The sequence below is a fragment of the Streptomyces sp. NPDC001135 genome, assembly GCF_053598395.1.
In genome coordinates this window covers 38,925-96,595 of sequence record NZ_JBSFKD010000032.1, presented here as the reverse complement: position 1 = coordinate 96,595, position 57,671 = coordinate 38,925, and the positions used below count along the sequence as shown (strand labels likewise).

46 protein-coding genes and 10 pseudogenes (1 of these 56 only partly in view) are annotated in these 57,671 nt (G+C 68.4%); 30 read left to right on the top strand and 26 right to left on the bottom strand.

The genetic code is table 11. From position 1 onward, the window contains the following. The 4 genes and pseudogenes from ACWC94_RS31970 to ACWC94_RS31955 all read left to right on the top strand — a co-directional run. Positions 1-620, top strand: partial view of an ADP-ribosyltransferase domain-containing protein gene (locus ACWC94_RS31970; protein ID WP_450800769.1) — the 3' portion only. It extends 997 nt beyond the left edge of the window; only the last 620 of its 1,617 coding nucleotides appear in the window; its start codon lies off the left edge, out of view; the stop codon is at positions 618-620. A gap of 164 nt (positions 621-784) precedes the next feature. Next, positions 785-964 (top strand): annotated as a pseudogene (locus tag ACWC94_RS31965) (helix-turn-helix domain-containing protein); the annotation flags it as partial. 380 nt (positions 965-1,344) lie between these two features. Next, positions 1,345-2,079 (top strand): dienelactone hydrolase family protein, encoded by a 735-nt coding sequence (locus ACWC94_RS31960; protein WP_450800768.1) that lies wholly within the window; start codon positions 1,345-1,347, stop codon positions 2,077-2,079. Positions 2,080-2,188: 109 nt separating this feature from the next. Further along, positions 2,189-2,722, top strand: a pseudogene (locus ACWC94_RS31955) (nucleotidyltransferase family protein); the annotation flags it as partial. Between the two features lie 288 nt (positions 2,723-3,010). Here ACWC94_RS31955 and ACWC94_RS31950 read toward each other — a convergent pair. The 3 genes and pseudogenes from ACWC94_RS31950 to ACWC94_RS31940 form a co-directional block, all read right to left on the bottom strand. Next, positions 3,011-3,556, bottom strand: a complete 546-nt coding sequence (locus ACWC94_RS31950) for a hypothetical protein (protein ID WP_450800767.1) — start codon at positions 3,554-3,556, stop codon at positions 3,011-3,013. 25 nt (positions 3,557-3,581) lie between these two features. Further along, positions 3,582-3,722: pseudogene (locus ACWC94_RS31945) on the bottom strand (IS630 family transposase); the annotation flags it as partial. A gap of 158 nt (positions 3,723-3,880) precedes the next feature. Continuing rightward, positions 3,881-4,678 carry a helix-turn-helix transcriptional regulator gene (locus ACWC94_RS31940; protein WP_450800766.1) on the bottom strand — a complete coding sequence of 266 codons (798 nt, stop codon included), beginning with the start codon at positions 4,676-4,678 and terminating at the stop codon, positions 3,881-3,883. Between the two features lie 149 nt (positions 4,679-4,827). On the opposite strand from ACWC94_RS31940, the gene ACWC94_RS31935 reads away from it, so the two are divergent. Beyond that, complete coding sequence (locus ACWC94_RS31935) at positions 4,828-5,565, top strand: SDR family oxidoreductase (RefSeq protein ID WP_450800789.1); 738 nt, start codon at positions 4,828-4,830, stop codon at positions 5,563-5,565. 351 nt (positions 5,566-5,916) lie between these two features. On the opposite strand, the gene ACWC94_RS31930 is transcribed toward ACWC94_RS31935, so the two are convergent. Beyond that, positions 5,917-8,391, bottom strand: a complete 2,475-nt coding sequence (locus tag ACWC94_RS31930; protein ID WP_450800764.1) for a helix-turn-helix domain-containing protein — start codon at positions 8,389-8,391, stop codon at positions 5,917-5,919. Positions 8,392-8,963: 572 nt separating this feature from the next. Further along, positions 8,964-9,107: a hypothetical protein gene (locus tag ACWC94_RS31925; RefSeq protein WP_450800763.1), complete on the bottom strand. Its 144-nt coding sequence runs from the start codon at positions 9,105-9,107 to the stop codon at positions 8,964-8,966. Between the two features lie 1,717 nt (positions 9,108-10,824). On the opposite strand from ACWC94_RS31925, the gene ACWC94_RS31920 reads away from it, so the two are divergent. Beyond that, positions 10,825-11,646, top strand: a complete 822-nt coding sequence (locus ACWC94_RS31920) for a hypothetical protein (protein ID WP_450800762.1) — start codon at positions 10,825-10,827, stop codon at positions 11,644-11,646. Between the two features lie 192 nt (positions 11,647-11,838). Here ACWC94_RS31920 and ACWC94_RS31915 read toward each other — a convergent pair whose 3' ends face one another. Then, complete coding sequence (locus ACWC94_RS31915; RefSeq protein WP_450800761.1) at positions 11,839-12,534, bottom strand: glycerophosphodiester phosphodiesterase; 696 nt, start codon at positions 12,532-12,534, stop codon at positions 11,839-11,841. Positions 12,535-12,701: 167 nt separating this feature from the next. Beyond that, entirely contained in the window at positions 12,702-13,361 is a 660-nt protein-coding gene (locus tag ACWC94_RS31910; protein ID WP_450800760.1) for a hypothetical protein, read from the bottom strand. 2,116 nt (positions 13,362-15,477) lie between these two features. Here ACWC94_RS31910 and ACWC94_RS31905 point away from each other — a divergent pair. The 4 genes and pseudogenes from ACWC94_RS31905 to ACWC94_RS31890 all read left to right on the top strand — a co-directional run. Then, on the top strand, positions 15,478-16,695 hold the full coding sequence (locus ACWC94_RS31905) for an acyl-CoA dehydrogenase family protein (RefSeq protein WP_450800759.1): 1,218 nt from the start codon (positions 15,478-15,480) through the stop codon (positions 16,693-16,695). Between the two features lie 318 nt (positions 16,696-17,013). After that, complete coding sequence (locus ACWC94_RS31900) at positions 17,014-17,316, top strand: DUF6506 family protein (RefSeq protein WP_450800758.1); 303 nt, start codon at positions 17,014-17,016, stop codon at positions 17,314-17,316. A gap of 117 nt (positions 17,317-17,433) precedes the next feature. Then, positions 17,434-18,006 (top strand): GNAT family N-acetyltransferase, encoded by a 573-nt coding sequence (locus tag ACWC94_RS31895; protein WP_450800787.1) that lies wholly within the window; start codon positions 17,434-17,436, stop codon positions 18,004-18,006. Positions 18,007-18,299: 293 nt separating this feature from the next. Then, positions 18,300-18,725: pseudogene (locus ACWC94_RS31890) on the top strand (hypothetical protein); the annotation flags it as partial. A 10-nt stretch (positions 18,726-18,735) separates the two neighbouring features. On the opposite strand, the gene ACWC94_RS31885 reads toward ACWC94_RS31890, so the two are convergent. Further along, a complete protein-coding gene (locus tag ACWC94_RS31885) occupies positions 18,736-22,572 on the bottom strand; it encodes a HEAT repeat domain-containing protein (protein WP_450800757.1) in 3,837 nt (1,278 codons plus the stop codon). 183 nt (positions 22,573-22,755) lie between these two features. Here ACWC94_RS31885 and ACWC94_RS31880 point away from each other — a divergent pair, with 183 nt between their 5' ends. Beyond that, on the top strand, positions 22,756-22,926 hold the full coding sequence (locus ACWC94_RS31880; RefSeq protein WP_450800756.1) for a hypothetical protein: 171 nt from the start codon (positions 22,756-22,758) through the stop codon (positions 22,924-22,926). Positions 22,927-23,691: 765 nt separating this feature from the next. On the opposite strand, the gene ACWC94_RS31875 is transcribed toward ACWC94_RS31880, so the two are convergent. Both ACWC94_RS31875 and ACWC94_RS31870 read right to left on the bottom strand, forming a co-directional pair. After that, positions 23,692-25,086 (bottom strand): hypothetical protein, encoded by a 1,395-nt coding sequence (locus ACWC94_RS31875; protein WP_450800755.1) that lies wholly within the window; start codon positions 25,084-25,086, stop codon positions 23,692-23,694. 439 nt (positions 25,087-25,525) lie between these two features. Further along, positions 25,526-26,098, bottom strand: coding sequence for a TetR/AcrR family transcriptional regulator (locus tag ACWC94_RS31870; RefSeq protein ID WP_450800754.1), 573 nt, complete (start codon positions 26,096-26,098; stop codon positions 25,526-25,528). Positions 26,099-26,221: 123 nt separating this feature from the next. Between ACWC94_RS31870 and ACWC94_RS31865 the strand changes: the two genes are divergently transcribed. The 4 genes and pseudogenes from ACWC94_RS31865 (at position 26,222) to ACWC94_RS31850 (ending at position 29,464) form a co-directional block, all read left to right on the top strand. Beyond that, entirely contained in the window at positions 26,222-26,662 is a 441-nt protein-coding gene (locus tag ACWC94_RS31865; RefSeq protein WP_450800753.1) for a nuclear transport factor 2 family protein, read from the top strand. A 194-nt stretch (positions 26,663-26,856) separates the two neighbouring features. Then, a pseudogene (locus tag ACWC94_RS31860) lies at positions 26,857-27,001 on the top strand (IS5/IS1182 family transposase); the annotation flags it as partial. 163 nt (positions 27,002-27,164) lie between these two features. Further along, positions 27,165-27,590, top strand: a complete 426-nt coding sequence (locus ACWC94_RS31855; protein ID WP_450800752.1) for an effector-associated constant component EACC1 — start codon at positions 27,165-27,167, stop codon at positions 27,588-27,590. After that, on the top strand, positions 27,587-29,464 hold the full coding sequence (locus ACWC94_RS31850) for a caspase, EACC1-associated type (RefSeq protein ID WP_450800751.1): 1,878 nt from the start codon (positions 27,587-27,589) through the stop codon (positions 29,462-29,464). The genes ACWC94_RS31855 and ACWC94_RS31850 overlap by 4 nt, the downstream gene beginning before the upstream one ends. A 71-nt stretch (positions 29,465-29,535) precedes the next feature. Here ACWC94_RS31850 and ACWC94_RS31845 read toward each other — a convergent pair whose 3' ends face one another. The 5 genes from ACWC94_RS31845 to ACWC94_RS31825 all read right to left on the bottom strand — a co-directional run bounded on the left by ACWC94_RS31845 (position 29,536) and on the right by ACWC94_RS31825 (position 31,830). Continuing rightward, positions 29,536-29,919 carry a hypothetical protein gene (locus tag ACWC94_RS31845; protein ID WP_450800750.1) on the bottom strand — a complete coding sequence of 128 codons (384 nt, stop codon included), beginning with the start codon at positions 29,917-29,919 and terminating at the stop codon, positions 29,536-29,538. Beyond that, the gene (locus ACWC94_RS31840) at positions 29,916-30,329 is read right to left on the bottom strand and encodes a hypothetical protein (RefSeq protein ID WP_450800749.1); all 414 of its coding nucleotides are present in this window, start codon (positions 30,327-30,329) and stop codon (positions 29,916-29,918) included. The genes ACWC94_RS31845 and ACWC94_RS31840 overlap by 4 nt, the downstream gene beginning before the upstream one ends. A gap of 24 nt (positions 30,330-30,353) precedes the next feature. Next, complete coding sequence (locus ACWC94_RS31835) at positions 30,354-30,770, bottom strand: hypothetical protein (RefSeq protein WP_450800747.1); 417 nt, start codon at positions 30,768-30,770, stop codon at positions 30,354-30,356. An 8-nt stretch (positions 30,771-30,778) separates the two neighbouring features. Then, positions 30,779-31,198, bottom strand: a complete 420-nt coding sequence (locus ACWC94_RS31830; RefSeq protein WP_450800746.1) for a hypothetical protein — start codon at positions 31,196-31,198, stop codon at positions 30,779-30,781. 122 nt (positions 31,199-31,320) lie between these two features. Further along, entirely contained in the window at positions 31,321-31,830 is a 510-nt protein-coding gene (locus tag ACWC94_RS31825; protein ID WP_450800745.1) for a hypothetical protein, read from the bottom strand. A gap of 527 nt (positions 31,831-32,357) precedes the next feature. Between ACWC94_RS31825 and ACWC94_RS31820 the strand changes: the two genes are divergently transcribed. From ACWC94_RS31820 to ACWC94_RS31810, 3 genes are all read left to right on the top strand, one after another. Then, complete coding sequence (locus ACWC94_RS31820; RefSeq protein WP_450800744.1) at positions 32,358-35,294, top strand: BTAD domain-containing putative transcriptional regulator; 2,937 nt, start codon at positions 32,358-32,360, stop codon at positions 35,292-35,294. A 1,373-nt stretch (positions 35,295-36,667) separates the two neighbouring features. Beyond that, the gene (locus tag ACWC94_RS31815; RefSeq protein ID WP_450800743.1) at positions 36,668-37,411 is read left to right on the top strand and encodes a hypothetical protein; all 744 of its coding nucleotides are present in this window, start codon (positions 36,668-36,670) and stop codon (positions 37,409-37,411) included. A gap of 1,147 nt (positions 37,412-38,558) precedes the next feature. Next, positions 38,559-39,032 (top strand): hypothetical protein, encoded by a 474-nt coding sequence (locus ACWC94_RS31810; protein ID WP_450800742.1) that lies wholly within the window; start codon positions 38,559-38,561, stop codon positions 39,030-39,032. Here the strand turns inward: ACWC94_RS31810 and ACWC94_RS31805 are convergent. After that, positions 39,017-39,286 carry a DUF3761 domain-containing protein gene (locus tag ACWC94_RS31805; protein ID WP_450800741.1) on the bottom strand — a complete coding sequence of 90 codons (270 nt, stop codon included), beginning with the start codon at positions 39,284-39,286 and terminating at the stop codon, positions 39,017-39,019. The two genes, ACWC94_RS31810 and ACWC94_RS31805, sit on opposite strands and share 16 nt — an antisense overlap. A 698-nt stretch (positions 39,287-39,984) precedes the next feature. On the opposite strand from ACWC94_RS31805, the gene ACWC94_RS31800 reads away from it, so the two are divergent. Next, complete coding sequence (locus ACWC94_RS31800; RefSeq protein ID WP_450800740.1) at positions 39,985-40,653, top strand: transposase; 669 nt, start codon at positions 39,985-39,987, stop codon at positions 40,651-40,653. A gap of 83 nt (positions 40,654-40,736) precedes the next feature. Further along, positions 40,737-41,030, top strand: coding sequence for a hypothetical protein (locus tag ACWC94_RS31795; RefSeq protein WP_450800739.1), 294 nt, complete (start codon positions 40,737-40,739; stop codon positions 41,028-41,030). 241 nt (positions 41,031-41,271) lie between these two features. Here ACWC94_RS31795 and ACWC94_RS31790 read toward each other — a convergent pair whose 3' ends face one another. Next, positions 41,272-41,622 carry a hypothetical protein gene (locus tag ACWC94_RS31790; protein WP_450800738.1) on the bottom strand — a complete coding sequence of 117 codons (351 nt, stop codon included), beginning with the start codon at positions 41,620-41,622 and terminating at the stop codon, positions 41,272-41,274. Between the two features lie 462 nt (positions 41,623-42,084). Here ACWC94_RS31790 and ACWC94_RS31785 point away from each other — a divergent pair, with 462 nt between their 5' ends. From ACWC94_RS31785 to ACWC94_RS31770, 4 genes and pseudogenes are all read left to right on the top strand, one after another. Further along, on the top strand, positions 42,085-42,597 hold the full coding sequence (locus ACWC94_RS31785; RefSeq protein ID WP_450800737.1) for a RipA family octameric membrane protein: 513 nt from the start codon (positions 42,085-42,087) through the stop codon (positions 42,595-42,597). Between the two features lie 99 nt (positions 42,598-42,696). Beyond that, a pseudogene (locus ACWC94_RS31780) lies at positions 42,697-43,099 on the top strand (hypothetical protein). 251 nt (positions 43,100-43,350) lie between these two features. After that, complete coding sequence (locus ACWC94_RS31775; RefSeq protein ID WP_450800736.1) at positions 43,351-44,598, top strand: hypothetical protein; 1,248 nt, start codon at positions 43,351-43,353, stop codon at positions 44,596-44,598. Positions 44,599-44,638: 40 nt separating this feature from the next. Next, positions 44,639-45,106 carry a hypothetical protein gene (locus ACWC94_RS31770; RefSeq protein WP_450800735.1) on the top strand — a complete coding sequence of 156 codons (468 nt, stop codon included), beginning with the start codon at positions 44,639-44,641 and terminating at the stop codon, positions 45,104-45,106. 207 nt (positions 45,107-45,313) lie between these two features. Here ACWC94_RS31770 and ACWC94_RS31765 read toward each other — a convergent pair whose 3' ends face one another. Next, on the bottom strand, positions 45,314-46,216 hold the full coding sequence (locus ACWC94_RS31765; protein WP_450800734.1) for a hypothetical protein: 903 nt from the start codon (positions 46,214-46,216) through the stop codon (positions 45,314-45,316). A 244-nt stretch (positions 46,217-46,460) separates the two neighbouring features. On the opposite strand from ACWC94_RS31765, the gene ACWC94_RS31760 reads away from it, so the two are divergent. Continuing rightward, positions 46,461-47,273: a S1 family peptidase gene (locus ACWC94_RS31760; protein WP_450800733.1), complete on the top strand. Its 813-nt coding sequence runs from the start codon at positions 46,461-46,463 to the stop codon at positions 47,271-47,273. Positions 47,274-47,326: 53 nt separating this feature from the next. Here ACWC94_RS31760 and ACWC94_RS31755 read toward each other — a convergent pair whose 3' ends face one another. From ACWC94_RS31755 to ACWC94_RS31740, 4 genes and pseudogenes are all read right to left on the bottom strand, one after another. Continuing rightward, on the bottom strand, positions 47,327-48,292 hold the full coding sequence (locus tag ACWC94_RS31755) for an ISAs1 family transposase (RefSeq protein ID WP_450800732.1): 966 nt from the start codon (positions 48,290-48,292) through the stop codon (positions 47,327-47,329). 496 nt (positions 48,293-48,788) lie between these two features. Then, on the bottom strand, positions 48,789-49,367 hold the full coding sequence (locus ACWC94_RS31750) for a transposase (RefSeq protein ID WP_450800731.1): 579 nt from the start codon (positions 49,365-49,367) through the stop codon (positions 48,789-48,791). Positions 49,368-49,507: 140 nt separating this feature from the next. Next, positions 49,508-50,592: pseudogene (locus tag ACWC94_RS31745) on the bottom strand (IS701 family transposase). A gap of 48 nt (positions 50,593-50,640) precedes the next feature. Beyond that, positions 50,641-51,016: pseudogene (locus tag ACWC94_RS31740) on the bottom strand (transposase); the annotation flags it as partial. A 162-nt stretch (positions 51,017-51,178) separates the two neighbouring features. Between ACWC94_RS31740 and ACWC94_RS31735 the strand changes: the two are divergent. Continuing rightward, positions 51,179-51,742 carry a hypothetical protein gene (locus ACWC94_RS31735; protein ID WP_450800730.1) on the top strand — a complete coding sequence of 188 codons (564 nt, stop codon included), beginning with the start codon at positions 51,179-51,181 and terminating at the stop codon, positions 51,740-51,742. A 229-nt stretch (positions 51,743-51,971) separates the two neighbouring features. Here the strand turns inward: ACWC94_RS31735 and ACWC94_RS31730 are convergent, their stop codons facing one another. Beyond that, complete coding sequence (locus tag ACWC94_RS31730; RefSeq protein ID WP_450800729.1) at positions 51,972-52,376, bottom strand: type II toxin-antitoxin system PemK/MazF family toxin; 405 nt, start codon at positions 52,374-52,376, stop codon at positions 51,972-51,974. 166 nt (positions 52,377-52,542) lie between these two features. Here ACWC94_RS31730 and ACWC94_RS31725 point away from each other — a divergent pair. Then, positions 52,543-53,805 (top strand): annotated as a pseudogene (locus ACWC94_RS31725) (IS701 family transposase). Here ACWC94_RS31725 and ACWC94_RS31720 read toward each other — a convergent pair. Next, positions 53,745-54,218: pseudogene (locus tag ACWC94_RS31720) on the bottom strand (IS5/IS1182 family transposase); the annotation flags it as partial. The pseudogenes ACWC94_RS31725 and ACWC94_RS31720 sit on opposite strands and share 61 nt — an antisense overlap. 346 nt (positions 54,219-54,564) lie before the next feature. On the opposite strand from ACWC94_RS31720, the gene ACWC94_RS31715 reads away from it, so the two are divergent. Next, the gene (locus ACWC94_RS31715; protein WP_450800728.1) at positions 54,565-54,885 is read left to right on the top strand and encodes a PadR family transcriptional regulator; all 321 of its coding nucleotides are present in this window, start codon (positions 54,565-54,567) and stop codon (positions 54,883-54,885) included. Beyond that, positions 54,882-55,718 carry a hypothetical protein gene (locus ACWC94_RS31710; RefSeq protein ID WP_450800727.1) on the top strand — a complete coding sequence of 279 codons (837 nt, stop codon included), beginning with the start codon at positions 54,882-54,884 and terminating at the stop codon, positions 55,716-55,718. The genes ACWC94_RS31715 and ACWC94_RS31710 overlap by 4 nt, the downstream gene beginning before the upstream one ends. 484 nt (positions 55,719-56,202) lie before the next feature. Here ACWC94_RS31710 and ACWC94_RS31705 read toward each other — a convergent pair whose 3' ends face one another. Together ACWC94_RS31705 and ACWC94_RS31700 are read right to left on the bottom strand one after the other, a co-directional pair. Then, the gene (locus ACWC94_RS31705) at positions 56,203-56,358 is read right to left on the bottom strand and encodes a hypothetical protein (protein ID WP_450800726.1); all 156 of its coding nucleotides are present in this window, start codon (positions 56,356-56,358) and stop codon (positions 56,203-56,205) included. Between the two features lie 66 nt (positions 56,359-56,424). Continuing rightward, the gene (locus tag ACWC94_RS31700; RefSeq protein ID WP_450800724.1) at positions 56,425-56,985 is read right to left on the bottom strand and encodes a TetR family transcriptional regulator; all 561 of its coding nucleotides are present in this window, start codon (positions 56,983-56,985) and stop codon (positions 56,425-56,427) included. A gap of 145 nt (positions 56,986-57,130) precedes the next feature. Here ACWC94_RS31700 and ACWC94_RS31695 point away from each other — a divergent pair. Next, positions 57,131-57,671 (top strand): patatin-like phospholipase family protein (locus tag ACWC94_RS31695; protein WP_450800723.1); only part of this gene is annotated, 541 nt, incomplete at its 3' end.

The following is a 57,671-nucleotide window of genomic DNA, read 5'->3' as shown; positions in this document are numbered from 1 at the left end:
GCGTGTCCGACACCCCGCTCATGGACTTCCGAGACGCCGTCAGCCCCGTCACCAAGCTGCTGCGCGGTCTCGACCGGCACGTCCAGCGGTCGCACGAGTTCGGCAAGCTGCGGGCGGACGAAGGCACCGGGCGCCTGTCCGCCGACGCCGTCGCCGCCCTCTACCTCTACACCTGCGAGTCCGCGTTCTACCGGGAGATCAACGCCATCCTGCGCAACCCGGACCGGTCGAAGGTCGTTCCGTACCTCCCCTATCTGCGGCTGCTGTTCTCAGCGGTGTCGGGGCTTCCCGTCCGCAAGGAGCCGCTGTGGCGCGGAGTGCCGCTGGACCTGCGGGCGCAGTACCCGGTGGGGCGGACCGTAACCTGGTGGGGCGTGTCCTCATGCACGTCCGAGGTCGGCGTGGCACGGGCGTTCCTCGGCAGTCGCGGCAAGCGGACGCTCTTCGAGGTGCAGCCCGCACGGGCCGTGGGCATCCGCAACTTCTCCGCGTTCACAGGCGAGGAGGAGTTCATCCTCCTGCCGGGCACGCAGCTCGAGGTGGTGGATGTGAAGACCGCGCGCGGCGGTCTGTGCACCGTGAAGCTCACCGAGTCGGAAGAGCAGCCCCTCGTGTCCTGAGCAGGCGTGAACGTACCGGAGTGAAAGCCTGGAGTTCAGCCAGGACCGCGCGTCCAAGGTAGCTCCGGCGACCGTCAGTTGGAGGAAGCAGCCGAGGCCGTCAACGTCGAACGAAGTGTTCAAGAGGTGCTCAAACTGCTCGATCTACGGGCAGGGACATGGCGCTGGTGACCGCCTCGCGCCGCGAGGGAGCGGATACGACCCGCCGAGGCTGGCCCTGGAGCCTTCCCCAGGAGGACCGCGTTCTGCCGTTCGCGACCTCCTGGCGCACCAACGTGACGCTGCGCCAGCTGGCGCCGCTGTTCGGAATCTCGAAGTCTTCGGCCGACCGCATCACCAACCACCCGGTCGTCATCGACGCCGGACATCGGCTGGTCGTCGCAGTTGGCCAGGCGATCCCGCACCGCCGCGACCCAGGCCGGCATCCCGGATACGGGCAGCGCGTCAACCGGCCCCTGGCTTCTGCGGTGTTGACCGAGATCATTCTCACGAACAGCCTGTGGCCGGGAGGCTGGCATCCGCTTCGTTCCGTGGGCTACGTTGTGCAGTCATGACTACCGGGATGGCATTGCGCCACACACGGATTGGTGACCCGGTGCTCTTCTGAGCGCCGTACGGGCCGGTGTTGGCCCGCTGTTGGATCGAGGATTTTGCGCTGCTGCGCGGGCTCCGCCTCCGTCGTGTTGATCACAGGCTCGACACTTCAACCACGACAGGAGCATTCATGCCCACCAAGATGCTGCAGATTCCCACCGCGGACGGCCAGGCCGACGCGTTCGCCGCCTTCCCCGAAGGTGGCGGGCGGCAGCCGGGGGTGCTGATGTACGCGGACGGCTTCGGGATCCGGCCCGTGCTGCGGCAGATGGCCCGCGAACTGGCCGGGCACGGGTACTACGTGCTCGTCCCCAACCTCTTCTACCGGCACGGCCCGGCACCGGTGATCGAGCTTCCCGAGCACATTGGAGATGACGTCCGGCCTGCGGTCTTCGCCCAGCTGATGCCGATGATCGAGGCGCACACCACAGAACGTGTCCTGAGCGACGCCGATGCCTATCTCAAGTTCCTCACCGCTCAGCCGCAGGTCAGCGGCGGACCGGTCGCGGTGACCGGTTACTGCATCGGCGGCCTCCTGGCGACGCGCACCGCCGCGGCCCACCCTGGCCAGGTAGCCGCCCTCGCCGCATTCCACGGTCCGGTGGGAGTCGACGGACCCGACAGCCTCTCGAAGCTCACCGCCGAGGTCCACTTCGGCCACGCCGAGAGCGACTTGACGCCCCAGGCCCTCGGTGAGCTCAACCGGGCCCTGGACGCGGCGGGTGTCGGCTACACCTCCGAGATCTACCCCGGCACCGTCCACGGCTTCACCATGTCCGACACCGATGCCTTCCACCCCGCCGCACTGCAGCTTCACTGGGACCGCCTACTGCCCCTTCTCCGTCGCACACTGACCAAGAGCTGAGATCCGGCCCGAAGGTCAAGCCTGGAGGGCGGGCGACGCCCGCTCTCCACCGAGAGGTCCTTGCGGCAGAGCTGGCCCGTCCGCGGGCGAGCTGTGGTAGGCAGGGTTGATGATCAGCCGACTCCCTCTCGACCAGCAACTCGAGTCCCTTCGCGTGATGCTGTCCCGTAACGACATGTTGACGGAGGTCCTGTCGCGGGCGGCGACGCTGGAGCTGCCCGGGTGGTATGTGACGGCCGGCTGCTTGTTCCAGACCGTGTGGAACGTCGTCACGGGCAGGCTCCCGACGAACGGCATCAAGGACTACGACCTCTTCTACTTCGACAGCGGCGACCTGTCGTGGGAGGCCGAAGACACGGTGATCAGGGCCGGTCGGAAAGTCCTCGCCGGCCTGCCCGTGGAGGTGGAGATCCGCAACGAAGCGGGGGTCCACCTCTGGTACCAGGACAAGTTCGGTGTCCCGTGTCCGCCGTATGACTCCACTGAGGCGGCGATCGACAGTTTCGCCGCGACGACCTGCTGCCTCGGAATACGTGTGGAGGCGGACGGCCGGTGGCGCGTGTATGCGCCGCACGGCCTGTCGGACGTGTTCAACCTCGTTGTCCGTCCGAACCCGATGCTCGCTCCACGGGCGGTTTATGAGAGGCCGCACAATAGGCGAGGCCGTCCGCAGGACCTCGATCGCCCGCTTGAGCTGGGCGTTCTGCTTGCGCAGCGTGGCGAGCTCGGTACGGTCGTCGGGGTGAGCCGGTCGTCGTCGCACTCGTCGGCGTCGGTGTCGACCGGCCGGATCCCCACGCAGGGCCCGCCGGTCAGCGGTCCCGCCAAGAGGTCACGGGGCCCTTGAACCGCACCCCTTGACGCACCACCACGGCTCCGCCGGGCCATCCACAACAGCGAGTCACGTCATGCCCAGCCCAGAAGCAGGCGTTCAGGATCGACGGTAGCTGTCGACCGGGCCGCCCCAGCCGCCGGGAGGTCCGTCAAAGTCGATCACGAGCGAGGAGCCGTCCGGGTCCACCTTCAGGTGACCGAGACCGCGCCCGCCGTCCTTGCCGCCCTGGCACGTGTAGGTGATGGTCGCGGATTCCCGGCCGTCCTTCTTCGTCGGCACGAAGGTGCCCGTGCACGAGAGCTTCGCGCCCTTGGCCGTGGCCTTGCCGTCCTTGATGACGAGCGTGTCCAGCGTTGAGTCGTCGGGGGTAGCGATGTATTTCCAGGTGCCGGCCGCCCGCTCAAGGAGCGTGCCATGAGACGGCGCCGACCCGGCAGGCTTCTTCGCCACGCCAGCGGTGGCACTTGCCGTGCCGTGTGCCGTCTTCCCACCCGCGCTCTTGCCACCGCACCCGGCGGCCATCGCAGCCACGGCGAGCGTCGCGGCCGCTATCCATCGCGCCTTGCGCACACCAACATCCGTTCTCTCTTCGCGTCTACAACGCCGGTAAACGTAACAGGTGCCTGCGGGCGAGCCGATCATGCTCCTTATTGGCTTCGGCTCGCCGAGGTGACGCTGGGGCGTCGAGGGTCAGGCCGGTGCCGGTCATGAAGCCGTCGAGAGTGCCGGGCCGATACTGGAGGCGCTTGAGCCAGTTGCGTACGAGGGCTTCGAGTCGGTCGAGAGCGAGCACGGCGAGGTGAGCACGGCGAGGTTGGCCAGGCTGCGTTTGGCCTGCGCCCCCCTCGACGGTGTTGAGGCGGTCCCAGACCAGCGCGATCGGCGCTTTGACGAACCGGTGGCTCGGACCACGGGCGGCCAGAGCCCGCATACCGCCCTCCCGCCCAAGCCGGGGGTACATGACGCTCAGTCAGCCGGTGCTCCGCTGGAGTAGATCACCAGTGTTTGTTCGGGCTGTTCGGCCAGGTGAAAGGCGGTGTAGGCGTAGTTGACCACCCCGTGTCCCGGGCGTCGTAGCCGCTTTCGTCCGCTGTGCCGGGCCTGTACGTCGTATTGCGGCCACCAGGCGCGCACTTCGGGGCTGCCCGCGTTCAGCTCGTCGATCAGTCGGCTGTATCGAGGGTCGCCGGGGTGGCGTCCGGCCAGTGTCCTCAGTCGGGCGAGCAGAGCGCGTGCCTCGAGCTCCCAGTCGACCAGAACGGTACGGGCTGCGGGTTCGAGGAACACCCAGCGGGCGAAGTTCGCCGGCCGGTCCACCGCCGCGGTGAGGTGTGGGAAGAGCTCGTCGGCCGCCGGGTTGTAGCTGAGTACGTCGTAGTTGCCGCCGATGATGTATGCCGGATGCGGCTGGAGCAGGAGCGGGACGGCTGCCGCCTCGGCGGCGAGCGGCTCGGGTTCCTCGGTTTCGGCCGCAACCGCGTGCCCGGCGAGCTGAAGGAGATGACCGCGCTCGTACCGGTCGAGTTGCAGCGCCGAGGCGAGGGCGTTGAGTACGTGGTCCGAGGCGCGGATGTCCCGGCCCTGCTCGAGGTACGTGTACCAGGTGGCGCTGATCCCGGCGAGCAGCGCGAGTTCTTCCCGGCGCAGGCCCGGGGTCCGTCGTCGGCCCGTGTGGGGCAGTCCGACCTGGTCAGGGGTGATCCGCTCTCTGCGGCTGCGGAGGAAGGCGCCCAGCTCACGGCGCTGATTCGGCTGTGTATGCATGGTGGATGGCATCTCTGGTTCCAGAATAAACACATTCTGGATACCAGGCTAACGGCCTCGCAGACTGGGCCCGAGTGGGAGGTGCAGCTCTCACCGGTGATCTGTAGGTCACCGGCCACCGAGTAATACGGAAGGAAGAGGCGGACATGGTGTCGGGAATCGACGGCAAGGTCGTGGCGATCACGGGAGCCAGCAGCGGCATCGGCGAGGCGACCGCGCTCCTGCTGGCCGAGCGAGGCGCGCGGCTCGTCCTGGGTGCGCGCCGGTCCGAGCGCCTCGCGGAGCTGGTGGCGCGGATCGAGAAGTCGGGTGGTACGGCCGTGCAGACCCGCACGGACGTGACGCGACGGGACGACCTGCACGCCCTGGTCGCCCTGGCCGGCGAGCGATTCGGCCGGCTCGACGTGCTGGTCAGCAACGCGGGGGCCGGCACCATCTCGCCTCTGGACGACCTGAGGGTCGACGAGTGGGACGAGATGGTCGACGTCAACGTGAAGGGTGTGCTGCACGGAATCGGCGCAGCGTTGCCGGTCTTCCGAGCCCAGGGCGCAGGCCACTTCGTCACCATCGCCTCTACGGCCGCATTTCGCATCGTGCCGACCATGGCGGTCTACGCCGGCACGAAGTTCGCGGCCCGCGCCATCTGCGAAGGCCTGCGCCAGGAGGCCGGTGATTCTCTGCGGGTGACCTGCGTCTCGCCCGGCGCGGTGGGGACCGACTTCGCCGAGGCATCAACGAATCCGCAGGTACGAGCACAGATCACGGAGATGCGGGACCGGATCGCGATCCCGCCTGAGGCGATCGCCCAAGCCATCGCGTTCGCCATCGAGCAGCCTGCAACCGTCGACGTGAACGAGATCGTCGTTCGGCCCACCGCCCAGAGCTGACCCGCTCGAGTTCGAGGCGGTCACGAGTCGGTTGCGTCAGAGACCGAGACGCTGGACAGTTGTTGGGGCGGTCCGTCGTCGGAGTGGACCAGGGCCCCAGGGTGGATGCCATAGCCCCGCGTCGCGCACCTCGGGGGAGGCCCAGCGACCTGCTCAGCAAGAGCGCTGGTTGCTCAACGTTGGGGAGCCGTCGGTAGTGGTGGTCGAGTCCGAGGTGCGGGAGCGGTTGCTTTGCCCCTGGATGTGACGGGTTTCGGCGCCGCTTGCACCACAGGCTGGCGTGCTTGTCACAGGGGTCCGTGGTCGGCATCAACGGCTATGTCGGTGGGCCGGGTTGGGGCACTCTTGCGGTCACCAGGGCGGGGTGGGCCGGCCGTCGGGGTCCAGTCCGTACGGCCACATGCTGAAGACATCCTTACCGGTTCCGCCCCATGGCTTTCCGGCGTCAAGGGCTCGCTTCACGACGGTCTCGGCACCTGTGTGGTCGCCCGAATGCTCAAGGAGCAGGAACAACTCGACGAGAGCCTGAGGGTGACCTGCCTCGTCGGCCCGGAGGAGTGCTTGTTGTGCTCCCTTCAGATCGCCCTGTGCACGGCGGACACGGGCGATCTCGAAGAAGGCGGTAGGCGCGCCCTTGGCGGCTTCATTGCCGAGGAGTTCGTCGGCGGCTGTGCTCTTTCCGGTGGCGCGCCGGAAACGGGCGAGTTCGACCATGGCAAAGGGATCGCCTTCTTCAGCGGCACGGATGATGAATGGGTCGGGGTCGCTGGGTGTGGGGGCTGTTGGCGGGGAGAGCTTGGGTGCTGGCGCGGGGCCCGAGGGGGTTGTACGGGGCTGCTGGTGGACCCGGTTCCTGCGAAGGAGCTCGTGCCGGCGGTGTAGGCGAAGCTGTTCGGCAGCGTTCGCGTTGCCTGCGTTGGCCGCCTTGACGAGGATCTGTTCTGCGCCTGCGCTGTCTCCCGCCTCGCGCCGGAGCACGGCGAGTCTGACGACGGCGTGCTCCGCGCCGGCGTCGGCGGCTCGGGTCAGAAACGACTCAGCGCCATCCAAGTCACCTTTACGCCAACGGATTTCGGCGGCCTCTGCCCGTGCATGTGGGTCGCCGGACTCAATGAGCTCGAACAGGAGGTCTTCCGCACCTTGCAGGTCTTTGACGCGCAAGCGAACGGCCACTAGTTCGAACAGTGCGCTCTGGCTCCCGCTCGCGATGGCGTCCCGGAGCCGCTTTTCCACGTCGTCCCAGTCGCCCGCACGTATGCGGTACTCCGGCAGGCGCCGGGACGCATCGGCGGCATCCACCCGCTGGTAGAGGTGATAGGCCCATTGCAGGCGGTGCCGTCTCTCCGCGGCGTGACCGAGGGCCGCGAGGTCCTGGGAATCGGTGAGGTGCTGGCGCGCGGCCTGCCAGAAGGAGGCCGGCGGACGCATGTGGCGCCGTTCCGCTCGTCCCTGCTGCTCGAGATAGTCCGCGAGCCGGTAGACGATGGCCTGCGCGGAGGGAGCCTGCACAGGAGCCCCGGGGACGCGGCGAGCGGGGCGTGGACGGGTACGACGCAGGGGAGCGAGGTGGCCGTGAACAGGTTCCGCCAGTTCAGCCAGCGCCTTCTCGGCCCAGTCCACGGGGAGTGCGTCGTGTTCACGGTCGCTGAGATAGTCGATGCAGGCATCCGTGAGGAACACCAGCGGCATATGGGGGCCGACGCCGAGCCGACGCGCGTCCATCGCCGCGTGAAGGACCGCGCGGGCCGGAGCGCTGGCCGTGCGGTAACGGCGCAGAAGCTCTGGTGCTCCGGCCAGATCCTGTGTGACCCGCCCCTCTTCGGCCCGTTCCAGAGCAGCGGCGAGTATCTGGTCACCGGCTGACGCGAGTTCGCGGGCAGCATCCTGCGCTGCGTCATCGAAAGCTTCGGGGACGGCGACGGTCCGTCCCGTCAGCAACGCACGGACCTGCGCGTACTGGTCTTCTTCTCCCGGCCTCGGAAGGGCGGTGTAGCGCCGGTCGAACTCGGGCCAGAGGGTCCCCAGGACCAGGACCGGCGCAGCCTCCGAACTGGTGAGCAGGGAGCGCACCGCTGCGGCGATGTCCGGGCCGTGCCGGGGGTCGCCCAGAGAGTGCTGGGCGTCGTTCAGCCACACCACTGTGTGCGGCCCCACCCGGCGGAGGTCGGCGAGAGCCGCCTCGGCCCGAGTGGGATCGAAGGGGTGCCACAACCGCCACCCGTGCTCGGCGAGCGGCTGGATGGCCTCCCAGCACGCCCTGGTTTTGCCGGTGGAGGACGATCCGACCAGCACCGCCATGCCACTGCGTCCCTCGACCGCAGCCCTCACCGTCCGGGCGAGCACCTCGTCGTGGGCGCGCCGCACGTACCCGGGCAGCCGAGACCCGTCCCGTTCGTCGGGCAGGGGGTTCGCCGGCTCTCCCGTGCCGCCTGCCGGAGCTGCGGGATGGACTTCCAGGTCGTAGGGATCGCATGCGCAGATCGGACGCCCGAGGCCGTCTCCCGTGCCGGACGAGGACGACTCCCCGCCGTCCTCCAGTTCGGCTGCCGCTCGCGTCCGCAGGTCCAGCAACACGTCGGCGTTCAGCTTCAGAACCTTCGCCAGCGCCGCCACCGTCACCGCCGACGGCACCAGGTCGGCGGCTCGCAGTGCCTGGCTCACCGTCGTACGCCCCAGCCCCGCACGCCGGGCGAGCCGAGTCTGATCAAGCCCCGCCTTCGCCACCCCCTGCTCCAGCAGCCCCTGCAACTCGGCGAGCGCCGTCCCGCTTCCCCCACTCACCCGGCAAAGCCCCAACTTTCCCGTCACGTGTTCGACGGTGTTCATCATCGTTCACCCGAGCCCCGGCGAACGCGTCACCCACCAGATTTTCAGCCAGCGCACCGCACACCCGGTGCCACCGTCATCAAGGAGGAACCGCAACCGTGACCAACCACCTGGCCCTCATCCTGTTCACCGTCCTGTGCACCCTCGTGCTCGCCCTCACAGCAGCGGCCGCGACCGGCTACCTGGCCCGCCGTGACGGCGCCCCCTATCCCGGTCGTCATCACCCGGGCCGCGGCCGCTTTCGCTGCCACACTGACACTGGCGGCGGGCCTGGTGACGGCGGCCGCAGCGGTCAGCGGCTGACCACCGCGGCAGGGAGCGCCAGGGGGGCACGGCTCCGGGCGTACCGGTTTGCGTCAGACCGGGGCGCTGCCCCGACGAGGGAGCGGACCTGACGGCTCGTAGGCCGAGCCGCAGCGGCCTGCGGTTCTCGGCATTACAGCGCCTGTCGGTCACATACGGCAGGGCGGCGTGGCGCTGGTCGACCACCGGGCCCGAACAGAGACCGCCATGACGGCGAGGACGGGGTCGCGGCCGCCTGCGCGGCACTGGAGAACGACCACACAGCCGCCTCAGGTCCGTGCGGCAAGCGCGTCCAGGACCGTCTCGTGCGCCGGGTCCACCGCGATGTCCAGGCCGATCAGCTCCTCCCCGGGAATGGTGGTGAAGGTGAAGAACGAGCAGCAGCCGTTCTCACACGCCACCAGGTCCCGCACCAGCTCCTCGATGCCCGGCCCACCGGTCAGCAGGCGCAGCCGGAGCGGCCCGGGCCGCGAGAACGAGGTCAGCAGCGTCTTCGTGGGTGTCGGGGGTGCCGTTCGGGGTGGTCAGTGCGGGAACTTGGGCCGGTGGGTGGCCGGTTACCGTATGCGGGGCGGCGGTGGTGGAGACGGCTGGTCACTGCCTCGGCTCGCCGCACTGGATACTCGGTCTGTCACATGATCGGTTCGCGGCTCGGCGGTTGCCGTGCCGCGCCAACCTCGGAAGGCAGATTCCAGCGTGTTTCAGGAAACCCCGATCTTCAACCGCCTTGTCGCGGAGCGCGGTGATGTGCCGGCCCAGGCTCGTGGTGAAGCCGACCGCGTACGCCGCGAGCTGGCGCGGGTCTTGCCCTCAGCTCCCTGGCCTGCCGCCCACCCCCTGCGGCAGCAGCCGCAGTTGCCTGGCGGCGTCTCTTCCCTTGTCCTGTGACGTTCAGGGAAGGTCACACTCAAGACGGGCCCTGGAACGTCGTCGACGGGGCCACCGTGTGGAGCCGGTTCAGCCGGTTCTCTTCGTCTCCTTTCCCTAGGGCGGTGTGCTCCGTTTGTACTGGTGGCGGTGACCGGCTGGTGAAGGCGGCGCGGGGGGTGGTCGTGGGTGGTCCAGGCGCGTAGCGCGTCGCCGGGCGGCTGAGGTTCGCTCGTATGCGTGTCTCCAACCCCCCACATTCTTTGGAGAGTTCATGCGTAGCGCTGTCTTCGGCCTGCCCGCCGTTGCTCTGTTTCTGGCCACCGTCTCACTGCCGGCTCGGCTCGCGTGGACCCTCCGGCGGCCCCCCGTTGGCGTCGACCGCCCGCAGCGAGCTGGCCGCGACTCCGCATTCGGTGGACGATTACGCCCGCGACAGGTTCGGTCCCTGGTCCTCCCAGCCGGACGGCTGCACCACCCGCCGGGCGTGCTCGCCCGCGACGGCAAGAACGTCGAGGACAAGCCGAACGGCTGTCAGCCGGCCTCCGTCTGTCAGCCCGCCTCCGGCTCCTGATACTCGGTCTACGACGACAAGACGATCACCGGCGCAAACGCTTCGGCAACGACCTCGAAGACCCTCAACTGCTCCTTGCGTCGGAGTCTGCCAACTCCTCGAGGCCGGACAGCGAGCCGGCTGAGTGGAAGCGCACCGACCGTGCCTTCCGGTGCGCCTACGCCGAGGACTCCACCCACATCGAGTTCGTCTGGAAGCTGACTACCACCCCTGGTGCCTGTTTCCCTTCCTCTGTTGTCAGCTGTCGGTTTGGTGCGGAGCGGTGAAGGCGATCGGCCGTGCGGGGTGCTCGGCGGTGGCCATGCCAGCGGGGCCACAGGGCTCCGATGTCTTGTCCGATACCGCATCGCCGAGTTGCAAGCCGGTGGACGGTGGCGCTGCCCCGAGAGCGTGCCGCGGCGGCTCGAGATGTGGCAGGAACGAAGAGGAACCGCACGTGCTCGTTGTACCCCGCTCTGCCCTCACGCGTCATGCCCGGACGCGCCTTCGCGGTCTCACGGCGGGAATGGTCGTGACGGGGATGTCCCTGGCACTCGTGCCGCTCCTGGCCGGCCCCGCCGCAGCACAGGGCTGTGTGCAGACGGGCAACCAGGTGGTGTGCACCTTCGACTACACCGGCGCGGCCCAGACATTCACCGTCCCCAGCGGGGTGACACAGGTGTCCGTGGACGCCCGCGGGGCTTCCGGAGGTGCCGGGGCCCGGCGATGTCAATCCGGGCGGCGCCGGGGGTGCGGGTGCCGAGGTCACCGGGAACCTGACTGTCACGCCGGGCCAGACGCTGCAGGTCAACGTCGGCGGCCAGGGCGGCGGCGGAGCGACCCCCACCACCCCGGGCGCGCCCGGAAACGGGGGAGTCGGCGTCAACTTCAACGGCGACAACGGCCAATCCGGTGTGCTCGGCACAGGTGGGACCGGCGGCAACGCGTCAATCAATGCCGGTGGCGGGGGCGGTGGCGGTGGCGGCGCCACCGCCGACGTAGCGTTCTCAGGGGGCGGCGGTGGCGGCGGCGGATCGAGCGCCGGTCCGGTCGGCAGCACCTTCACCACCGGCGCGAACACCGCAAACGGCCACGTCACCATCACCTATTCGATGTCCGGTGGGTGCACCCGCACCATCGGCTACTGGTCGGACCACGCGGCTGCGACGACGGCTCTGCTCCCGATCACGCTCGGCATTCCGGGTGGCTCGGACAGCATCGTGGTAACCACTTTCGCCCAGGCGTCGAAATACCTCCCCCCGAACTTCAACGGCAACGCCAGCAACGGCATCAACCAGCTGTACGCACAGCTTCTCGCCGCCAAGCTCAACATCAAGAACGGAGCGAACCCGTCCGCAGTGGCCGGCACCATCAGCGGTGCAGACGCCTTTCTCGCGACTCACGGCGCCAACGACTGGTCCACGCTGACCGCTGCTCAGAGGGCCACGGTCCGCCGGCGGGCCACCACTCCCGACGACTACAACCAGGGAGTCACCGGGCCGGGACACTGCGACGACAGCAGCACCTACTAAAACTCGGCAACGGGTGAAGCGCCTTTGAGGCAACGCCGGCATTTCGCTGTCAGGGCGTCGGCCAAAACGGGGCAGTCAGTCAGATAGCAGCCGTGGCAGAGACCTCGACTCAAGGTCTGGCGTCGAACGTCGGGCGATGACCTGGGCGGACGTAACGGTTCCGGCGTCATATGTGCGTCTGGACGTCTGAGGTCAGGCCGTGGCCTCGACCAGCCGCTTCATGCCGGGCTGGTCGGTCACGCAGCCCACCAGGCCGAGCGCCCGGGCCAGCGCCAGGTCGCGCTCGTCGTTGACGGTCCAGGCCATCACGTCGATGCCGGCGGCGCCGCACTTTTCCACGATGGCCTGGTTCAGCTGGCGCAGCTCCACGCTGACCAGGGTGGCACCGACCTTCTGCGCGCGGCCGACGAAGGTGTCGCGGTGCGCGCTGGGGCCTGCCACCAGCACGGTGCGGGCCTGCGGCAGCAGGTTGTGGATCTCGATCAGCGCCGTGTCGTGGAACGACAGCACCGAGACCCGGTCCAGCAGGTCCCGGTCGGCAAGCACCTTGGCCAGCGACTGGGCGGCGGCCACGTCCTTGATCTCCGCCTGGATCGGCAACGTAGGCCCGACGGCGTCCAGCACCTCCCCGAACGTGGGGATCCGCTCGCCGAGGCCGGCGTCGAGCTTCTTGAGCTCCCGCAACTCCTGGTCGGCGATCGGACCTGAGCCGTCCGTCGTGCGGTCCAGGGTCTCGTCGTGCATGACGACCAGCTCGCCGTCCTTGCTCAGGTACAGGTCCAGCTCGATGCCGTCCAGCCCCTCGCGTTCGGCCCGCAGGAAGGAACGCAGGGTGTTCTCCGGCTCGGCGGCCATGACACCGCGGTGGCCGATGGTGAAGAAGGACACTCGGTTGCCGTCCTTGGGTGTGGTCGTCCGGGGCAGCCGCACGAGCGCCGTGCCCCGCCGGCCGGCGGGGGATCCCCCGCCGGAGCACTCAGCATAGTGGCCCCTCTGGCCGCGCGCCCGGCCTGCCTTGGACCAGGGACAACTGCGATGCTCAGGTCGGAACAGCTCTACGGCGTCATGGGGGCGCGGACCTCATCGCGGATGGTCGCTGTCTTGGCGGCGAGGGCCGCAAGGTCGAATTCGGCAGGAGGCTTGTCGAGGTCCACGGTCTGGTTCACGTCGACAACGGCCGATCCGTCAGCCCAGGAACAGTCCGGTAGCCAGGTCGTTCCGAACTCATCGACCTTCCGGACGATCCGGCAGGAGACGGCCTCCGAGGAGCCTCGGGGGATGATCGTACGGGGACCGATGATCACGGTAGAGCGCACGTCCGTGGCAATGGTCCGACTGTCGATGATCTTCAGGAACTCGTCGCGGGCCGTGACCGGGCTGAGCACGGTTCCATACACCCCGATCACCGCCAGCACGGGCCCCGACGTCTCCGACTTTCGGTCGGCGGGCTGATAGGCGGCGAACGCCGAGATGCCGTTCTCGATCTGGCCGGAGAGCATCGACGCGATGTTCGGATCGGGCCTGGCGTGATCCGACTCCGTAAAGGTGCCCTTCAGTACCGCCTTGGGCATCTTCAACTGGTAGGGCCTTGAAGGGGCGTCCGCGTGTACCGGGCCGTTCGTCGATGGGCCTCCGCTCTTCCCGCTGCCGCCACAGCCGGCCAGCGTCACCGTGGCCAGAGCCGCAACCACCGCTGCCTTGAGATGTCGCTTCACGTATTTCCCCCACCACGGACAGCCCAACTTGATCACTTTGCCATGGGGTGGCCCCGGAAGGACAGGAGAGATTCGAGGCCGAACGGGACAGGGCCAAGTAGGTCCCGCGCCCGGCGCTGCGCGTCAGCTCGCGCTTGCGGGACGCCACGCTTCGCGAGTCAGTCCCGTGTCTGATCACCGCTCGTGACGGCGGGCCCCTGGTTCGGCGTCTGGCCGAGGCTTCGTGCAACGCCAGGCGAAGCGGTACCGGGCAGCCGCTGAGCGCGATCGTGTCTGAGGCGCTGCCCCAGCGCGGGTGGCGGTCGCTGGGAACGGGCACACTCAGAGGAGTTGCCTGAAGACGTTACGCATACTTACGGCTACTTCGGGGCGACCCTGTGCGGCATACGGCACGACAGCCTGACCGGCTCCCCGTACCCATGGACGGGAGCCCTGTCAGACGCCGACTTCACGCCACTCGGCCGGGCGCCAGCAGCAGGTCACCCCCGACGCAAAGCCCAGCTCCTGCGGTAGGTGCTCCCATGAGCTCGGGCTAGGGAGGGCGGGTGTCTCAGTCGACGGGCCGTGGTCAGCACTGCTCCAAGCGGGCCACGTGGCCGCGCACGACGGCGGCGGCCTCGTCGCCTATCCGAGTGCCTTACGGACGTCCCGTGAGCGAGACACGCGCGGTGGGGGGTATGTCGTTTCGCGTGACGTGACCTTGGGACCCGTGAGGAGATCAGCTATGTACGCAGTGGTTCGGCGGTACGAAGGGGTGACCGATCCTGCCGAGGCAGGACGCCGAGTGGACGAGGGGTTCGTGCCTCTCCTGCGCCAAGTCCCCGGGTTCGTGGCCTACTACTGGGTTGACTCCGGGGAGGGAGTGATGGTCTCCACCAGTGTCTTCGAAGACCAAGCCGGGGCGGAAGAGTCGATCAAGAGCGCGGCCGACTTCGTACGAGACAACCTTGCGTCATTGCTCCCCAACCCTCCTCAGGTCATGGCCGGCCGGGTCGTGGCTACTGGATAGCCACCTGGCGGTATGGCGCTGCTTCTCACGTACCACCATGCCGACGACCTGGCCTTTTACGGAACTCCGGACAGTGAGTCCCTGCCGCGTGTGAGCGGATCTCGTCGGCGTGCTGCGCGGCCTGCACGACGTCGCCTCAGTCCTTCGCGGCGGTGAACTGCTTCCAGCTGGCGGCGCACACCTTGCAGCCCGGCGCCGGAGCACAGTCGAGCAACCACGCGTTCCCGCCGGCAGTTCGATGGGCGTACCTGGGTGGACTTGTGCCTCGCGGCCCTGGGATGCTCCCCGACTCGTGTGGCTCTGGCGACGGACGCCAGAGAGGCGAGCGCTGGCGGGTCCACGAAGTTGCACGCGGTTGCACGGTCGGGTCGGTGCGGGCACCTTGACCACGCGTGATGACGGCGGAAGGCTCAGGGCGTGCAACCGGCCGCAACCGGCTCGACTGAGGGAGGGGCAATGCGGCTGCGGTTCGTCGGCAAGATCCGGGGTCCGGAGGTCACGGCTGCCCGGCAGTGTGGGGGGACGACGAGACGAAGGATCTGGTCATCCAAGGCGTGAACGCCGACGCCGAGACTCTGGCCATGACTACTCAGGACAGCCCGCTTCCGGACTACGAGGGCGTGATCCGGCTGTTGCAGCGCTGACCCCGCTGCTGAGGGAGTACCTGAGGGCGCAGAGCCTCGGTAGCCTCGCCGACCGGTTCGCCAGTTCAATGCCCACATCCCCGCTCTCCACTGCCCGGGCTGCGCGCGAGGCCATTGCCTAGCGCCTGGACGCCCTCAGGCAGGACGCGAGGCTCACTGGGCTTGAACTGGTACAGCGGTGCGGCTGGCACAAGTCGAAAGCGTCCCGCATCGCACGGCCAAGACAGCACCGTCCGACGACGACACTCGGGCATGATGCCGGGCATGCAGCGCAGAAGATCAGGCGGCAGACCTCATTGCCGCCTCCCGCACCGCCGAATCCATGGTGAGGGTGTCGTGGATGAGCTCGGCTACCAGGTCGGCGAGTGGGGGCCCTGGCCACGAGCGTGGGTGATGATATGCGGTGCCGGGACTGGCCGTCGGCCTCTCACCCGGCCGGTTCAGGTGCGAAGGAGGACCTCTCATGACGATGGGCGCCAGGAATCGAGTCGCGGGACCTGCCCCGGACATCGAACAGGCCACCCTCCCCGGACGGGCCGCAGCCTTGGTCGAGTTACTCCGGCGCAATGCCTCCCGCACCGAGCAGGACCGCTGTGTTGCCGCGGAGAACATCGCGGCGCTCGATGAGGCCGGCCTGTTCAGTCTCGCCGTTCCCCAGCGGCTTGGCGGCCACCAGGAACCCATCCGCACGCTGGTCGAGGTGAGTTCCGAACTCGGCCGCGGCTGCGGATCGACCGCCTGGACCACCAGCTTGATCAACATCTCGGGCTGGCTCATCGGCCTCTATCCCGAACGCGCCCAGCGTGAGGTCTACGCGCAGGATCCCGGCACCCGTGCCTGTGCGGTCCTGCCACCCCACGGGACCGGCAGGACAGTCGACGCAGGCACCGTCGTCACCGGACGATGGGGTTTTGCCTCCGGCTGTCTCCACGCCCGATGGGCGCTGGTCGGCATGACGCTCACCGGCGAGCGCGGCGAGCACCTGGACCAGGCATTGGCTCTGCTCCCGATGGACCAGCTGACGATCGAGGACACCTGGCACGTTGCCGGGATGCGCGGTACTGGCAGCAACACCCTCGTCGCCGACGGCGTCTTTGTCCCAGCCCACCGCATTCTGTCGGTGACGCAGGCGCTCCGGGGCGTCTACCCGACCGAGTTCAAGGATGAGACCCTGTACCGCGCGGCGTTCGTCCCCACGCTCGCCCTGTCGCTCGCCGGTCCGCTGCTGGGCCTGGCCCGCGGCGCAATGGAGCTGGTGCTGGCCTCCCTCGCCACGGGCCGGGGCATTTCGCATACGCACTACGCGCAGGCACGCGAGGCACCCTCCACCCAGATGCAGCTCGCCGAGGCAGCATCATTGATCGATACCGCCACCCTGCACCTCATGCGTGCCGCGGACGATGCGGACAGCTGGGCGGCGAGCGGCCAGTGCATGCCCCTGATCAACCGGACCCGGGCGCGCATGGACATCGGCACAGTCGCCCGCTGCTCACGAGAGGCACTGGACCTCCTGCTGAGCGTCCAGGGGGCCCGGAGTTTCGCCGACGACAGTCCGCTGCAGCGCATCTGGCGTGATCTGGAGACTGGCACGCGGCATGCCATGGTCAACCCCGCCATCGCGACCGAGATGTATGGCCGGGCCCTGCTCGGTATCGAGGACCAGATCACCCCGCTAATCTGAACGGGCAGCGCTCGACGACGTCCGGACGCCCCGCTGCTCTCTGCTGCCTTGGGAGATCCGTACGGGTGAACACCCTGTTTCCACCGTGGGCCTGGAACTCCCCAAGTCGATCATGCCGTTGGCGCAGGCTGGACGCCGCCCGCCGGGACCCGGGACCTGACCGACCCCACGTTGCATGCGCTCAGCGGTTTGGAACGTCCAGCGAGTTGACGGGCAGCTAACGAAGCTGTGCACGCGGTGCTATCGCCGACTACCCCGTACTGGAACAACACTGACTGGGCACGTACGCAGGAATGGCAGTGAGGGGAGCGTGCCGACATGGCACTCACAGACTTCGGATTCATCTACACAGCGGCTGGATGTGCGGAAGGAGGAAACTTCAGCGTAGTCGACACGGGAAAGTGCCGGTGTGTGTTCGTGGGTGTGGCGAAGCCCGAGGAGGGCGCCGACGTCGCGCGTCGGCTGGTGAACGAGGGCGTCCAACTGATCGAACTGTGCGGAGGGTTCGGGCCTGTGTGGGCTGGTCAGATCATCCAGGCCATCGACGGTGTGGTTCCTGTGGGCACTGTTGGTTATGGTCCCGAGGCAGTCGACCAGGTGGCCGCGATCTTCAACGCCTGAGAACCGTCCTGCCGCTGCCCGGTGCGCATGGTCGATGCTGTGCCCCGCGGTTCGGTCGTGTGAGGGAAGACCTGTTGCGTTTGCTCGCTGAGTGACCAGAATCAGCGGGTGCAGATCATGTCATTCCCTGAAGAAGCCGTTCCGACCGAGCTGCGTGTGCAGGTGAGGGAGCTGCAGGAGGAGGCGTGGCCGTCCCCGGCCGGGGCGGGCGCCGCTTCTGACACCGTGGTTCACGATCCCGCGCTGCAGCCGGTGTCGATGCTGCTCGTGGACGACACGACGGTGGTGGCCGCACTCGACATTCTCCGTAAGGAGATCGTCCATGCGGGTCAGCACTATGCCGCCGGCGGGCTGAGCACGGTGGTGTCGCGCCGGCAGGCTCGGGGGCGGGGGAACGGCCGACGCCTTGTGTCTGCGGCCCGGAACATGATGATCACGCAGAAACTGGACCTTGGCCTGTTCACATGTGACCGGCCGCTCCAGGCGTTCTATGAGAGCGCCGGCTGGCGGTTGCTGCCCGGGACGGTGCTGATCGGCGGGACTCGGCAGGAACCGTTCCCCAGCGACCAGCCGGGCTTCGACAAGGTCACCATGGCGGACTTCTTCTCGCACCGGGCTCGGGCGACGGAGGCGTCCTTCCTGGACAGCCGCGTAGAACTGTTCCCCGGGCGGATCGACAAGCTCTGGTGACGTCGCCGCGGGTCGGGCGTACTGCCGGATTCGGACAGGTTGCTTGTTTCCGGCCAGGCCGTCGTTGTGCCCGCGATCGGTGGGGTGGCACCCCAGGGGATGTCGCTGCCGCGGTCGGCCTCGGTGGCCTGGAACCGGTAGGAGTCGGCGGACAGCTGAGGCGGCCGTTCTCCACGTTGCGCGATGTCGATTCACGAAGCACGAGAGAACGGCCGCTGGCTCTGTGTCTTGCCACCGACGCGCCCGCAGGGCAGGCCTTGGCTCTGCTCTCCCGCTTTCCGGCCGAGTGGTACGCGGCCACCCTGACCGGATGCAACCGCAACGACGTCACCCGGCTCATCCCACGCCCTCCAGACCGTGCCGCCCGTGCGCGGCAAGCGCGGCCGGCCCCGACGCCGCTCGGACGTGGTGCTCGACGACCGCGGCTACGACCACGACGAGTATCGCCGCCTGGTCTGGGACCTCGGTGTGGAGCCGTGGATCGCCCGCCGCGGCACCGAGCACGGCTCCGGCCTGGGTACCGACGCTACGTCGTACAGCGCGCACTCGCCCATCTGCACTGGTTCCGCCGTCTGCGGTTCCGCTGGGAAAGCCGCGACGGCATCCACGAAGCCTTCCTCCCTTCGGATGCGCACTCAACTGCTGGCGACCAAGCTCGGCGTCTCCTACTGGACGCTCGAACGCGCCCTCGGCACCGTGCCGAACTGACAGCCGGCTGAGGCCTGACCACTACCACTCGTCGGAGAAGCGGTCGGCAAGCGCCTGGATCTCCGGGTCGTAGGGCCAGCGTTCGGCGAGTGTCTGCACAGCCACCCGTTGCAGGTCCCCGTCGGAGTCGTCGGCGGCCCGCTCGCGTAGCAGCGCCTCGGTGACGGGGTCGTCACGCCAGCCGCCTGCCAGTGCCCGGATCGCCGCGCGTCGGCTGATGGTGTCGGTTTGGCTGGTGACGATTCGCTGGAGCAGGGCGCCGGTCTCTGGGTCGTCGCGCCAGCCCGCCGCCAGGCGGTGAATGACGCCCGCGCGCAGGTGCTCGTCGGGGTCAGCAACGGCGAGTCGGCCCAGTAGGGCGGCGGTCTGCGGAGTGCGGCAGCCTGTGACGAGAGCCTGGACGGCGGCCCAACGGACGTATGGGTCGGTGTCGTTCTCGGCTCTGTCGCGTAACAGCGCGACGGTGTCGGGGTGATCGCGCCAGCCGGCTCCGAGCGTCCGTACCGTCGTCGCGCGGACCAACTCGGCGGTGTCGGCGACTGCGAGTCTGCGAAGCAGCGAACCGGTTTCCGGGTCGTTGCGCCATCCGGAGGCGAGGGCGAGGACGGCCACCTCGCGGTCCCGCACCCTGCCCTTGGCATGGGCGACGCTGCGTAGCAGTGCCGCAGCGTCGGGATCGTCGGGCCAGATGGAGCCGACGGCCCACAGCGCGGCCAGCCGCACCGGTTCGCTCGCGTCGGAGGTGGCGAGTTCGGACAGCCACGGCAGCGTTCGCGGATCGGTGTGCCATCCCGTGGCCAACGCCCGCACCGCGGCCACCCGGACCGTGCCGTCGGGGTGCGCCACGGCCCGTTCATGCAGCAGCACGGGGGTCTTCGGATCGGTACGCCGGTTGACGACGAGGTGCTTGAGGGCGGTGTGTCGCGGATCCTCCGCGGGTGGTGGGAACGTCGACAGGGCTGCGGCAGGGTCGACGGGCCGGGTCTCCGCGCGGACGAGCGCCCGTTTAGCGGCCTCTCGCACCCATGCCTCGCTCCCCGCGTCGCCGGCGACCGAACGCAGCAGCGCCACGGTCCGCGGATCGTCGGGCCAGCCCTCGACGAGGATGTCGAAGACGGAGGTCCGCAGGTGCGGGTCCGGATCGCGGGCAGCGCACTCCAGTACCACCGCCGCAGCGTCCGGGTCGTGCGGCCAGCCGTCCGCGACGCATTTCACCGCGGTCAGGCGGACCCGGTCGTTCCGGTCACCGGTGGCGCGTTGGCGTACCTCGACGAACGTGTCGGGTTCGTCGCGCCAGCCGTCGCAGAGTGCGACGAGCGCCCCCTGCCGGAGGTACGGGTCGGCGTCGGAGAGGCAGCTCCGCAGCCAGTTCACGGTGGATCGATCTGATGTGCGCATCATCGCGAACAGCTGCACCGAGCCGTACCTGACGTTTCCCTCGGGGTCTGTCTCGGCGAACTCGCGCAGCAGTCCGGCGACCTGTGGATCGTCGGGCCATTCCTGGATGAGCGCGCGTAGCGCTTCCTCTCTGTCGGCGGGAGTGGAGCCGAAGACCGCCTGACTGACCAGGCTCTCACGGAACTCGCCGTTGTCACGCAACAGCGCGGCGCCGACTCGCGCGGCCGGCGGTACCTCGAACCAGGCGAAGTCCGAGCCCTCCCTCATGACGCTCAGGAATTGGCCGTGCGCCAGGTACCAATCGTGGTAGCGCCGGCGGATGGTGGAGTTGCGCGCGCCGAGCCGGCCGAGCACGGGCGGTAGCGTCTCCACGACGGCGCGGGTGACCGGGGAACCGGGGAACGCCCGCTCCGCGACCATGTGCTCGATCAGCGCGATCACCGCGTTGACGACGGCGGAGGACTGGGCGGGCAGCGCGCCGGGGTCACGAACCTCGCCGAGGCACCGCGCGGCGAGCACGATGTGGTGTGGTGTCTCACCCGACGACGACCCGGGTCGCCGAACGAACCACAGCGGATCGGCCGCGAGGAGGTGGTCGACGATCTGGGCTGCGAGACGCGGTTCGACCATTCCCGCGACAAGGACGAGGATTTCGTGCCAGGCGGGGTCGGCCCAGTGCTCGCCGTACACCTGGCGAATCAGGGCATCCCCGGTCAGGCTGCGCTCGACCGTGAGCCGGTGCTGGATTTCCGCCGCGGCGAGGTACTCAAGGAGGGCGCGGTGGGGGAATCCATACATTCTTTCGCCGAAGTGACTGAGGATGCTGTTCCGCGCGCCGAACTCATCGAGCATCGCGCGGGCGAGAGCCATGGAACGATCAGGTGGGAACTCATGGCTTTCGCGCAGATAGCCATCGAGCTCCCTGATCAACTCCCGGTCACGCAGCAGGTTTCCGCCTGTCCCGACCGGGTCGTCCTGCATCCGACGGGCTACGCGGCCCAGCAGTTCCAGCCGGTCGCACTCACGCAGGCGGCCCGCTTCCTCGGCTATCCGCTCGTCGTGTGCGTATCGGCTTGGATCCCACTGCGCGATGAAGGCACTCACGGCATGCTCGTACACTCCGCGCCGGTCCCGCGGCAGGTCCTGGTGCTCGCCGCGAAGGGACAGCATGGTGAGCATCAACGGGTTGCCGGCCAGTTCACCTGCTGCCGGTGAATCGTCGATGGCCGCCAGCAGCCGGTCGCGCAGGCGGGCCGCCTCGGCTGGGTCCGCCGGGAAAGCCGACCGGTACCAACGGGTCACGAACGCGTCGATCTGTGTCCGGTCGAAGTCCTGCAGCATGTACGCGCGGAAGCCCTCGCGTTCGAGCACCGCCCGCTGGTACTCGATCACGCGGGACGTCACCACGACACGGGTGCTCGGGTAGCGCTCCGCGAACCCGGCGATCTCTTCGGTGACTTCCTCGCGCAGTCGCGGGTCGAACAGTTCGTCGAGCCCGTCGAAAGTCACCACCGCGCGGCCACCGTCGCGCAGGTACCCCTCGAGGACGTCTCTGGGCAGGCCCCGCCCCTTGGTGTGATGCAGGCGGTCGACGAGATCGAGGAGGCTGCACGTGCGCCATCGCGGGTTGGCGTACGCGCGCAGTTCCACCAGGAGGGGCAGCGATCCGGCGAGCGGGGCAAGGTAAGGGTCGGTGCAAAGGCCCGAGTCGGCGTCCGTCGCCTCCGCGAGCGCGAGGGCGAGGTACCGGGCGAGCGACGACTTGCCCGAGCCCGGGTTGCCGAGGAGCACGACCCGCTGAGCGGACTGTTCGGACAGCACCTGCCAGACCCGGCGGACCGGGCGGTCAGGACATGGCCGTCGGACGCGGTCCAGCGCTTCGACGTCGCTGACCGAGGGCACGTCGTACGGCAGCTCTCCCGCCGGCGGATCCATTCGGACCGACGGGGCGACGAACACGTCTTTCAGCCGGAGCGGCGGACGGCCGACCCTGTCGCTCCCTGCCAGGACTTCGACCTGCGCGTACCGTCGGCGCAGCGCCGCGAAGTATGCCTTGCGCGCCGCGTCGAACCCGTGCGGTCTCGTACCGGCCCGGCTGGGGGGACGGGAACTCTTGGCCTGCTCGTACCGGGTCTTCCACAGCTTCCTTGTTTCCTCCCGCACCCGCTTGGTGTGGGCCGGTCCACTGCTGGGATCTGACCGAGGATGCTCAGACCATTCCAGCAGGACCTCGACCAGGGCCCACAGGTCCTCGAAGTCCTTGGGCGGCGTGCCCTTTTCGAACCAGCCGCCGACGGTGGTGTTCCGCAGCGGCGGTAGCTCGCTGTTTCTCCGGCGCTTGCTGGCCTCGGCGATCGCGGCCTTCCGCTCCCTGCCCTTGAGCGCTGTCGCCTCCAGCTTCTGCAGTTCCTCGCGAAGCCTCTGCCGTTCGGCGCTCAGCTCCCCCTTGGTGCTGCTCACCATGTCCTCCCTCGCGCGCCCCGGATCCGGCGACTCCTGCCGACGGCTGGGGCGTCAAGCCTGCGACCTGGGCCTTTCCTGCTGCTGTCCATCCGATCCGGTAAAGGTTCCTCATCGCAGTGGGGTCCTGTGAGATGGGCCGGGCGCGGTTCGACGGACGGCCGCACGGACGGAGGGACTGCCATGGATGTCACTGCCTGGGCCTTGGTGCCCGTGGCCGGCTTGCTGGTTACGGCCGCCACGGCAGTATCGATCGTGGTGGTCGCGCTGAGGGGGACTGCCTCACGCGACCGCGCCACGGTCCTCAAGGCCGTTGCCGAGGTGATCCGCGCGGTACGCGGACGCCGTTCGTGAGCGGACGCCATCGACTCGGCGGCGCCCCGCGCCCCAGGTCCGCATTCCGCTCCGCGTGCGCGCCCCTTCCCCGGTAGCCAGGCCGTCAGCTCCTCCGCCACGAGGGCGACCACCTCGGTCGGGTACTCCGCCTCCCCCCGGGAAACCGGCCGTGCCGGGTTTGGTACTTCAGCAGCGGCGCGAACCCCCGACGCGTCGCATCCCGTGTCCGCCCCGAGCTCCAGCTCGTCGTCGAGCACCTTGCGGATCTCGAGCAGCTCATCCATCCCCACTGGCAGTCGCCCCACGGGCACACATATTGCCGGACAGCTCGGACCAGTACCGCAGAACGGCAGTGCATCGAGGAGCGTCGGCGGAGCAGCGAGACTCCTGACCAGGTCACCGCGGCAGAGCTGCCCGAAGAGCTACGGTGAGGTCCTACTCCATCGCCGCTGCCGAAGAATCGGGGACTGCCGCCGCACAACGGCGAGGTGACCGTCGTGGAAGCCGGCGATGATCTGTGGCGCACGTACGACGCTCTGGCCGGACGCGTCTACGGACACCCGGTCGACGTCATCATGCGCCTGGGCACGCCGCGGACAGGCGGGTCGCGGTCCGCGACGGCTCGGTGATCGCTGGAGGCTGATCCCGCAGTTCTTCCTCGGACGGCCGGTGCCCGGTGCCGGCACCGCCTGCGGGCGCACCGCTCCTGAGCTCAGCGGCCCCTAAACCGTCAGCTGCTCGTATGTGGCTCAGACATGCTCACGAGCACGGGAAGCGTCGGCGTCAGCGAGGGACGCCCGCGGCGTCCAGGTACCGATGCATGACCTCCGTGGGGAGGCTGGGGTTGCGGAGGGCTCGGGAGGAGGTTTCCGGGTTGTTGCAGCTTTGGAGGATGAGGTCGACCGGCAGCGCGGGATGCGTGGTCGCCATGGCACGTACGCGTTCGTCGGGATCGGCGAGCAGGCGCATCACCACGTCGGCCGGCGCTTCCGTGTCGAGTCCCACCAGGCATCTCTTCTTCGGATCCGGGTCGTCGGCGAAGCGTCGGCCGGCGCCCGCACGGGGGAAGTTCGGGTGGTCGAGGAGAGCGCTTCTGGTGATGACTTCACAGTCCAGGTAGGTCTGCAGCACGACCTCGCCGTCGACGGTCGGCTGGTTCTCGCACAGCAGGAGTCGTACGGGGTAGTCGTCGTCCTTCGAGAGCAGTTCGACGGCGTCGACGGGCAGGTGCGGACTGTAGGCGGCACTGCGGCGCAGGAGGATGTTGGCGGACTGGGCGCACTGGCGCAGGACATCGGGATCGGCGCACCGGCGCACCCATTCGACGGGATGGAGCCGGTCGGACGGGCTGATGGTGACGTGAATGGTGGCACGTTCCTCCTCCGTCAGCTCGGGGCGTACCGACACCGCCAGCCGGACGCTGTGCGCATCGTCGCCGGCCAACGTACGGACGATGTCGAGGGGCACGTTGAGGTTGGCCGCCAGGTCCCGCCGGTCACTCTCTTGCCTGCTCGCCGCGAGCCGCTCGGCGGTGGCCGTACTCATGGCGCCGTGCCGGATCACCTCCTGCCGGTCGAAGGGCGGGAGGTCCGCGTCGAGAAGGAGATCGGTGTACCCCGCGTCGTCACGGCAGGCCTTCATCATCGCCGCTTCGCGTACGTTTTCGTCGGCGTCATGGAGCAGGCGGTTTCGGGTGTCCTCGCGGAGCAGGGACCACTCGCGGCAGGCTGCCTGCCGAAGGTCCGCGTCCTGGTGGTCGGCCAGCCTGGCGACCAGGCCCGGATCCGTGTGCCGGCAGGTGGCTGCGCTTCGGCGGACCGCCCCTTCCGGGTCGGCGAGCAGACGCCGCTGCACGGACAGGGGAAGTGGCTCCACCGGGATGCGGAACCAGTCGGGTCCGATGGCCAGAGCATGGCGAACCCGTGCGTCGGGATCGGTGATGAGCCGGGCGCGCTGTTCCGGCGCCACCGAGGGGTTCGCGGCGAACGCCGACCGCAGCCTGCGGTCGGGATGCGCGACGACGGCGTCGACCACCTCGTCCGGCAGAGGACGCCAGGCGATGGTGTTCCAGGCCGCAATGGCTTCCTCGCACAACAGCCTGATCAACACCTCGGCCGGTGCCGACGGATTCCACGCGATGGCATCTATCGTCTCGCGGTGAGTGCGCTTCTCGCACATGACTTCCCCCTGTTGGCCGGCGAAAGTCGCAGCCCCGCAGATTCTGCACGTGTTGCGTGTGGAGGGTCAACGTCAGCGATCATGCTCTGCTGGCGAGGCACCGGCAGAGGTCCGCGGCCTCGGGTGCGCTCCGCCCCTGTCTGCCGGCTTTTCTAAGGGTTGGATGTCCCTGCACGTGACTCAGGTGGGGAGCCTGGCGGTGCGTTGGGGGAAGTCCTGGATCACCGGGTGGAGCCGGATGAGCAGGGCGATGCCCCACCATGGAGAGCCGACGAGGCGGACGTTGCAGGGGCGGTGTGCGTGTGACGGACTGCTGTCCGGTTGGTGCGAGGGACAAGGCGCCAAGCGTTTGCTTGAGGCCGCCGGCTTCAGGAGCCGCCTCCCGACAAGTCGCGACTCGGGCCCGCCTCTGGTTCCCCGACACAGAGGCGCGGGCGAGTCAGTGCGGCCGAAGCCCACTGAAGACCACGTCGAAGACCCGCTCTCGGGCGATCGGGTCGGTCGTGAGCTGCTCCGTTGCCGCGCCGGTGCCGACGATCAGGGCGATCAGTTCCGGCAGACCCACCTCGGGGCGGACGGCCCCGGCCCGCTGCGCCGCGGCCAGGAGTGCGGCCAGCTGAGCCCGGATCAGCGTGGTCGACTCCTGCAAGGACGTGCGCAAGTCCACCCCGGCTGCGGCAAGCGCCCGGGTGAACTCCTCCTTGCCCGCGGACTGCTCCACCACCAGGCGGAAGCAGGTGAAGAAGGCCTGGCCAGGCTCGGCTTCGGCGGCCAGCTGCGCGGTCTTGGCCGTGATCGTCTCCAGCCTGCGCACCATGACCGCCTCCAGCAGCGCCTCCTTGGTCGGGAAGTGCCGGAAGAGCGTGCCGACCCCGACCCCGGCGGCGCGGGCGATCTCCTCCGTCGGCACGCCGATGCCGCGCGTGGTGAACACTTGCGTGGCGATGTCCAGCAGCTTGGCTCGATTGCGGGCCGCGTCCGCCCGCAACGGTCGCTCCGCAGCGTCGCTCACCCCGATCATCTCCCTTCTCTGTCCAAGGCGGATCCCTCCCTGGACAACCGGAGTGCCCAGTCCGTATCGTTCAATCGGAGCCGCTAGTCCGATTCTAGGGGCACACTCCGATGGGGGTTGACCATGTCTGCAACGGTGTCGCCGCGTGACGTTTTCCTCAAACTGCTGGGGGGCATCACCGCGGGGCGGTTACCGGAACTGGCCGAGCTCTACTCCGAGGACGCCGTGGTCGAGACTGCCTTCGAGCCGGTCGGGCCGCGGCGGTTCGAGGGGCGGAACGCGCTAAGGAAGAGGTTCGCGGAAGTTGCCGCGCATTCGCCCCTTGAACTTCACGCGACGAACGTGGTGATCCGGGAGACTGACGATCCCGAAGTGGTGGTTGCCGAGTGGGACTACCAGGTGCACCACCGGAGCACCGGACGGGCCTTCGAGTCCGCCAACATCCAGGTGCTGCGGGTCCGCGACGGCCTGATCGTCCACAGCCGGGACTTCCACGATCACCTGGCGTTCATCGTGGCCGGCGGCAACCTCCCTCAGCTCGTGACAGCACTGGAAGGTGAGTAACGGCTGCGGCCGCCTGGCCATCTCTACCTGCCAGGCAGCCCTGGCGGCCGGCGGGGGACTGCCTGGATCACTACGGCAGGGGGCGGGCCGGGTCAGTTCGGATGACGCAGTTGGAGATGCAGCGCGAACAGGAACAACTGCAGCACAAGCACCTCCAGTTCGAGCGGGAGTTCCAGGAAGCCGAGACAGACCGGCGCCGCGGAACACGGCACGGCACCGGGCTGAGGGTACCGGTGGGTGATCGAGCGCGGCTCCGCCCGGCTGCACGGCTTCCGCCGCCTGCGGATCCGCCGGGAACGACAGGCCGACATCCACGAAGCATTCCTCAGACTCTCCTGCTGCCCGATCACCCACCGGCAACTCAACCCAGTGAGTCAGCCGTTGTCAGCCGTACCCCGAGATCACGCTTGTTCCGCGCGGACCATGGTTCTGATGCGCAGGCGCAGAAGGCGAAGTGCTGAGATTCGGCCCGATTCCGGTTCTTGCGCGGGATGATGAGCGGGTGACATCGGCGACATCTCAAGAGCTGCGCATCCGTACCGAGTCCGCGTCCGGCGAGAGCGACCATGGGCCCGACGAGCTGAGATCCCTCTTCGACTGGTTGCGGCACGAGGACGCGCTGCGCGGACACGTACGCGTCGAACACGCTCCGATCACGCCGGGCGAGATGGGCGGCGGCCTGGACGCCCTGGTGGTGGCCATCGGTCCCGGCGGCGTGGGCGCGGCCGCCGTCGGCGCGCTGATCGGCGCTCTGGCCACATGGTTCCAGCATCGCCGTGCGGACCTGCGGATCACCGTCACCAACGAGAACGGACGCACCGTCGAGGTGGACGGCAAGCGCGTCGATGTCCCCGCACTGGCCGAGGTCGTCGAACGGTTGCTGGCGGACGGGCAGGCAGGCGGGGACGGAGAGGGGACGCCGGAGTGACCCGGTTCCCGGATCCGGCTGGTTCGCGGGCCGTTCTGATCGGCGTGAGCCGGTACGAGCACCCCAAACTGCCCGGCCTCCCGGCGGTGCGGGCGAACCTCGCCGATCTCAGGGCGGTCCTCACGGATCCGGTCAACGGGACTCTGCGGGACGAGCACTGCGTCGTGGTCGACGAGCCCCGGGTCCCGACCGACTTCGGCATCCCCGTCACCGAGGCCGCCGGCGAGGCCACGGACGTACTGCTCGTCTACTACGCGGGTCACGGAGTCGTCGACGGGCAGGGCAGGCTCCATCTGGCCGTGCTCCACACCGACCCGGCTCGGACGAGCGTGACCGCGCTCCCTTACGACGTCCTGCGGGAGGCGATGGTCGACAGTGGCGCGGCGGTCAGGGTGCTCGTGCTGGACTGCTGCTTCTCCGGTCGGGCGACCGGACCGATGGGGGAGGGGCAAGGGCTGATCAGCGGGCAGATCGACATCGCCGGCACGTACGTCCTCGCCTCGTCATCGGCGACCAAGCCCTCGCGGGCTTTGCCGGGCGCGACCCACACCGCCTTCACCGAGGCACTGCTCACGGCGCTGCGCCGCCCGGATCCGCTCACCCTCGACGCGTTGTTCGACAAGGTGCACCACCACCTCCTCGCCCGGTCATTACCACTGCCCCAGCGGCGGGTGATGAACACGGCGGGAGGCCTGACCCTGGTGAAGGGCCCGCCTACCGCGGCGCACCCCGGCGACACACCCCACGTCGAGGGGGCGCCGCCGACCCGGTGGAATCGGCGCGGGTTCCTGGTCGCGGGCTCCGCCGCCGGTCTGGCCCTCGGAGCAGCGGCCCTGGAAAGGCTGGTCAAAGGCGGGCCGGACCACGACACATCGGGCTCCAGCGGGCCGTCGTCGAGCGACTCCCCGGCGATGAAGGTGACCGGTGCGCCCTCTCCCGGGCAAACCCTCGTCGCTCACCAGGGAGCCGTCCTGTCGGTGGCGTTCCGTCCCGGCGGAGAGATCCTGGCCAGCGCCAGCGCCGATCGAACGATCCGGCTGTGGAAGGTGACCAACCCGGCGAAGAAGGCACCGCTCGTCTCCCTCACCGGCCCCACGGACAACGTCGACGCGGTGGCGTTCAGCTCCGACGGTGGCCTCCTGGCCGGCGGCGGCAACGACAACGCGGTCCGGCTGTGGAAGACGACCGATCCCGCGCAACCGAGACCGCTCAGCCGGCTGACCGGCCACACGGGCGCGGTCTTCTCGGTCGCCTTCAATCCCGACAGCACCATCCTCGCCAGTGGCAGCGCGGATCTGACGCTCCGTCTCTGGAATGTGTCGGACCCTGTGAAGCCGACACCGATGGGCCGTCCCGGCACCGGCCACACCGACGCCGTCCTCTCCGTGGCGTTCAGTCCGGACCAGAGCCTCATGGCCACCGGCAGCGCCGACAATTCGATCCGGCTGTGGAACGTGGCCACCCCGCCGGCCACCGTGGGCGTACCCGTCCCCGGCCACAAGAACCGCGTCCACAGCGTGGTGTTCAGCCCCGACGGCAAGATCCTGGCCAGCGCAGGAGGGGACCGGACGGTACGCCTGTGGAATGTGACCGACGTCGCGAACCCGACCCAGATCGGCGCCCCGCTGTCCGGTCACACGGACGCGGTCTACTGCCTCGCCTTCACCACCGACGGCAAAGTCCTGGCCAGCGCCGGCGCCGACAAGAAGGTCCGCCTCTGGAACCTGACCGACCCGGCCGAACCGAAACCACTCGGCCACCCTCTCGTCGGCCACACGGGCGCCGTTCACTCGGTCGCCTTCACCACCGACGGCAAGCTCCTCGCCAGCGCCGGCGCCGACAACAAGATCCGCCTCTGGACGGTCGCCCGCTGACAACGGCTGACACAAGGAGGAGGATCGACGCTGATGGCCGTGTCCGGGGGGCAGTTGAGCGTGCGGTCGGGTCAGGGGGTGTAGACCTCAGGGCCGTCGTTCGCGGTGGTGGCCTCGGTCGGGGTGATGTAGCCGTAGGTGATGTTGCAGGCGGCTGCCCAGTACGACTGGTTGAGCTGCGTCTGCCCGCGGTCGTTCCAGTTGAGGTAGTACGAGTGCCCGCAGTCGTCGTGGCCGCCGATGTAGAACCGCTCATCGGTGCTCGCGCCCACGGTGATGACCTGCCAGGAGAAGACGTTGCTCCCCTTGCAGACGCGGTAGCTCGCGCCGTGCGCGGTCTTGGCCCAGTCCGAGCAGCCCGGGTCCGCAGCGTGGGCCGAGCCTGCCCCCGTGCCGAGAAGGCCGGCGGCCGCGAGGCCGAGGGCTGCCAGGCTGGTGGAGATGTGTCGGCTCATCCGTTGACCTGCACCGTCGGTCCGTCGTCAGACTGGCTGGCCTCGGTCGGGAACATCGCCGCGTAGCTGACGTTGCAGCTCATGACCACGTAGTTGTGGTGGCCGCCGTTCGCGTCGTTGTAGATCCACTGGCTGTAGTCGTTCCAGTTGAAGGTGTAGACGTCGCCGCACACGTCGTGCACGACGACGTAGAACCGCTCGTCGGTGCGGGACTGGTAGGTGCTGACGTGCCAGTCGGCCTCGTTGGCGCCGCCGGTGACCAGGCCGATGCAGAAGTCGTAGACGGCACCGAAGTGGCTCTCGCCCAGGTGGCTGCACTGGCCGGTGGCGCTGGCGGTGCCTGCGCCGAGTCCCATGAGGCCGGCGGCTGCGATGCTGAGCGCGACGGCGGTGGCTATGCGTCTGATCATGTCTCTCCTTGGGGGTTGGAGGGGTCAGCCGGCGTCGGCCTCGGGACCGGACCAGTGGCCGGTTTCCTGCGGCCGCAGGATCGCCTCGAAGGTCAGGTCGCCCGCGGTGCAGGTGAACGTCGGGGAGTAGGTGAAGTCCCAGACCTGGTCGTTCTTGTCGTTCCAGTTGATGTCGTAGACATCGCCGCAGCCGCTCGCGAGGCGGAGGTAGAAGCGCTCGTCGGTGCTGGCGAACGTCGGGTCGACGGCCCAGGTGGCGTAGGCACGGTCCCAGGCGACGTAGCGCAGACACACCGTGTAGCGGGCCCCATAGTCGCTGTAGTAGGGCTGGGAGCAGAACACGGGCTCGTCGGCGTGCGCGGCGGCGGCGCCGAGGCCGACCAGGGCGCTGGTGGCCAGGCCGAGGGCCGCGAGGCCGCGGGTGAGGATGCGTCCGTTCATGGTACGGCTCACGCCTCTGCGACGGGGCCGCTGTAGTTGTAGGACTCGGTGGGCCACAGCTGGGCGTCGATCCCCCCGTTGGCCTCGCCGGCGGGGCAGCTGATCGCGAGCTGGCCGACGTTCTGCCCCGACTGGTAGATGTCGTTCCAGTCGGCGTTGTAGCCGTTCTGGCAGCCGCCGAAGACCTGGAGATGGAAGCGCTCGTCAGTGGTGTGGTAGGTGGTGTTGACCGCCCACTTCACGACGGCGTGGGCGTAGTCGATGTAGTCGATGCAGATGCGGTACTCGGTCTTGTAGTTGCTCCACATCTGGTCGGAGCAGCTCAGGGTGTCGGCGTGCGCGGCACCGGCTCCCAGGCCCACGGTGCCAGCCGTCGCGAGCCCCAGGGCGGCAGCGGCGCGGACGAGTGTGGCGAGTTTGCTTTTCATGCGTCCCCCATGCGAGTTGGCCTTGCGTGGACCCCGAGTTGGGAGGCTCGTCGCACCATTCCCATGCCAGATCGCAGCTGGATTGAGTGTGCCTGCTCAGCCTGGCTGTCGGGGCGATGGAGTCAGGCGGCGGGAAGGTAGTACCAATCCTGGTAGTAGTTCTCTCCGTTGGCGTTGCACCCGTTCTCCGGGAATCCATAGGTATCCCCGTAGCCACCATCAAGGCATACCCGGTATTGGAAGTTGAAGTAGTTGAGGTAGCCGTCGGCGCTGCGGGTGCTGGCCCATTCCTGGGACGGTGAGTTGTCGCAGGTGCGCGGAGACACCTCCTTGCTGGCTCCGCCGGGCGGCCCGGCCTGGTTCAGTACCGTGAGGCACTTGTCCAGGCGCGTGCTGCGGATCCGGACGTTGGCGTAGGCATGGTTGGGTGCGTCGGGGTAGACGGACTCGAGATTCCAGTCATCCTCGTTGCCCCACATGCCGCACTCACTGATGAAGCTGCCTTGATAGGGGTTGGCCCGGATGCACTGGCCGCCATCGGCGCTGAGGGCCCGAAGACCCAGCTGCTGATTCTCGATCCAGATCGAGGCGGACGCCGTTCCTGTCACGGCTGTGAAGACCGTGGCGGTCATGACGGCGAGAGTGAGTGCGGACCTCAGTATTGCCTTCATGGTGCAGCTCCTTTTGGCATCTCACGAAAGTGACGGCCTTGGGTCGCGAGGTTGGCCGCTCTGAGCCCTGGTGCAATCCCTGACCCGAAATCCAGAGCAACCCCCCGGATGTCAAGCCGAAGTTCGGTTGTCCTTCGCGGCTCCCTGATGCAATGCGGTGTGCTTCATGTCGACCGATCAGGGTTGGGGTCCTGCGCTCCAAGCGGGATTTGGACGTGTCCTGTGCCCGAGCGTGTCCGCATCGTTTTGGTCATGCCGCACCGGACACTCCCGTTCGCCAGACGTGCTCACCACTTGGATCCAGCCACCCCCCTTGGTCGCATCAAGTCCGGAATGCGAAGGCACTCTCCACACGTATTGCCGGCCCACCCGCCTTCGGTCAGCCCCGCTACGGGAACGCTATGGACACGGATCCGTCGGCCGTCCTAGATTCGTCCTACTGCGAGGTCAGCGGGGGTTGGCGCTAATCGTCACGGGCCGGGGGAAACATGAGATTCGGCTTACTGGGGCCGTTACGCGCCCAGATCACCGGACGCGAGGTCCGGTTCAACGGACCGCGGCAGGCCAAGATGCTGGCCGCACTTCTGATCGACGCCAACGACATCGTTGCCATGGAACGGCTCGTCGCCGTGATGTGGGACGGGAAGGCGCCCGCCACTGCCGTCCGCCAGGTCCAGGACGCTGTCTCCGGACTGCGCCGCAACCTCGTAGCCTGCGGAGCACCCGCTTCCTTGATCAGTACGCGGCGTGGCGGCTACGAGATCCACCTGGCCCCGGAACAGCTCGACCTGCTGGAGTTCGACCACGAGCGGCGCCTCGCCGAACAGCACACGGCCCCGTTCGAGACAGCTGTCGCGCTACGGCGGGCGCTGGCCTGCTGGCGTGGAAACGCCCTGGTCGACATCTCCAGCCGGGCCCTGGAGCTGGATGCGGCACGGCTGAACGAAAGACGCGTGGCGACGCACAAACAGTGCCTGGCCATCGAACTCGACCTGGGGCGTCATCGGGAGGTCATCGACGAACTGACCGCCCTGCTCCGCGAGAACCCCTACGACGAGGACGTCGCCGAACACTTGATCGTCGCCCTCTACCGGTGTCGGCGACAAGGCGAGGCGCTGCAGGTGTACGAGCGCCTGCGCCGGACACTGGCCGACGAACTCGGCGTCGATCCCACCCCGCCGCTCCAGGCGCTGCACCAGCGCATCCTGACCGCAGATCCCGCCCTGGCCGCTCCGGTCCCACCGAGCGGTTCCTCAGACACACCACCGGAGAGTCCTGACGCGGCGGCCGCCGGGCTGGCAATGGCGATGCCCGTGCGTCAACTGCCGTTCGACGTATCCGACTTCGTGGGCCGGGCCGAGGCACTGGCCGAGATCGCCGGACTGCTTGACGGGTCTGCGCCGAACCGGGCCCCGGTCGCCGTCATCACGGGCGGTCCCGGTGTCGGCAAGTCCTGCCTGGTGACGCATGCCGCGCGGCTGGCGAGCGCCGCCTTCCCCGACGGCCAGCTGTATCTCAACCTCGCCGCGACATCGGACGAGCCGCGGGATCCGGGGCTGATGCTGGCCGAGGCGCTACGCGCGCTCTCGATCGCCGGCAGCGCGATCCCGAACGGCCTGTTCGAGCGGGCCGCGCTCTACCGGTCGTTGCTGGTGGACCGCCGCATGCTGGTGGTGCTGGACGATGCCGGTCACGCCGATCAGGTGCTGCCGTTGCTACCCGGGGCCGACGGCTGTGCCGTGTTGATCACCAGCCGCACTCTGCTGACGCAACTTCCCGGCGCTCGGCACATCGACCTGGACGTGCTGAGCCCGGCAGAGGCGCGGGAGTTGTTCACCGGAATTGTCGGGCGGCGGCGGGTCGAGCGGGAACCGGCGGAGGCCGACGCGATCCTCGACTGCTGCGGCAATCTGCCGTTGGCGATCCGGATCGCCAGCGGCAAGCTCACGGGCCGCCCGGCTTGGTCGCTGCGGGTGCTGCGGGAACGGATCGAGGACGAGTCCCGGAGGCTGGCCGAGCTGAGGATCGGGGATCTCAGCGTGCGAGCCAGCGTCGAACTGAGCTTGCGGCTGCTGCCGGTCGACGCGGTGCGCGCGCTGAGCCTGCTTGGACTGCTCGGCGCCTACACCCTGCCCGGCTGGGTGGTCGGCCCGCTGCTGGACCGCTCGGACGCAGAGGAGGTGCTGGACACCCTCGTCGATGCCAGCCTGGTTCGGCTGACCGCCACCGACGCCATCGGCCAGCCGCGCTACCGGCTGCACGACCTGATCAGGACCTGTGCCGTGGAGATCGCCGCCCCGCTGCCGGTGACGGAGAAGCGGGACGCGATCATCCGAGTGCTGGCCGCCTGGCTCGAGCTGGTCGGGCGCGGCACCGATCGACTGCCGGCGGCCGGGTTGCTGGCCGCCGCCCCCGGTTCGGCACCGCGCCGGCCGCTGCCAGATGCGGTCGTGGACCGGCTGATGGCCGATCCGTTCGGCTGGTTCGACGCGGAAAGCGACAACCTGCTCGGCGCGGTGAAACTGGCCGTGGACTGGGGCCTGGACGAGTTGGCCTGGGAGCTGGCGGCCGGCACGGCGACCTACTACGACCACCGGTGTCTGTATCAGGACTGGCAGCACGGGCACCGGCTCGCGTTGGACGCGGCCGAGGCCGCCGGCAACGTGCGCGGCACATCGGTGCTGCTGCGCGGTCTTGGCCAGCTGCACATCTACCGAGACGAGTTCGACCAGGCTGCCCATGCCCTGGAGTCCTCCGTCGGGCTCTGCCGGGACGGTGGGGACAAGCGCGGCGAGGCGTTGTCCATGGCGATGCTGAGCACGGTCAGCCGCGTACAGGGCCGTGACGACGAAGCCCTCGAACGTGTCGAGCAGGCGCTGGCCATCGCGGTCGGTGTGGGTGACCGGCACATCGAAGCGCAGCTGTCCTGCTCAATGGCCGTGATGACGCTCATGCAGGGCAAACTCGACGAAGCGGAGCAGTGGTTCAACGGGGCCTTGCGTCAGGCCAGGGCACTCGACGACGGGCACCGGGTGGCGGTCGTGCTGCGGCGGTTCAGCCGGCTGCATGACCGGCGCGGTGATCCGGACGAGGCGCTGCGCTGCCTGTGGCAGGCGTTGGCCACCTTCGAGGAACTGGCCGACGAGCGGTGCGCCGCGTACACGCTGCTGGAAGTCGGCCGCGTGTACGCCGGTCAACACGACCGGGACCGGGCGAGCCCGGCGTTGGAGCGCGCGGCGGGTCTGTTCCACCGGCACGGCGACCGCCAAGACGAGGCCACGTGCTGGCAACTGATCGGCGACCTGGACGCCGCCGCCGGCGTCCACCACATGGCGCACCGGCACCGAGGGCGGGCGCTGCGGCTGTGGGAGATGATCGGAGACATGAACCAGACGAAGGCTCCGGCCCGACCATCGTCGCCGTGATGCGGGCCACGCACGCCTGAGCAACTGCTGTTCTCCACCGAGGTGCACGCGCAGGCGCGGCTGCTGAGGAACCCAGCTACTTCGCCCCGCCCGTCGATGGTGGGGACGTTAGAAGTGGGCGATGCTGATGGGCTCTCCCGGTAAGGGCTCCCGTCGCGCTGGCGTCGCCTGCGGCTCCGAGCATTGCCCTGCGCGTTGTGACCCTGATGCTCTACGCTGCATCACAGCGGCAGGACGCGCACGCCGCTCACTCTTGCGCACGGCTCCCACGCAGCCAGCGCGAACAGGGTCAAGGCTCTCAGGGCCCGCGCCACCACGGTACGGCCATGCCGGTGTCACGGTGGGAGGCGTGGGATCCTGCCAGAGATCGAGAGACCGTGCCCAAAAATGGGTCAAACGCCCGTAAGAAAGCGGCCCGTGCCCGCGCGAAGAGACTGGGGCTGTCTTACACAGCGGCGCTGCGTCTGAGCAATGCAGTGCAGGCCGCCGCAGTACCGAAGGCGTCTGACAGTGTCTTGGCGCCCAACACCATGGCTGACGACTCGGACGCGGTACGTGGAACACATGGGGGCCACCTCGTCGGACGCCGCCGGATCGACCCTGCTGCAGCCAAGGCCAAGATGATCGAGAAGGGCGTATGGCCCGTGTCGGACTGGCCCGGTGGAGCTCGTAAGTGGCTGTGCGTATGCATGACGTGCGGGTCCTGGGTCACACCGACCTACAACAATGTCATGCGTCCCGAACGAGGTGGCTGCACCCACTGCGCCCGGAAGGCGGCAGCCGCACGGCGCCGTCTGTCTGCTGCGGAGGCGGTGGACATGATGCGGGCCGCCGGGGTCGAACCGCTGGAGGACTACCCTGGCGTCGACTCGCCGTGGAAGTCCCGTTGTCTGAACCCCCAATGCCCGGGCGTGTGGGACGGCGCGCCTGCTGACATCCGCCCCCGTTTGTCGGACGTCCGAGCGAGCAAGCGGTCGGCCTGCAAGTTCTGCGCGCGACGCGCGGTGCGTCCTGAGCGTGCCGCCCAGCAAATGATCGACCGAGGAGTGCTGCCGGTTGAGGAGTACCCAGGGGCGTTGAATCCATGGAAGTGCCGATGCCTTACCTGCGGCGCCCTCGTCAAGCCCCGGTACGCGAACGTGGTGCTGAACGGTGAAGGTGGCTGCGCCTTCTGTGCCAACCGGGTGCGGGTGCCTGACGCGGTCGCCGTCGAAGAGATGCGTGCGGCGGGGGCGGAGCCCCTGGATCCTTACCCCGGCGTCAACGTCCGCTGGCGTTGTCGCTGCCTCAACCCGGACTGCCGAAAGGAGATCCACCCCCGACTCGGCACTGTCCGCAGGGGCAGCAGGCCATGCAAGTGGTGTGCCGGCACAGTGATCGACCCCCGCGCCGCCTTCGACTACATGGTCACTTTTGGCGGCGTTGAGCCGCTTGAGGCCTATCCCGGCGTCAGAAATCCCTGGAGCTGCTGCTGCCTGACCTGCAAGCGGACTGTGACGCCCACCCTCGGCAGCGTCAAAAGCGGACGCAGTGGGTGCCGCCACTGCGCGGTCGGCACCGTACTCACCGATACAGAGGCCCGGGAATACGCGTTCGCTCGCGGCTTCACTCCCGATCCCGAGATCCCCTACCGCACCTCTCGTACTCCGTGGCCAGGCCTCTGCAGGGTATGCGAGGCACCGTGCAGCCCAAGGCTGGACAATCTCCACCGCCAGGGCCCGTGCCGCAACTGCGCGGACTTCGGTTTCAACACCTTGGCGCCGACCGTGGTCTACCTCGTCGTCTACCCGAAGCTACACGTCGCGAAGGTGGGGGTCTGCAACATCGGTACACCACGGCTCCAGCAGCATCAGCGTGAAGGCTGGGAGGTTCACGCGACGGTCTACCTGCCCATGGGCTGGCAGGCCTTGCTCGTCGAGCAGGCAGTTCTCGTGGTCTGGCGCAAGGAACGGGGGTGGCCTCCCGCTCTTACCGCCGCCGACATGCCTCAGGCGGGGTACACGGAAACAGTCGCGCTCGCTCACGCGCCCGCAGAGATCCTGTGGCTGGACGTACTGCAGGCCCGTACCCGGGTACTACGTGGCGGCCAGTCGGAAGGGGACCAGCCGGCGGCCTGAGCCTGCGGGGCGCGGCCGAGGCCCTGCTGAGTCTGTCCGACGCCCCGCCGCGGTGGACCTGAGAGCCGCGCCACCAGCCCGCTCAACGCCGCGGACCTGCAATCGCACAGCAGTCCGACCAGATGGTGGCCCATCAGGTGGTGTGGGGATCAAGGCACCGGAATGTGCACGCCAGGAGCGGCAGCGTGGACCCGGTCGGGCACTCAACTGCCTTCCCCGGGTTTGTCGCCTGCCAGTCCCGACCACCGCCAGGCGGCCGACTACGACGCTCAGTTTGGCCAACTGTCCGGCTCGGCGGCCAAGTAAGCCGCTCGCGTCGCGCTGGTCGGACAGACCGCGCGTCCGAGATCGCAGCAAATTCGGTATGGACGCCACCGACCTCCCCAACGACCGGTGCACACGCAGGACCCCGGGAACGCCACCGGCGCCACGCCCCACCGCCGTGACACCACCGCACTGCGCCGCCGCCTGCTGCGCCAGTCCGGTACGTCTGTGGCGGCATCAGAACTGGAACACGGCCCACTCCGTGCCGGCGGCACGCACCGAGCTGCGACCGGTGGCCGGCACTGGAGCGTCCGACCGGCCTGGCGCGTCCCGACAGTCGCGCCGCCGTGATCTCCAAGGCCCGGGCCAGCATGCGCCGCAGGCTCAACAACATGGCCAACATGACGGGCCCCGTACCGCTGGCCGTACCGTCAGACCGCGTTGTCCGGCCGAGCCCCGGCCCCTCGCCGCCGGGCTTACGCGTACGACCATCAGGCTTGACAGACGTGCGCTGCAACAGGTGACAGCACTCCCGCCCCAAGCATGCCTATTCGCATACCGCTTCCTGTTGCCGGGCTGATCGGGTGTACGCGCTGCCCGCCCCTTTCGACGTAGCCCCGCCAACTCAAGCGCTCATCCGCCAAGCGAAGCGCCGAGTCACAGCTTCGCCCGGGGAGGTAGACGCGACGGCAGGCCGACGGAGGCCATCGCAGTGGGCCTTCCGGCCGTACCGGCCCAGTCCGAGTAGGAGCAGGTGCACCCTCCTGGCTGGGGTTCGCTCTACCTCATCGGCCCAGCCTGGTCTCCGAGCTCTTGGCGTTCCTCACCCTCGGACTCGTACAGAGCTGGGGCGGAAACCTGGCCACGCTGGATCCGGTACCTGGTGCTGGGGCGCCCGGGCCGGTACTCGGCGAAAGCGTCCTGGACCCTCGACGACGTCGGCGGACAGCCCTTGGCCGAAGGCGGCACCCATGTCACCGCAATCGAGCTGTCGTGGCCCGATGAGGGTCGCAGCTCCAGCACACGCGTCCTGCTCGAGGGCGACGAGGTGTTGACCGCTCCCGCCGCAATGCTCTTCCAGCATGCTGCCCAGCGAGGCTGGACGGCCGATACGTCGCAGCCCGAGTACCCGCTGATTCCAGGGGCGTCGCTGGGCTTCACCCGACAAACCTCACAGGAAGTGGAGCGGGACGCCGACGGACTGCCGAGGTACGTCACCTCGGTTCTGGTGGCTGACAAGGACTACTGCAACTACCGCTATCGGGACCGCCATCAGTGGCGGCGCCCGACTAGCGGGTGCCTCCTCCGGGCCAAGGGGGAGGCACCCGCCGTTGTGGCGGCCTACTTGAACCAGTAGCGGACGCCGTGGTGGTGGGAACAGGTGCCCTGGGAGTGCCGCGAGTACGAGACGGAAGCGTCCTGGCACTTCGCGGTCTCGTACTTGTCCCTGGGCTTTTGGCGGTGCGTCCAGCCGCACAGTCCGGTGGTGTGGTGGATGCAGCGGTGGGCGGTGTTGGTGGACGGCAGGGTCGCCGCTGATGCGGCCGGTGCGCTGAAGAAGACACCGGCGAGGGCGACGGCCAGGGCTGAGGCAGCAAGACGTGCGCGCAAAGGACCCCCCTTTGACGTGGAACAGTGCAGGCGGAGTTTATAGGATTTTGAACGACATGCCGCCCGACTTCGGGCACTCGGTCGGCGAGCTCGAGCGGGGCGGTCTTCGGCTGGCCGCCGGAGTGCCCGCCGGGGACAGGCCCTTCTCCCACTGGCCGCACGTTCTGGCGACTCTTGGGTGTTCCCGCCCGCTCGTCGAGACCTGATACCTACGGGCGGTTCACCGGCGGAGGGCGGCACGAGGTGCGGGGTGGGCGGGATGCGTCAGAGCAGGGCCTGGCTGGAGGCGCTGTGGGGGTGTGCGTGTTCTGGAGAAGGACGCCAAAGGGGATGTGCGGTCTCTGGCGAGCTGCTGCCACGCCGTCAGCAGGCGGTGGAACCACCGCGGCCCGGGATCGGCGCGGACTCCGCCCTGGCGGTCGGCGGCATCGCGTACGGGTGCTGACCGCGAGCGGCGGGAGGCTGAGCGCGAGTGGGCGATCCCGTTGCGCCAGGAAGGGCGGGGCACTTATTGCATGCGGGTGAGTCTGCGGAGGAAGACGATGGCCAGGACGCCTGCCACTCCGCGTTGAGGAGGTCGCCGGGCGCGGCGGGGGCGACCGCATGACGCAGGGCCGGAGAGGGCGGTGGTCGAGTCGGTGAGGCTGTGGCCGGCCGGGCCGACGACGGCGGAGGTGATGGTCAGGGTCCGTCGGGCGGTGACCAGTGCCTTGGAGACGGTGTGCCAGGAGCCGCTGCCACGCGAAAGGGTCCTCTTCGTCCGCGTCAACGTCCAACGCCGCGGCGAACGCAACACCGTCACCAGCTCGGCGCAGCGCGCCGAACAGTACCCCGCTACGTTCGGCTACCTCCTCATGGTCGCGCAGGACCGCTGCGCCTCGAGCAAGGCCTTCCGGAAACGGGGCATCATCGCCACCGACGTAAAAGGCCTGGTCATCTCCGTGCTCGTGGTCGCGGCAAGCGTGCACGACAACGCCATCGGCATCGCCTTGCTCGACAAGGTCACCGCGACCGCGCCGACGGTGGCCAAGGTGTGGGTGGACGCCGGGTTCAAGGAGGCCGTCGTGGAGCACGGCGCCCGCCTCGGTATCGATGTCGAGATCATCCAACGCAAGCCCGCAACATGCGGGTTCACTCCGCAGCCAAAGCGGTGGTTGGTCGAGCAGACACTCGGCACCCTCATGCTCCACCGACGCCTCGCGCGTGACTACGAGACCAGACCGGCCAGCTCCGTGGCCTGGATCCACTGGTCCATGACCGGCGTCATGCTCCGCCGCCTCACCCGCACCACCACCGCGACCTGGCGCGACCCGCCCGGCGGCCGGCACCCCCACAGAGCAGGAGCGCCGAAGCCCGGCAGCAGCTGATACGCGAGACCGTCGGGCAACTGCGTGAACAGATCGCACTCCTCACCGAACAGCTCACCGCCGCCGAACGCACCCTGGAACGCTTGGACATCACCCGCGCAACCATGCTGGAACTGGCTGCCGAGGACGGCATCGAGCCGTCCGAACCGCTGCCACCCGGCTACCGCGAGGTCCTCGCCGCCTTCGAACAGGCTGGGCAGGGACTCCGCGCCAGGGAGATCTGCGAAATCCTGGGCATCGGCACCGAACCGCGGCACACCGAGAGCGTCCGCGCCGAACTGAAACGCCTGGTCGACCGGGACATCCTCGCCGAGGCCGACCCCGGCCTGTTCACCCTGTCCCAGCCGATGCCCTCCTCGCCAACCGCCCCGGGCTGAGCACCGACACAGCCCTGTGTCCGCTCAGCACGAACCGGCGCAGAATGCTCACTCAGCAAGGTGATGTTGTGCGTGATCGCCTGTGGTGCCCCGGGCAGACATGTGTGAAGCCCATGGCAGGAACGGGTCTGTCGAGATCACGTTCCGTGCAACCAGGGCTTCACCTGCCGTCCACTACCATCCACACCGCTGTCCTCGATGTCCCCAAGGAGACCGCCGGGCAGCTCGCCGCCGCTGAGAGTCAGCAGACGGGCGACAGACAGCGGAACGTGTAGTGCACCTCGCTGCTGACAGGCACGAACCGCAGGTCCAGAGCGAACAGGCCCCCGGCCTGAGTGCCGCCGAAGGGATTCCCGCCGGGGTTCGGGAGGTGGAAGGGCATGTACGCGTATCCCTGGGCGCCGCTGCCCTCAACGGTGTAGGTGACGTAGCCGTCGATGTACTGGGGGCCGCAGTTGACGAGCCACGTCACATGCCCGCCGGGCGGAATCTGCTGGGGAGGATTGGGCTGGAAGCAGCCCGGATTGGCCTTGAAGCCCGCCAGGGTCAGCGTGCGCGTGGTCTGGTTGGTGAACCACGGCTGCAACACCACTGATTTGATCGACGGGGCGGGGGAGGCAGCGGAGGCTACGGGGGCCGACAGCCCCGTCCAGGCCAGTAACAAGGTCAGAGCGGAACAGAACAGTTTGAGTCTTCGCTTTGCAGGTTGCTGTCCGGCAGGGACGGCCCGCAAACAGCCGGTCAGAGACAATTACTCCGAACGAATGACGGCCCGGTCCTCGCCGACCTGTGCACCGAACCTGAGCGTCCACTAAGAGGTCATCCCATTTGGCTGCCTCGGTGGGCTGTGGGGCGCGGTGGGGATCGTTGAGCGGCTGGTGCCGTACAGACACCGGTCTGTAGACCGATACAGGTCCTCGGCGATGTGTAACCGTCGGGAACGGGTAGCTGGTCCCGCTCGACCAGCGGTACGTCATCTCGCTGGGGCAGCTCGACGCCAGGCGAATTGGCCGAATCCGCCTCGCCGGCCGGAGGCGTTCGCCATTCTGGTGACATGGGCGACATCGGGGACACGTTATGGAACACGGACATCAGTGCGGCCGACTACTCGGAGGCCAGTGTCCGCTACCGGCAGGCAGTACTCGAGCAGTACAAGATCTGTGTGGAGATGGCCGATCGGGTCAGCTCCCGGCGCAACCTGACCAACACTTTCTTCTTGTCTCCCAACAGTGCGGTCGTAGCAGTCGTCGCGGCGGTGTCGGGCAGCGCGGCAGCGGGCGTCTCCATCTGGCTGTCGGTCTCAGGGCTCGTGATCCTGCTCGCGCAGTGCGCGGCGTGGTACGTCATGGTCCGTTCATACCGGCAGCTCAACGGTGCCAAGTATGCGGTGATCGGGGCCTTCGAGGAACGGCTGCCGGCATTCGCCTACTCCCGTGCGGAGTGGGGAGCGCTCGGTGAGGGCCGCGACTGGCGCAAGTACCTGCCGCTGACTCATGTCGAGCAGTGGGTACCCGTCACCTTCGGCGTCGCGTACCTCCTCGGCTTCTGCGGCGTCGTGACCAGCTGACCGCGCACGCTCTGCCGCTCGGACATGCTTCCAGGGCGGCGCCTGGGCGATAGCAGCACCGCGAGCCGCGACGTGTCGTCGCGTGAAAGGACAAGGACCGTGACGACCCTCGCGGTGACCGGGCACACGGACCTCACCGGCCATACGGTGGGCCTGGTCCGCAGTTCTTTGAGTGAGTTGCTCCTGCACTATGCCGACGAAACCCTTGACGCCGTCTCTTGCCTTGCCGAAGGCGCAGACTCTCTCTTCGCCGAAGCCGCCCTTGCCGCCAACGCGCGCCTGGTCGCCGTCATTCCTTCAGAGAAGCCTTGGACGCGGCCCTTGCCGTTTTACTGGAGCGCGCCGACCGGCCGGCCGCGGTGTGGGACCGGACCGGCCCGAGCGGAAGGGTGGCGGTAGTGCCGACGCGGTCCTCGCCGCCCGCTCATGCAACCTTCCCGTGGACGTGGTGTGGCAGGAGGGCTCCGCCCGCAGGCGACAGCAGAGACACACATGTCATTGACCGGACCGAGAACTTGCACCTGCTTCGGCTGTACGACCGAAGCACTCGGCTTGCTGCTCGTCTGACGAGCGACGCTCTGAAGTGTGAGGCCGAAGTCCACGGCTTCGACGACGTGTCCGTGGTGCGCCGGCAGCGCCTGGGATTTATGTGCCAGACACGGGCGTGTGAGGACGACTACTTCTGGGCCCGACACCGTGCCGTTGTCGTCACAGGCACCGCGGCCCCGGAACGCAGGGGGGGGGGAATTGACCGTGAATCGATCCGGACGGCGCCGCCAAGACGCCTGGACCGCTTGGCTTGCCGGTGTCACCGCATACATCAACATAAGCTTTGCGGTGACGGGCCTCGGGCTCGCCTTGAACGGCGACTGGTCCGTGTTGCCGACAGTTCCCATTGCTGTCGCGGGCTTCCTGATAGCACTGTGGGCGGGTCGTAGGCGCATCGCCAAGGCCAGGCGGCGGTACCAGCAGGAGTTTTCCTCGTTCAAGGCATACCGTGCCCTGACGTACCTGCTCTATCTCCGCCCCTTTGCGGAGGACGACAGGCTTGCGGCGATCGACCCACTCGTGAGCGGCAGGGCGCGCCTGCCCTACGCGCGGATGCTGGGATTCGCCGACTCCACAGGCGCCGAGGACAGTTGGGAGGAGCAGATTGTCGGGCTCTTCCGCCCATGCGGTGAAGTCGTCGCCGTCGGCCGCCCCGGCGAGCCCTTCGCGTTGCCTGGAGCGAAACGCTTCTACCTGCGCGAGGATGACTGGAAGCGGACGGTCAGCGAGGGCATGCTGCGCGCTCGTCTCGTCCTGCTAGTGGCCGGCATCGGCGAGGAGACGAAGAGCGCCGACGGCACCCTGTGGGAATTCACTCAGGCAGTGCGGCTGCTGCCGCCCTCCCGGCTGCTCCTGCTGGTCTGCGGACTCCCCGAGGACTACCGGCGCTTCTGTGACGCAGCCGCAGTAGTGTTCGAAGAAAGGTCTGAGCGATTGCTCGGGGTGGGCCACCCGCCTGTGATTCTGCCGACGCTGCCTGACTATCCGGCCATGGGCGACGCGGACTGGCGGCATCCGCTGCGGGGTGTCGTGCAATTCGACGACACCTGGACAGGGGAATTCGTCGCCTTCGACCCTGCGGCTGAGGCGGGCGGTGTACGAAGGAGGAACCGTGCCATGGTCCGCCGTCAGATCGAACCGTTCATCTCGAGCCTGGAATCGCGATTGCCCGGCGAAGTAGCGAGCGCGGGCACCTTCCGATACGCGAATGTGGCAGGGGTGTTGCTGACCCAGGTGCTGATGCTCTTCATGGCGATCCGGTTCATGGGCCACACCCATACCCCGTTCCTGATGAGGGGTGTGTCCATTCCCTTTTTGGCGTTGATTTCCCTAGGCGAAGTACGCACCGCGATATCCACCGAGCGCGACAGGGTCCGTAAGGACGTCAGAATTCTCCCGCCGCCTCCGCCGCTGACCGCACGGTCCGCCAGGAGCGGTCACCACACGGACTAAGACAGCGTCCCTCTTGGCGTCTCCTCAGGGAGGTACGACGTTGCTCCACGCCCCCGGTACCGTCCTTGCTGCCGAGACGATGGATTCCTTGCCGTGGGCGGCCAACGGGGCCGTCGCGGCCATCTACCGCTCGGTCACGATCGCCGTGATTATATGGGGCGTTTCGGTCTTCCGTCGCACTCACAAGGTGCCGATATCGCTGCTCACTTGGCTTGTCTGCCTGGCGGCCCCGGCGCCGTTCTATCTGTTGCCGCTGCTCGGCGAACCGGTAATCGGCCGGAGCGGCGTCGGCTACGGGACGCTGATGTCGTTCACGCTGACGCACTGGCTGATGTACCGCACCTCACGGCGGGACGTTCGCAGGGAGCAGTGGCGGCGGGACGCCGAGGCCAGGGTGGCGTCGTTCAGTGGATCTGTCCTTTTGATGCTGATTCAGATAGACCGCAGGGATGGGCAGTTTGGAGACCGGTGTGGAACGAGGGCAAGCGCGACTTCCGGATGGCCATGAGGTGTCGAGTCTCTGATCGCCATGACGTGACCGTGTCTGCCCGTTCAACTTCGCCCGGCCCAGCCGGCCTAGGCCAGCGCGCTGCTGCCCGCCTACCGAGCCCGAGGAACATCCATGTCTGCTGGACTGTCTCGCAGCGGTGCCCGATCCGCGCCGGGCCAAGGGCCGCCGCCATCCCTTGCGTTGAACCCGGGGACGAGGGAGCGGTCAGCTGGGCTCCGGAACGTCCCAGGTCCAGCGGATGCCGAAGCGGGCCGGTCCGGTGTCCAGGGCGAGCGCGTGAACGCAGCCTGTGCTGTCAGGGATGAGCCGGCGGATGGTGCCGGGCTGTCCGTCGGCGGGCTCGGTGAACTCCTCGCAGATGGCGGGCAGGGCGGCGGGGTGGAAGGCCGCTTCCAGGAGGTACTCGCGGGTGGTCATCCGCAGCGTGCGGCCGCAGCTGCCCCAGGAGCCGACCGGCCGGGGCTCCCGGTGCACCATCTCGTACTCCATGATCAAGGTCTCCCCGCGGCGCAGCGGATGACTGAACAGCAGCTCGGCGGCGAGCACCCCGGACTCTTCGTCCACCACGGTTTTCCCAAGCCGGCAGTTGCGCAGCCCGCGCGGTCGGGGCAGTCCGCAGCCCGGTTCGTCCTCGTAGAAGAGGGTCACCCAGCGGTCCGGGCCGTCCCGGTCGGCGCGCATCACCTGCCTGTTCCACACCCGCAGCTGGCTATGGTCCGCACCGTACTCATAGCGGTCGTGTTGGCTGATGCGGATCAGGTGCGGGTCGCCGCTGGCGTTCAGCCCGGCGAGCAGCGCGGCGACTCCTTCCGCCCCCGGCTTGAGCGCGCCGATCGGCAGCATCCGAGACTCCCGGCTGCCCCTGCCACGCGCGCGGGGTCGCCCCAGCAGCCCGCTCAGGGCCCCGGTTGGCAGCCGCAGTACCTCCTCCAGGTTGCCCAACGCCGCGAGTGAGCGGGGTCGTTCGGGTTGGGTGCGGCCCAACTGCCAGGAACTGAGCGTGGCCACGCTGATGGGGGTGCCGCGCAGTGCCAGTCGGTACCGGATGCGTTCCAGGCCCAGGCCGCTCGACCGGACCGCGGCCCTTAGCGCATCCGCGAAGGTCACCGAGCCATCGCTGGATGCCGGCAGGGAAGTTGGCGCCACGTTCCAAACCTGTCGCCGTCGGCGCCGACCTGTCAAGGGCACCGTTCGGCGTGCTGCGGCATCCCCTGATTCCGGTCTGCTGCGGCATCTCCTGAACCAGGAAAGCCCGCGCTTCCGTGCGCCCAAACGGTCCTTCTACGCTCAGAGTCGAGAACGCGGCGGCCGCCGTTCCGCAACCTCCCTTCTCCTGCCTGGAGGCAAAGGAATGAAACGCACCTCCCTTTGGCGCCGGTGGCGGTGGGCGGCACCGGCCGCGGCCGCCCTGGCCTTGACCATTGCCCTCATCACACCCGCTGGCGCGGCCCCCGCTCCCCCCACCTCCTCCGTCATCGGTGGCTCTGACGCCGACATCCGGGACTTCCCGTGGATGGTGGCGGTCTCCTACGCGCCGTCCATCGGGGACCAGTACTCGGGCATGTTCTGCGGCGGAACCCTGGTCGCCCCACGCAAGGTGGTCACGGCCGCGCACTGCGCCAAGGGCTTCAAACCAGGGGAACTGAAGGCCGTCATCGGCCGTGGCGACCTGGCCGACCACGCCAGCGGCCGGGTGCTCGACGTCAGCGCCGTGTGGATCCACCCCGGGTACTACGACGTGTGGAACGGCAATGATGTCGCCGTGCTGACCCTCACCGAGGACGCCGGTGCTCCCGTCCTCCCGGTCGGCACATCCGACGACGACCTGTACCGGGCGGGCACCCCGGGCACCCTACTCGGCTGGGGGCTCACCGGCGACCACGCCCCGCGCATCACCCACCTCCAGCGGGGCAGGGTGGCGGTGAGCGAGGACCATCTGTGTGATGTGGAGTATCCCGATTTCGATCCGGAGACCATGGTCTGTGCCGGTTCGCCGACCACCCGGCAGTGCAAGGGCGACAGTGGCGGCCCCCTGGTGATCAACGGCAGGCTGGCCGGCATCGTCTCCTTCGGCCGGGAACCGTGCACCCCGGTGGAACTGCCCGGCGTCCTGGTGCGCGTGGCCAAGTACGCCGACGACATCCGGCGCCAGATCGACAACTGACGCAACGGCGCCGCCCCCAGGGCGGCGCCGTTCAGGGGATCGGTCCGGTTTGATCACGTGATGCCGAGGGTGGCCAGTGGTCGGGTGGTGTCTCGGCCGTGCTTGCGCAGGCCGGCGGCGATGTTGTCGCAGCCGGTGAGGCGCAGGGCACCGATGGCCAGGTTGCGCAGTGCCGCCATGGCTCGGGGCGCGGTTTCGGTCCGCACGCGCGAGGCGTCCTCGGCGAAGGTGGTGTCGCGCACGTGGTGGATCTTGTTCTCGATGCCCCAGTGTTCGCGCACGCGGTGCGCGATCTCGGGAGCGTCGGCTTGCTGCGCTGTCAGGTCGGTGACCGCGTAAACGCGTTCCAGAGTGACCTTGCCTGCGGTGACGGTCCGGCGGCGGCGCACGATCTGCACGGCTTGGGTGGCGTAGGGGAAGGCGAGGCCACGGGCGACGGTGGCGGTCTTGACGCGGCGGATCTCGTCGCGGCCGTGTGCGGTGGCGCGCGTCTTGTCCAGTAGCGGGACGTCCCGCCAGGGCAGCTTCTTCAGGTGCTGGTACAGGTGCGGTTGGTTCCCCTTGACCACGGCGATGTAATGGGCCTTCTTGTCTTCCACCAGGAAGCGCGCGTGTGCGGTTTGGGAGTGCAAGGCGTCGAAGGTGACCACGGTGTCTACCAGGTCGAGCCCGGCGAGCAGCGGCCGGAAGACGGTGATTTCGTTGGTCTTGCCGTCCACCTCGCGCTGGGCGGTGACCAGGCCGGTTCCGGTCATAGCGGCGAGGAGGTGGACATGGGTACCGTCGGCGCGGCGGGCGCCGCGCACGGTCTTGCCGTCCACGGCCAGTGAGCGGCGGGGCCGCGCGGCAGCATCCTGGTCGGGTGGCGGGCGGTCGGGGTCGCGGGCGGCGAGCCAAGCGCCGATCGCGCTGTCGAGGGCGTCGCCGTCGACGCGCTGCAGGACTCGGCGCACGGTAGCCTCGGCTGGCGCGGTAGGACCGGTGGGTTCGCGACTCGGGCCGCCGAGGGCGGTGAGCACGGGGGTCGGCGCGTCGGCCGCCCACTCGGAGATCGCGGTCAGGGATCTCGCGCCGGCAGCACCGCGCATGCGGCGAGCGCGAGGACGAAGGCGAGGGGATGGCGGCGGCCCTTGGCCCGGCGCGGATAGGCACGGTCGCGAGGCAGACGAGCAGGCGCGGGTGTTCCCCGTGCACGGCATGCCGGGCAGATACGAGTTGGCCCAGGCCGATGGGGATAGGGGTGGGCGATGATGGGCGGGCAGACACGGTCTTCCATCGTGGTGATCAGGGACTCGACACCTCATGAACACCACCCTGGAGGCCCTGCCTGCCCTGCGTTCGCCGGATCGCCTACTAAGAAGCCATACCAGCCGCCTGAATCAGCATCAAGCCGGACAGATCGCCTGAACGACGCTGCCCTGACGCCGAGGCACACCTGCTCGCCATGCGGGCCATCAATTTCACCGAAGCTTTGCGCACCGGCCGGCACCTCGGCCCGCGCCCGCGGTTCGCGGTCTACCTGCGCCCTTTCGACTCCACGGACCGCCTCATGAGCCAGCCCGCTTCGACGCGCCTCGACAGTTCCGGCTTCCCGTGCATCAGGATCTGGAGACCCTGTTGTACGCGGCACTGCCGGACGACCTGCCGTTGATGGGGGCTGGCCGAGAGGGTGATGTGCTGATCGGTGCCGGGAGGGTCGTTCTGGCCGACGACGATTGGCAGCAGCCGGTCATCAGGCTGGTCGAGACCGCCTCGCTGATCGTTCTCGTCCCGGCCGCGAATCCCGGAACACTGTGGGAGATGAAATGGCTCCTCGACCACGGGGCACTGAGCCGCGTCGGCCTGGGCTTGGACCTGCTGCAAGGCTTGGGTGAACACCCCATCGAGCGCGTAGCGGCGGAAGCGGGTGTACACCGTCTTCCACGGCCCGTAGCGCTCCGGCAGGTCACGCCAGGAGATCCCGGTACGGAGCTTGTAGACCATCCCGTTGACGACCTGCCGGTCCTCTACGCGTGGCCGCCCCGTCGCGGACCGGGGTATCAGCGGAGCGAGTAACTCCCACTCCTGGTCGGTGAGTTCATGACGACGTACCACGACACCATGATCTACCACCCTGATGATCTTTGAAGACGGACCCTAGTACTCCAGTCAGAAATCGTGTCCTGGGCTGGCTCTTCTTCGGTAGTGGCAGCGTTGGGCGATGGCTTGGTGGTGTCTGCGCCAGTGGGACCAGTTCAGTGTGTGGAGTCGTCGGTCCTGGTGGGGTCTGGGGTGGGGCAGGAGAGTGTCCAGTAGGCGCCGGATCTCTGCCACGGTGAGGGGGATGAGGCTGGTGGTGTCGTTTCTGCCGCCCCCTTTGCGGTGTCCTGGGCCTGGGCTGCGAGGACAGCGAGGAAGGCGTGGGCGGGCATGGCCAGGGTGATGTGGCCATACCAGGCCACGTAGCGTCGGACTTCGCATTCGTCCAGGCCGCACTGGTTCTTCGCGGCCTGGAAGCACTCCTCGATGGCCCAGCGTGAGCCGGCAACGCGAGCCAGTTCGGGTCTCGACGCCGGCAGGTGCGTAGGCGAGGCAGTAGGCGAGCTCGCTGGGGTCGGACAGGCTGCGGCGGGCCATCACCCAGCGGTGATGGGTGGGTGGGTCCGGGGCGAGGATGATGTTGGCGGGCAGTTTGGCCGCGGCCCAGTCGTAGATGCGCGGGCCCTTGGCCCCGTCACCGCAGGACAGCCGCTGCCAGGCGTCGTCGGGTGCCTCCCCAATGAGCTGGTCGATGCGCCAGATGCCGGCCAGGGACTTGATCTGCTGGGACTTCGGCACCGCCACGACATAGCCGACGTCGAGCTGCTCGAGCAGGCGGCGGAAGGACCAGTCCTGTCCGCGGTCGACCAGGGCCCGTCCGCGGACGGTGGCGTAGGCCGCGAACACACCGATCTGGCAGTTGTCGATCTTTCCGGACGTGCCGGTGTACTGCCTCGACACCCCAGCCGACGTGGTGCCCTTCTTGATGAACCCGGTGTCATCGATGATCAGCACTCCGCCCGGACCCAGTCGTTCGCCGACGTACTGCCTCAGGTCGTCTCGAACGGCATCGGCGTCCCCAGCAGGCGCCGTTCAGCGGATGCTGCAGTCCAGCAGGGTCGCGATGTCCTGCGTACTCGGCCAGCTGCCAGTCGTTCTTCCGACCCACCGGCGCCAGCAGGCCACGGACGTAGTCCCGCATCCGCCACCGCAGGTCCGCCCGCCCGAACCGGCACGCAACCAGCGCCGAGACCGACTCCAACTCCTCGGCCCAGCCCTCGACTTCAGTAGTCCCCTCCATGACCGTACAACGAGAAGAACCAGCTCAGGACACGTTTTCTGACTGGAGCATTAGGTGGTACTTGCTGTCCGGGCGACCCCGGTCCACGGGGACGGATCGGTGGCCGGCCCGCCCTTCATCGCGTGGACGTGACTGGAGTCGACCGCTGCGCGGGAGAAGTCCAGCAGGCCTGCGGCCCGCGGCTCGGAGAGCAGCAGCTCGTGCAGGTGCTGCCAGACCCCGGCCTCGTTCCGGTCCCGCAGCCGTCGCTGGCAGGTCATCCCCGAGCCGAAGCCCAGCTCCTGGGACAGAAACTCCCACGGATCCCGGTGCACAGCACGAACAGGATCCCGCACAGCACCTTGCGACCGTCCAGACGCTTACGACCTGGAGGCCGCGGATTACTCGGGACGACCGGCGGCAGCGGATCGACGCGCGCCCACAATCCGTCGTCGGTCTCCCGCGGTCTGGCAGCGGCCTTCCGCGTCTCGACTGGCTCGCACGCCCTTCGGCCAGTATCAACGAGAACTGACACCCAGTCATTCCCGGAGGTCCTGAAACCTCCTTTCGTTGGGGTCGTTAAACGCGCCGAAGGTATGAATTTGTTGTGTCGATCCCGACTACGGACGCAGATCTGGTGAAAACTGAGCTACCTCCCTATAAGGGGAAAGAAGAAGGAGCGTCCGAAGTGAAGTTTGCCTCTCGTCTTGCTGTGCTGCTGGCAGCGACGGCATCACTGACCGTCGCGGGAACTGTCAGCGCCAACGCACAAGATGGACCCCTGCCGCCCATCAGCATCCTTTCGCCCCTCCTCTGCATCAACAGGCAAGACGCGCAAGTGAAGGGCGACAACAACCAGGTGAACCAGATCGCGGCCTGCAATCAGACCGCGACCACCACACCTCCACCTTCCAACGCGGGAGGGTTGACAGGGTTCGAAAGGGCCGTTGCGGCCAGCGGGGTGATGGAGTCTGGAGCCACGGTTACTATCACCGCGCAGTGTCCTCCTGGGAAGACGGCAACCGGCGGAGGGTACAGGCAGAGCGGCGGCGTCAATATCCATGATTCTTTTCCCACGGAGGATGGTACGGGCTGGACCGTCCAAGGCGTCGCCACCCGAGACAATGAAAGCTTTTCCGCTTGGGCGGCCTGCTACAACGCCGCCAGCTGAAACCAGCCATGCTCTGTAACGAGTGCGGGGTGGTCATGCGCCGGGCTGCCATCGTCCAACACCAAGCCCGCGATGCAGCCGGGGTAATCGACGGCTGAACAGCCCGTTGCTAGTACTCCAGCCGTAGATCGTGATCTCGGTGGTGAGGGGCGCCGAGGCAGCAGGTAGCCAGTGTCGATCATCTCGCCCGAGATCGCCCACGCCGTCCGGGGATCGGTTTCTTCTCCGTCTACCCGAGTTCACCGAGACGGAGGGCATCCCTTGTCTCGCTGAGCTTCGCGGTCGTGGCCGGGGTCCGCTCCTGCGCTTGTTCAGCGAGTCGGAGGGCGTCGTCAATCTCGCTGAGCTTCACAGGGGACAGGACGGCCGCCCGCTCTATCAGGTCGTCCCGGGACACAGTGGTCAGCCACGTGCACGGGGTGAAGCCCGGACGCGGGAACGCGAGCCGCAGCACGCCTTCGAACGGCAGTCCCTCACCTGCGCCGACCGTCACTTCGATGCCCAGACCGCTGATGTCGACGCCCGCCGGAGCGACGACCTGCATCACCCGGATCCCGGACGTGTCGTCTCCCGACAGCAGTACGACCAACCTCCGCTCGTCGAACTGGACCCACCAGACTTCGCCACGTTGCACAAGTCCTCCAGACACATGACGGCAGACAGACGCTGCGCGGCCCTGACGCGCTGTGGAGACGGGTGCGGCCACCGTTGATCATCGGTGTGTGAAGACTGAAGATCATGCGGTGGCCGCAGGTCACAGCGTAGACCCTGCCCGCTGGCAGGAGGCGTTCGAGGACCCGATGGCCCAGATCGCGGGCCGGTTCGCACGGGTTGAACCCGACGTCGGGTCGGGCGGTTGATGCTCGGGCTGCTGTCGGACCTGCCGCGCAAAAACTGCTGGACCATCGCAGAGTGGGCCGGAGAGAGCACCCCGGACGGCATGCAGCACCTGCTCGGGCGGGCCACGTGGGACGCCGACCGGGTCCGCGACGACGTGCGGGCCTACGTGGTGGAGCATCTGCGGGACGACCAGGCGGTTCTAGTGGTCGACGAGACCGGCGACGTGAAGAAGGGCACCGACACCGTCGGTGTCCAGCGCCAGTACACCGGCACCGCGGGCAGGATCGAGAACGCGCAGGTCGCCGTCTATCTCGTCTACGCCGGCCGCCGCGGACACGCCGCGGTAGACCGGGAACTGTACGTTCCGCGTTCCTGGACCTCGGACCCCGACCGCTGCCGGGCCGCCCGACTCGGTGACAAGACCGAATTCGCGACCGAACCGCAGCTTGCCACCCCGCATGGTCACCCGATTCCTGGACGCTGGCCACCGGGCCGCCTGGGTCGCGGGAGACGAGGTCTACGGCGGCAACCCGACGCTACGCGCCGCGCTGGAAGAACGCGGCACCGGCTACGTCCTCGGGGTGGCCTGCTCGCACGAAGTCACCACAGGCGCCGGGAAGTTCCGCGCGGACACGCTGGCCAGGAAGGTACCCAAGAGGGCCTGGCAGAAGCTGTCCGCAGGGAGCGGAGCCAAGGGCCACCGCTTCTACGACGGGGCCGTCATCGACCTCACCGACCTCCGGCCCGGGAGCCGGCAGTTGCTGATCCGCCGCAACCGCAGTTCCGGCGAACTCGCGTACTACCGCTGCTCCTCGCCGGCCGCCGCAGTGCCGCTAACCACCCTGGTACGCGTCGCTGGATCAAGGTGGCGGCTCGAGGAGTTTTTCCAGTCCGGCAAGGGCCTGGCGGCCTTGGACGAGCACCAGGTCCGCCGCTACCCGTCCTGGTCCCGCTGGGTCACCCCGGCCATGCTCGCGCACGCCTTCCTCGCCGTCGTCCGCGCGAACGAACAGGACCGCGATCCCGCACCAGACGCCCTCATACCGCTCACCTGCAACGAGATCCAACGGCTGTTCATCACGCTTGTCATCCGGCCCGCCTTTGACCCGGTCCACCGGCTCGGCTGGTCCGACTGGCGACGCCGCCACCAGGCCCGATCCGCCGGGAGTTCGGCCTGGCCTGGTTCGCGGCGGTACGGCATCACCAGGCCAGTTCCGTGGTAGTCGCTGTCAGCGATCACCGTGGTGGTACCGACGACAGCCTTCGCTCCGGAGACTTCCGTGCCGTGCAGTCGTTGCGGTTTCCACGAACAGGTCGGCCAACTGCGACGACCAGCCGTGTATCGGCGTTGATGACGAGCAAGGTGTCCTTGCGGAGCCGTCGGCGCGGCCGCAGTGCGAACAGCGGTGCGAGACGGTTGACGATCCGGGCGTCCGCGGGCTTCGAGACTCCGGGCACGGCTGCGAGCTGGCGCCGCGTCAAGTACATGCGGCGGTACGCCGCGAACGGCAGAACGCGTTCCTCCAGGGGAAGGCTTCACGGCCGGCCTCGAAGGACCGCATCCGCTCCCTCGCGGCGCAGGGCGGTCACCAGTTCGCCGAAGCGGCTCGGGCCCCAACCTGGTGAACGGGCCTATCCAGGACGACCGCGAACACTGTGATCACACCAGCCACGCATTGACGATTTCCCTGCGGCTTGGGCCGCTTGGCGCCGCACAGCTGGTGCAGATGCTTCGCGTCGGTCACGGATGCCCTCGACCCCCGTCTCTCTCCCGCTGCCGCGGGCCGCTGCGCCACCGGCCTGCGTGATGTACGCCGTCATGCACTTGGAGCCCTTCACGTCGGTGCCGGGTACGAACCTCAGCACGTGTGGGCGGGGCGCCGTGACGGGCATCGTGTGCCGGTCCTGTCGACTGCGGCCACTGCAACGTACTACGTAGTATCGTATTACGTAGTAGTCGGGAGGAACGAAGGAGGTGCCTGATGCCGCGTCAACGGGACCGCGTCGGATGGGCCGAACCCGCGCTGCTGATCCTGGCCAGCCTGGCCGACGGACCAAAGCACGGCTACGCGATCATCAAGGACGTCGAGGAACAGACATCCATCAGGCTGGGACCGGGCACGCTCTATGCCGCCATCGTGCGGCTGGAAGAACGGGGCCTGGTCGCGCCGCTGGACGAGGACGAGCGTCGGCGGCCCTACCGGCTCACCGCGGAAGGCCAGACCGTGCTCGACGACAAACTCCGGGCGATGGCCCGCTTCGCACGCACCGGGTTGACCCGGCTGGGGGTGGCAAACGCGTGATCGACATGGCGGCCCGCTTGGCCTTGCGGGCATACCCTCCCTCGTTCCGGGAGCGCTACGGTTGCGAGCTTGAAGCACTGGTCGAGGACACCGGCGCAGGCCCAGGCGTCGTCGCAGACCTCCTTATCGGCGCGCTGCGGGCATGGCTTCGCCCGGTGATGCCCGATGAGTCCGCCGAACGGCGCCGCCGCCGCATGCAGGCAAGCGTCGCCAGCACCTGGGTCACCTGGTGCGCGGCACTGTATGCCCTGCCGACGCTGCGCTTCATCCTGTCCGAGGAGCCCTGGCCGACTCCGGATTTGGTACGTCGACTGCTCAACGTCGCGCAGTACGCCATGTACGGCGCTGGCCTGATCCTGCTGGTCGGCGCCCTCGCACTCCTTGCGGAATCCTCCAGAACCGGCAGCTGGTCCGCATGGCGCCCGCTGGTGGCTCTTGTCCCGACGCTGCCCACGTGGCTGATCGCGCCGTTCCTCCTGGCATTCGCCTCCATCGACCCGGTCTCCTATTGGGTTGGGGCCTTGGGGGTTCTTGGGCCGGCAGCGTTCCTCATCACCGCGGCGGTGACGCCGGCTGTCGTCGTCACCCGGTGTCGACCATCTGCGAAGGTGTTGCGGCTGCTTGCCCTGTCCGGGGTTGCGGTGGCGTTCGCCGTGACGACGACAGGCATCGCCTGCGTCGCGACGTTCACCATGAATACCGCTGACGCGGCCCAGTTGGTCATGATGCTCATCACCGTGGCCGCTTCTACAGTAGCCCTGATCAGCTCCGGTCGCGGAGCCAAGGCCGCGCTCCACAGGGAGCAGCCGGTGGATGGCGTTGGTGACGTGTGAGTGACGCGGGGGGCTCCCACTCCAGGCGGGGGCCCGCCGGCTGCAGCTGCTCGTCCACATGACGGAAGCTAGGAAGGCCTCCGAGTCAGCGTCGCGTGGTCGCCGAGCAGGGCCTCCATGTGCGGCGGGAGCCGCCGGCGACGTACGCCTTGAGGTCATAGCGGCTGTAGGTGCCGCCCCTGACGAGCTTCGTGTTCGGGGGCGGCGTCGGGGCCGGATTGCGCTTCGCGCGGACGGTCTGGTCTCCGCCGCGACGCGAGCAACCGCTTCGTCGACGCAAATCTCGGCAGCGACGACCCACTTGTGCGGGTGCTTGTTGACGGCGGCGGAGCGGGACGAGGACTCGTCGGTCATGTGCAGGTCTGTCCCATGACGGTTCGGTCCCGCTCCAAGGCCGTGGCCATTCTGCGAGACGTGACAGCGATCGAATCCGTTACGTCAACTCCCGGGTGCGGCCACGAGCGACGGCCGCATCCGGGAAGCATCAGGTCGCGAGATCCGCGGGCAGTTCGGCCTGCATGACGCCCGCTTCGATGCAGGCGGTCTCACCTGTGGCGAGGCCCTGCCGGCCGACCAGGACGCGTGTCCGGGCGGTCGGCCGTACCTGGTCGAGGAGCTGGAGCGTCGGCAGTACGCGCACCGTGGCACACGGGTCGCGGCACACCTCCGGGGTGGTGCCACCCTGACAAAACCTTGCCAGGACCGCTCACTGGTGCAGGAGTTCAGCGAAGCGGTCCAGCGCACGATCGGTGCGGTGGCGGTCGCCGGTAGCTGTGAGATCGAACAGCAGACCCCGGACAACGGCCATGACCAACGTGGGCGTGACGGTGTCGTCAGGACTGGTGGAGACGTCGCGGAAGGTGGCGCCGAGCGTGTCGAACCAGTCCGTGATCGCCTCACCCTGGTCGGGGTAGATCTCGGGGTGCACCAGTCCGTCGGCGTGCACCTCGAAGAACAGCCGGACGAACGGCGCACGTTCGTCTGCGCTGATCCACGCCCAGATGCCACGCAGCCGCTCTTGCACAGAGCCCTTCTTTGGCGGAAGGTGCTCGGCCAGGCGCACAGCACCTCGGCGACGGGCCTCGGCGAGGACCGCCGCAACCAACTCCTGTTTGCTGCCGAAGTCGTAGAGCAGCATCCGTGGGCTGGTGTCGAGGGCTGCGGCCAATGGCCGCAGGCTCAGCCCGGCCAAGCCGTGCGCCAGCACATAGTCGGTCGCCTGCGCCAGCGTGCGCTCGCGACGGGCGGGATCAGCGGGTCGCCCCACGGTGGATCTCCTCTCGGCGACTCGGAGTTGGAACAGCATTAGCGAGTATATGGTACGACTGTTTCAATAACGAGGGGAGATCACCTTGCACACCTTCGACCGAGCACTCGTCCTGGGTCCTGGGGGTCACGTCGGCACCGCCTGGATGGCAGGGCTGGCCTACGGATTGCGCCGCGATGGTGTGGAACTGGGCGACGCCGACCTGATCGTCGGGACGTCGGCCGGCGCGATCGTCGCAGCGCTGCTCGCCACCGGCCAGGACCCGGGGCGGCTCGCGACGTCGGCCCGCCAGTCAGCTCACCGGCTCAAGGTGGACCCCAGGCGGATGGGCGAGGTGTTCGCCGTACTCGGCGACCGCAGCCTGGAACCCGGCGAGGCCAGGCGTCGCGTCGGCCGGCTCGCGCTCGACAGCACTGACCTCCAGGCCGAGGAGGCGCTGATCGCGGGGCGCGCCGCCTTGATCGGTGCGGACGCGTGGCCGGAGCGGCGACTGCTGATCACCGCCGTGGACGCAACCACCGGTGAGCCCGTGGTGTGGGACCGCGACAGCGGCGTGCCGTTGGTGCACGCGGTGGCAGCGAGTAGCGCCTTCCCCGGGGCCGCGCCGCCGGTTGCCATCGACGGCCGACGGTACATCGACGGTGCGCTGCGTGCGGGCTCCAACGCCGATCTCGCCGTTGGAGCCC

What these genes read in the sequence shown, in the direction of transcription:
- ACWC94_RS31715 (WP_450800728.1), top strand. Translation starts at nt 54,565, where the DNA reads ATGCCGCGTCAACGGGACCGCGTCGGATGGGCCGAACCCGCGCTGCTG.
- ACWC94_RS31835 (WP_450800747.1), bottom strand. Translation starts at nt 30,770, where the DNA reads ATGAACGGACGCATCCTCACCCGCGGCCTCGCGGCCCTCGGCCTGGCC.
- ACWC94_RS31875 (WP_450800755.1), bottom strand. Translation starts at nt 25,086, where the DNA reads ATGTGCGAGAAGCGCACTCACCGCGAGACGATAGATGCCATCGCGTGG.
- ACWC94_RS31900 (WP_450800758.1), top strand. Translation starts at nt 17,014, where the DNA reads ATGGCACTCACAGACTTCGGATTCATCTACACAGCGGCTGGATGTGCG.
- ACWC94_RS31880 (WP_450800756.1), top strand. Translation starts at nt 22,756, where the DNA reads ATGGATGTCACTGCCTGGGCCTTGGTGCCCGTGGCCGGCTTGCTGGTT.
- ACWC94_RS31865 (WP_450800753.1), top strand. Translation starts at nt 26,222, where the DNA reads ATGTCTGCAACGGTGTCGCCGCGTGACGTTTTCCTCAAACTGCTGGGG.
- ACWC94_RS31895 (WP_450800787.1), top strand. Translation starts at nt 17,434, where the DNA reads ATGTCATTCCCTGAAGAAGCCGTTCCGACCGAGCTGCGTGTGCAGGTG.
- ACWC94_RS31905 (WP_450800759.1), top strand. Translation starts at nt 15,478, where the DNA reads ATGACGATGGGCGCCAGGAATCGAGTCGCGGGACCTGCCCCGGACATC.
- ACWC94_RS31960 (WP_450800768.1), top strand. Translation starts at nt 1,345, where the DNA reads ATGCCCACCAAGATGCTGCAGATTCCCACCGCGGACGGCCAGGCCGAC.
- ACWC94_RS31950 (WP_450800767.1), bottom strand. Translation starts at nt 3,556, where the DNA reads ATGATCGGCTCGCCCGCAGGCACCTGTTACGTTTACCGGCGTTGTAGA.
- ACWC94_RS31820 (WP_450800744.1), top strand. Translation starts at nt 32,358, where the DNA reads ATGAGATTCGGCTTACTGGGGCCGTTACGCGCCCAGATCACCGGACGC.
- ACWC94_RS31760 (WP_450800733.1), top strand. Translation starts at nt 46,461, where the DNA reads ATGAAACGCACCTCCCTTTGGCGCCGGTGGCGGTGGGCGGCACCGGCC.
- ACWC94_RS31825 (WP_450800745.1), bottom strand. Translation starts at nt 31,830, where the DNA reads ATGACCGCCACGGTCTTCACAGCCGTGACAGGAACGGCGTCCGCCTCG.
- ACWC94_RS31940 (WP_450800766.1), bottom strand. Translation starts at nt 4,678, where the DNA reads ATGCATACACAGCCGAATCAGCGCCGTGAGCTGGGCGCCTTCCTCCGC.
- ACWC94_RS31845 (WP_450800750.1), bottom strand. Translation starts at nt 29,919, where the DNA reads ATGAGCCGACACATCTCCACCAGCCTGGCAGCCCTCGGCCTCGCGGCC.
- ACWC94_RS31830 (WP_450800746.1), bottom strand. Translation starts at nt 31,198, where the DNA reads ATGAAAAGCAAACTCGCCACACTCGTCCGCGCCGCTGCCGCCCTGGGG.
- ACWC94_RS31785 (WP_450800737.1), top strand. Translation starts at nt 42,085, where the DNA reads ATGGGCGACATCGGGGACACGTTATGGAACACGGACATCAGTGCGGCC.
- ACWC94_RS31840 (WP_450800749.1), bottom strand. Translation starts at nt 30,329, where the DNA reads ATGATCAGACGCATAGCCACCGCCGTCGCGCTCAGCATCGCAGCCGCC.
- ACWC94_RS31930 (WP_450800764.1), bottom strand. Translation starts at nt 8,391, where the DNA reads ATGAACACCGTCGAACACGTGACGGGAAAGTTGGGGCTTTGCCGGGTG.